The sequence below is a fragment of the Hyphobacterium sp. genome (assembly GCF_965229905.1).
Taxonomy (GTDB): domain Bacteria; phylum Pseudomonadota; class Alphaproteobacteria; order Caulobacterales; family Maricaulaceae; genus Hyphobacterium.
Genome location: NZ_OZ245930.1, coordinates 115343 through 171644 on the forward strand (window position 1 = coordinate 115343; position 56302 = coordinate 171644).

Below are 56302 nucleotides of genomic sequence, written 5' to 3' on the forward strand. Positions count from 1 at the left end.
ACCGACGGTCGCTTCGATCAGTCGCTGTGCATGGTCGAGATCGCGCATCAAGGCCGAGCCCGACAGCCCGTTCGTTACCTTCTTGGCGGGGCAGCCCATATTTATGTCGATGACGTCGGCGCCCTCATTTTCCGCAATGCGCGCCGCTTCACGCATCCAACGCGTTTCCCGGCCGGCGAGCTGAAGAATTTTCAGGCCCGACCCGTCATCCAGCGCGGCTTTGCTCCAGGCTTGTTTACCCCCCGTAACAAGCTCCTCGCTGGCGACCATTTCGCTGACCACGAGCTCAGCACCGAAAGCCCGTGCCTGTTGCCGGAATGGCAGATCGGTTATGCCCGACATCGGCGCCAACATGGCGTGGGCGCTAACGCTATGAGGTCCGATCTGGATCATGGGTGCGTGCGGTCTCTGGTCTCGGAAGCGGGCGGAAACTATAGAGGTCACCGAGAAAGCTCAAGCAGGGATAAAAAGCCGGGTGAGCCAGACCACGACAGCCGCCGTGATTGTCGCTGCCGGACGCGGTCAACGTGCAGGCGGCGGCGTCCCCAAACAGTACCGCCTGCTCGACGGCGAGCCTGTTTTGCGCCGTACGTTGTGGGCATTCTGCGGGCATCCGGACATTGGTTCGGTATGCGTGGTTATCCACCCCGACGACAAGGGATTATTTGATAAAGCAGTTGAAGGTTTGCCCGTAACTTATTGCTTTGGTGGTGACACACGGTCGCAATCTGTCCGGAACGGCTTGGATAAACTGATGCCCGCCATGCCCAAGCGCGTCCTCATTCACGATGCCGCCCGGCCTTTCGTGACGCAGGATCTGATCGCACGTCTCATAGACGCTCTGGATGCAGCACCGGCGGCGATCCCTTACATCCGGCAGACCGATGCGACCTTTGTCCGTGACGGAAATCGCATCGACCATTCCGTCGACCGCAACACGCTGGTTCGCGCACAGACACCGCAGGCCTTCGATTTTGACGCGCTGCGGAAAGCGTTTGAGACAGCAGTGAACACATCCTACCCGGATGAGGCCAGCCTGGCCCGCGCCGCCGGCCTTGAGGTGGCGCTTATCGAAGGCGATCCGGACAATATCAAGCTGACCTATGCACGCGATTTCGGGCAGGGCCCGCGCGTACCGGCCTTCCGCTTTGCAACAGGATATGATGTGCACCGGCTGGGTGCCGGCGACGGTGTCTGGCTGGGCGGGGTCTTGATCCCCTGCCCTTACCGCCTGATCGGGCATTCCGATGCCGACGTTGCGCTGCATGCATTAACCGATGCCATTCTCGGCACAGTTGGCGCGGGCGATATCGGCCAGCATTTTCCGCCATCGGATGACCGCTGGAAAGGCGCCTCATCCGACGCCTTCCTGCGGCATGCGGTCAACCTCGCGGGCGAAGCCCGTGCGCGCATCGTGCACGCGGATCTTACGCTCATTTGCGAAGTGCCGCGGATCGGGCCGCACCGGGCGGCCATGAAAATGCGGATTGCGGAAATACTGGAGATTTCCGAAGCCGCCGTGAATATCAAGGCGACCACGACGGAAGGGCTCGGATTTACCGGCCGGCGCGAAGGCATCGCCGCGCAGGCGAGCGTGACGGTGCAGATCGATGAATAGTATTGATGACGACATCACGGCGCTGGCGGCGGCTCTGGTCGAGGCCGCCAGGACAAAGGGCTTGAAGCTGGCCACAGCAGAGAGCTGCACAGGAGGTCTGGTTGGCGGCGCGATCACGCGTATCGCCGGCTCGTCGGATGCCTTCGACCGCGGCTTCATCACCTATTCCGATGCAGCGAAAATGGCGCATCTCAATGTTTCGGAGGACACGCTCAATGCCGTTGGGGCCGTATCGGAAGCGGTCGCCCGGGAGATGGCCGTTGGCGCCCTCGCCGCTTCCGGCTGTGATATGGCGGTCTCTATCACCGGGATTGCCGGACCGGGCGGCAGCGACCACAAGCCAGCCGGGCTTGTGTGGTTTGGCTTGGCAATGGCTGATGGCCAGGTCCTGACGCGCGAACGGCATTATGGAGATATCGGACGCGATGCGGTGCGTCAGGCTTCGGTCCGCGAAGCGCTGGACTTCCTGCTATTCGGTGTAGATCGTCCGTAGATCGCCGTATTCGCGTGCACCGATGGTGGGATAGCGCCGGTCGGCTTCAGCGACGAAATGCTCGATCAGGCTGCGCACGGCGCGGTCCTTATTGGCGTTCAACAGCATTCCCAGAACTATGTTGGCAAACTCGAAGGTGAGCGAGAAGTCGATCCGGGTCGAGCCATCCGGCAAGGCGGTGAGCCGCCAGCAGTTTTCCAGGGTTCTGAACGGGCCGTCCACCAGATTGACGCTGATCTCCATCGCTTCCGCATCGGCATCGACACGTGTGATGAATCGTTCGCGTGCAATTTTGAACCGGACCAGCGCTTCGGCAGTGAATTGACCGCCTTTGGCGGTATCGCCGTGGCGTTCGACAATCCGCAGATTGGTCAGATAGGGGATAAAGTCGGGGTAGCGTTCGACATCAGAGACGAGCTCGAAAATGTCGGTCGCGGCGTGACGCGCGCGCAGGGTTTCCGTGACCGTCGTTGGCATTACCGTGTCAGGCTGTCTTCGCGGGCTTTCCGCAAGCGCTTGAAATCGTCGCCAGCGTGATAGCTTGAGCGGGTCAGCGGGGTCGCTGACACCATCAAGAAGCCTTTCGCCCGTGCGATGGTCTCGTAAGCCTTGAACTCTTTGGGATCGACGAACCGTTCAACGGCGGCATGTTTCCGCGTCGGCTGCAGATACTGGCCTATGGTTAGAAAGTCGATGCCGGCCGATCTCATATCGTCCATCACCTGCATGACCTCTTCCTTGGTCTCGCCAAGGCCGACCATTAGCCCCGATTTCGTGAACTGCGACGGATCGCGTTCCTTGACCCGTTCGAGCAGTCGCAAGGAGTGGTAGTATCGTGCACCCGGCCGGATCGATAGATAGAGCCGCGGGACGGTTTCAAGATTGTGGTTGAACACGTCCGGCTTGGCATCGATCACCGCTTCCACGGCACCGGATTTTCGCAGGAAATCCGGCGTTAGAATTTCGATCGTCGTTGCCGGCGAAGCGCTGCGGATGGCGTTGATCACATCAACAAAGTGCTGGGCTCCGCCGTCATCGAGATCGTCGCGGTCGACCGACGTGATCACCACATGTTCGAGACCCATTTTGACGACGGCGTCGGCGATCCGATTGGCTTCATCGTGATCGACGGCGTCCGGCAAGCCGGTCTTGACGTTGCAGAAGGCGCAAGCCCGCGTGCAGGTGTCTCCGAGAATCATGAAGGTGGCGTGCTTCTGCGCCCAGCACTCGCCGATATTCGGGCAGCCCGCCTCTTCGCAAACCGTAACAAGCGCGTTGTCTTTCACGATCTTGCGGGTTTCGGCGTAATCCTTGCCGATCGGTGCGCGCACACGGATCCAGTCCGGCTTCCGCTGGACCGGATTGTCCGGGCGATGCTGCTTTTCAGGGTGACGGGGCTTGGGGCTCTCCGCCAGGGTGTCGATAAGATTGGCCATTGAAGCGCAACATGGCGCTTGTTGCGGGCGGCTTCAAGCGCCGCCCGCAATCGGAAATCACACTGCCGCAGCTGGCGATGCCGCACCGCCATCCGATGCCGCCGCCGGTCCGTCGTCCTTGCGGCCGAAAGCAGCGAACGTCCAGGCACCGAGCCCGATCCAGGACAGGATGATGCCGGCGATCACCGCCAGTGGGGGCACCACCCAGAGCGCGGCCACGAGGATCAGCACGATCAGGAGGCCGAGCACGCGCATGCCGGTTCCGGATTTACGCACACCAGTCCGCTCGAGGAAGAAGTCGCTGATGGCGATAGCGCCAAGCGGATAAGCCAACATCAGCACCAGCAGCGCGAAGGTAATCCAGAACGGGATCAGGATGACGCCCACCAGGGTGATGGCCAGCAAAACAATGCCGGCGACCAGCAGCATGATCCATCCCATCGGGAACAGGAACAGGCCTACCAGCGCCGAAAGCATTGGGCGTTGGCGGAATTTCCGCGAGACGCGCGCCACGCCGCGCGGCATCAGCAGGAGCGCCAGCACGCCGAGGATGAAGTCAAAGGCGATTCCGGCAGCGATAAAGAAAGGTGTTGCCGGAACGATATCCAGGTCGAGGTCGGCCAGATTGAAATGGGCGCGATCCCATTCAATGTCCACGTCGCTGAAAACATACTCGACGCCGCCCACGATAGTGGCATCGGATGCAATCTCGGCTTCGACCGGGCCGCGGTGTTGCAGGCGGCCATTGATGACGGTCCCGGGCTCAACGATCAGCCGCGCTGCCTCGATATCAACATCCCCATTGATCTGGCCCGAAATCACGACCTCCTCGGCGAATACTTCGACATTGGACAAGAACCGTCCGGACAGGATGACCTCCTTGCCGGAAATGTCGGCTTCGCGCGTGACCACGCTGGTGCCGGACATCACAAACCGGCCGGCCGCTACATCGAGCCCGCCGCCAATGGTGCCGGAATAATTGACGAATCCGCCGCCCATATCGGCGTCGCCACCGATATCCATCATGACATCGACGGCGCCGCCGCCGATTTCCGCATCGCCGCCTGTTCGGCCCGCGATTTCGACATTACCGCCCGCGAGATGGGTATCGCCGCTGACATCCAGTTGCGCTTCGATACTGCCCGCGAAGATTTCGACATCTCCCCGGACGACGCCCGAGACTTCGGCCGATCCCGCGATAATGTCGAGATTGCCATCACGGTCGATATTGGTGAGCTCGACATGCCCGCCAAATTGTTGTGCGCCCGCTGTTACGCCGGATGCGACTGCCAGCCCGGCAGCCAAGAGAAGCGTGCGAATGAACATATTCACCTCCGTTCGCCCCCCGGCGTATGGGATGCGGTTGAAACCGGCTTAGCGGCCATAGGGTTCCAGCAAGTCGTCACAATCACGATTGCCGATCTCTTGATATGTTACCAATGAGTGGCTGATACCATCGGCGATCTCTGGCGGCTGTTCGGCAAAAACTGCCAAATTGCCTGTCAATTCTGCGTTTCGCGTGATCTCGACGCGCCGTGCGCATACGGCGCTGCCTTCTCCGATGCGGCCGCCAATGCGGATACGTTGATGACCGTTATCACTCGACCACTGCCAGCCGCGGCGCGAATGCGCGATCGCCATCAGGCGCCCGTCGATCCCGCCGGCAATGTCAATCCGGCTGCCAACAAGATCGGCATCGCCCGAAATATGTGCGCCGATATCAAGATCGCTTCCGGCGACCGCGAGATCGCCTCCAATTCGTGTGTCATCCGTGAGTTCGACATCGCTGCCGGCGATTTCAAGATTGCGGTCAATGCGGCCGTCGACGAAAACATCGCTGCCGGCGATCGACAGCTCGCCGTGCGTCGATCCCATCCAAGACACGTCGCTGCCCGCGATATCGACATCTTCACCGGCCTCGCCAGACCAGGTCACATCGCTGCCGGCGATATTCGCGCGGCCGCCGACACGCCCTTCGAATTCGACGTCCGAACCGGCCAAGGACATGTCGCCGCCGATATTCGCGCGAACCTCGAGGTCCGAGCCGACCAGTGACAAGTCACCACCGATCTCGCCCTCAACTGTCATGTCGCTGCCCATCAGGCTGACATCGCCGTCCTGTTCGAAACGATGGTATCCGTCGTGCGCGCGATGACCGTCGGCGTGACTGAAATGAGCGGTCGCGAGAGCGCTGTCCATGCATCCGCCAAGCGGCAGAGCACCTGCGACGGCACCCACAGCAAGAAACGTCTTCATGCCTGAAATCTCCAGACTCGAGAGGAAACAACACGGTTTCCCCACTCGCTCCCCAGCGATGAATCATTTCATAGCATATCGAAATTCGATATGAAAGCAATTTTTCGTTTTTCGATAAATTTTTGCAGCGCAGCTCGCCAAAAACCCCACAAATGTGAACGGAATTTCGGGCTTTTCTTGAGCGGGCTGAAGGCCTAACCTTAGCGTCAAGCAAGAAAAAACGCGTTCAGCGCGTCTCACGGGGAGAATCGTATGACGGACCGCACCAAAGCGGACGACCATTCTGTCATGAACCAAGACGACCTTCCGGTCGCGGCGGATACCCGGCCGGATGTATCGGCAGATATAGCGGACCCTCTGGAATCCGCTCCGGCTATCGACGAACCATCGAGCGACCTTACCACCGATGGCGACCATCCTCCGCCGGTCGACCCGTCTTCCTGGCCCCATATCGAAGGCGAGCCTTTCAAGCTGTCGCGGGCCCGCAAGACCGTGCTGCAAGCGTTGCTGCGGGCCAAGAACAAGGCAGGCGGCAAAACCACCGTCATCATAGATGCCGACGGACGAAAGCTCGACTATAACGAGATCCTGCGCGCGACATTCGCGCTGGGATCGGCGCTCGCGCGGCATACCGAAAAAGGCGAGAAGGTTGCGGTACTGCTGCCGACCGGTGCCGGGGCCGGCATCGCCTTTTTTGCCCTGAATGCCTATGGCCGGACGCCGGCCATGCTCAACTTCACGGCGGGTGCGAAAGCGATCAAGGCGGCCTGCCGTGGCGCACAGGCCACCAAGATCGTCACCGCACACAAATTCATCGAACTGGGCGGACTAGAGGAGCTGGAACGCCAGCTGCTCGAAGATCACGAGCTGATTTACCTTGAAGACGTGCGCGAGGAGATTTCCACCGTCGACAAATTGCGCGCGGTCCTAGGCCCCCTCTTTCCAGGTTTCGTGGCAGCGAGGACCTCGCCTGAGGAGACCGCGGTCATCCTGTTTACCTCCGGCACCGAGGGCGATCCCAAAGGCGTGGCGCTTAGCCATGTCAATCTGGTGGCGAATGTCGAGCAGGCGCGCGCCCATGTCGACATTTTGCCAAGCGACATCGTTTTTAATTCACTGCCGACCTTCCACAGTTTCGGACTGACGGGGGGGCTGCTGCTTCCGCTGCTGGTCGGCATTCCGGCGGTGCTGCACCCCAGCCCGCTGCAAGGCAAGACGATCATGGAACGGGTGCGCAAGACCAAAGCCACGGTTCTTTTTGCGACGGACACCTTCCTCAATCAGTACGCCCGCGTCGCCGAAAAAGGCGATTTCGACAGCCTTCGCTTCGTCGTCTGTGGAGCCGAGCGGGTGAAGGATGAGACGCGGACCATGGTGCGCCGGGAATTCGACCTTCTGGTGTTGGAGGGGTATGGCGCGACAGAGGCTGCGCCGGTAATTGCCGTCAACCAGCCCGAGCGTAACAAGCCAGGCACGGTCGGCCGCCTCATCCCCGGGATGAAGGCGCGGCTGCAGCCGGTGGAGGGCATTGCAGATGGCGGGCGCTTGCACGTTAAGGGCCCGAATGTGATGCAGGGCTACATCTTCCCGAGCGAGCCGGGCGTGATCCATCCACCTGAAGACGGCTGGCACGACACGGGCGACATCGTCACCTTCGACGAGGAAGGCTGTGTCCAGATCCGCGGCCGTCAGAAGCGGTTTGCGAAAATCGGCGGCGAGATGGTGTCACTGGCGGTGGTCGAGAATATTGCCACCTCGCTCTGGCCGGACTGCCTGCACGCCGCTGTCACCCTGCCCGACAACAAAAAGGGCGAGCAGGTGGTCATCGTCACCGAATATGCCAATGCCGAGCGCAGCGACATGGTCGCCTTCGCACGCAGTCACGGCATTGCGGAGCTGGCCATCCCGAAACGGGTGATCCCGGTCTCCGAGATTCCCGTTCTGGGCACGGGCAAGATCAATTATGTGGCGATCGAGAAACTGGCGCGCGGCGAGGATTAGTCGCGGCAGCGCGCCCGGTCACGTTCAACATAAGTGATATTGCCGGCGTCAAATCCGTCCGGATAGTCCGGCGGGCTGTCGGCGAGTACGGTCAGCGGCGCGTTGACTTCCGCACCTTCCATAAACCGGACGTCGTGCGCACAGACTTCGCCGCCCGCATTCAGGACACCGCGGATTTCGATCTCGCTGCGATCGCGGCGGCGGAACAAGCCCTCGCGGCTACTGCCCTGAAAATCGACCTCGCCGTCCGCAATACCGGAAAACTCCATATCGCCGAAATCGATATCCAGCCTCGACATCGCATGGCCGGCAAAATCGAGCGCGCCGACGGCGATCTCGGTATCGCCGGTCATGACGGAGCGCGCACTGACCTCAACGGCGCCACCGGAAATCTCGGTTACGCCTCCAATCTGGAGATCGATCTCGACGGCTCCGCCACTCAATTCGGCATCGCCGGCAACACTGCCAAAGATCGAGATCGCGCCGCCGCTGGCTTCGAGGTCGCCGCCAACTTCTGCGTCGATATCCACGGCCGCACCGGAAACCTCCAGGTTCCGGCCAAAGGATCCGCTGACATCGACGGTCGCGCCCGAGAAAGAACCGCTGCCGGTGACATCGCCGGAATAATCCACGGTGATTCCGGACATCGATACGTTCTGGCTCTGGGCCAGAGCGGGGGATGCGGCAAGCACGCTGCAAGCGGCCGCCAGCCAATAATTACGTGTATTCATTTCAAGCTCCCTTCAGGATCAAGAGAGCCCCTTCCGGCCCGCACTGTTCTTAAAATCGGCGCCGAGATCAAGGGGCGCGGGTCTAGCCGCGGCGAATTCGGTCGCAATCACGCGAGCCCAGGGGCTCGAATTCGATCGCACCATCCCAGTCGGGCTGTTCCTCGGCAATCACCATCAACGGGCCACGGCTTTCAGCATCGCGCCGGAAATCGACATGCCGCGCGCAGATATAGCCACCTTGCTCCAGGATGCCTGAGACGATCACGCGGCCATTGCGGCCCTCGCCACCGCTGCCGACCACACTTACGGGTTGCGCAAAGCGTCCCTGAAGAATCATACGGGCGCCCATTGCATCGAGCTCTCCGAGGATGTCACCGTCAATCGTCGCGCGGACGCCGGCGACTTCAAGACGACCACCGAAATGTCCATCTATATACATGGTTGCGCCCGCAATTTCCGTGTCGCCTTCGACCCGGCCCGTGAAACGGATACGCGCGCCTTCGATATTCAGATCGCCGCCCACCTGCGCATCGGATACGACGTTTGCGCCGGCCAGCGATAGGTCGCGATCGATGCGGCCGTGAGCATCAACGAACATGCCGGAATATTCGGCGCTTCCGGTCGTATCCACGTTGCCAGACGCAATGAGACCGGCACGCTCGATGGATCGATTGTTCGCCGGACCAGAACTGGAATAGCTGCAGCCGGCCAGCGCAATAGCGGAGGCGGCAAGGCAATAAATGGCTTTCATGGCGGTGCTCCCTGCATGGACCCGAGACGGGCCTTCACAATCTAGATGCAGGCACAGGCGCGTTTGGATGCGTCCTAGATGTGCAGGACTCGATTGTATGCGTCGAGCACGCTCTCATGCATCATTTCCGACAGGGTCGGGTGCGGGAAGATGGCGTGCATCAGCTCCTGCTCCGTCGTCTCGAGCACTTTTCCGACCATGAATCCCTGGATCAGCTCAGTGACTTCCGCACCCACCATGTGCGCCCCGAGCAGCTCCCCGGTCTTGGCATCGAACACCGTCTTGATCAGGCCCTGGTCCTCGCCGAGCGCGATCGCCTTGCCATTGCCGACAAAGGGGAAGCGGCCGACCTTCACCTCATGCCCGGCCTCCTTGGCCTTGGCTTCGGTCAGGCCGACGGACGCCACTTGCGGATGGCAATAGGTGCAGCCCGGAATGTTGCTGACCTCCATCGGATGCGGGTTTTTTCCAGCGATCTTTTCGACGCAGATAATGCCCTCATGGCTGGCCTTGTGGGCAAGCCAGGGCGCGCCGGTGACATCACCGATCGCATAGAGCCCTTTCACATTGGTCGCGCCATAAGGATCGATCACGATGTGGCCGCGCTCGGTCTTCACGCCGAGATCCTCGAGCCCGATATTCTCGATATTCCCCGTAATACCGATGGCGAGGATGACCTTCTCGACCTCGATCGTCTGGCTCTTGCCGTCCTTGCCCTTGATTGTTGCCTTGACGCTTTTTGTGCCCTTGTCGAGCTTTTCGACTTGGGCGCCGGTGATCAGGTTGAGCCCCTGTTTCTTGAACTGCTTGGCGGCGAAGGCCGAGATTTCCTCGTCTTCGACGGGCAGGATGCGATCCATCATCTCGACGACCGTCACATCGGCACCCATCGTCTTGTAGAAGCTGGCAAACTCGATTCCGATGGCCCCCGATCCGATCACCAGGAGAGATTTCGGCATGGCGTCCGGCACCATGGCCTCGCGATAGGTCCAGATTTGCTTGCCGTCCGGCTCCAGCCCGGCCTGCGGGATGGTGCGGGCGCGCGCGCCGGTGGCGAGGATGACATGCTTGGCGGTGTAGGCCGTGTCCTTCTTGTCCTTGCCGGTGACGATGACTTTCGGGGCAGCATTGCCCTTTTCCAGCCGCGCCGTGCCTTCGATCACGGTGATCTTGTTCTTCTTCATCAACATGCCGACGCCGCCGGACAGGCGGCCTGCCACCTTGCGCGAGCGTTCGACCACCTTCTTGATGTCGAAGGAGATGTCCTTGGCGGACAAGCCGAATTCATCGGCGCGATGCATGAGGTTATAGATCTCGGATGTGCGCAGCAGGGCCTTGGTCGGGATACAGCCCCAGTTGAGGCAGATGCCGCCGAGCTGGTCGCGCTCGACGATGGCGGTCTTGAGGCCAAGCTGCGTGGCCCGGATGGCGGTCACATAACCGCCGGGTCCGCTGCCGATGACGATGAGGTCGAATTGGTCCGCCATTCCGGAAACTCCTCGCAATATCCGGCCTCGGTTTGGGGTGTCAGGCCCAAAAAATCAATGCGTCAAACGCAAGCCGGGTTTGCACAGGCGGCGCGGCGCGCCATGCTGCACCGAGACGAGGGAGATTTGCCATGCGTTATGAAGCTAAGCGGACGCCGGATGAGCGGTTCGAGGATCTTAAGGACTGGAATTACGCCCCGAACTATTTCGACGATCTGACGGGCTATGAGGGCCTGCGTATGCATTATGTCGACGAGGGGCCCAAGGATGCGCCGGTCTTCCTGTGCCTGCATGGCGAACCGAGCTGGGCCTATCTCTACCGGAAGATGATGCCGGTGTTTCTCGGCGCCGGCTGCAGGGTCGTGGCGCCGGACTTTTTCGGCTTCGGCCGCTCCGACAAGCCGGTGAAGGATGAGGACTACACTTTCCACTTCCACCGCAACGCGCTGAAGGCCTTCTTCGAGCGCATGGATCTCACCGATGTCTGCCTTGTCTGCCAAGATTGGGGCGGCTTGCTGGGTCTTACCATCCCGATGGATTATCCGGACCGGTTCACGCGGTTGATCATCATGAATACCGGGCTGGGTATCGGCCGCCCGGCGGGGCCGGGCTTTGATGCCTGGCGCGACTATGTCGCCAACAATCCGGAGTTCAATGTCGGTGAGCTGATGAAACGCGCCACACCAATCCTCAATGACGCCGAAGTGGCAGCCTATCAGGCACCCTTCCCCGATCCGACCTACCTCGCAGGCGTGCGGCGCTTCCCGCAGCTGGTGCAAACCGATCCCTCCTTGGAAGGCGTCGATACCGGGCTGGCGGCTGCGAAGTTCTGGAATGAGAATTGGTCAGGCGAGAGCTTTATGGCGATCGGCATGCAGGATCCGGTGCTCGGTCCACCGGCAATGCGCGCCATGCAAAAGCTGATCAAGAACTGTCCGGAACCCATGGAAATCGCCGATGGCGGGCATTTCGTCCAGGAATGGGGCGAGCCGATTGCGAAGGCAGCGCTGAAGCGGTTCAGGCTATAAGCGTTTTTTCGCCTTCGTCCGGCTTGACCGGACGATCTTGATGAGGCCCTCCGATCGAGTCGGAGGATGACGGATTAAATGGTTCGGCGTTTTATCGCGCTCGCGGCAAACGCGTGCCGAAGCGGTTTGGGCTTTAGAGGTCTACCAGCTCCTGCCGGAGATCACTGTCTTCATTGTCACCGGTGTTGGTCACGCCGGCTCTCTCGAAAAGCATGATGTGAACCGGCTCCTCGACGCACACCGGATGATGGCGCACGCCCTTGGGAATGACGCAAAGCTCGCCCGGCTTGAGCACAACGTCGTCCTGACCTTCAATTTCGATGCGCAGCACGCCCTGGGTGACGAGAAACATTTCGTCTTCCTCATCGTGCTTGTGCCAATCAAAGGCCCCCTCGCCCTTGGCGAGCTTGATATCGTAATTGTCGACCTGCGCGATCCGTTTCGGCGACCAAGGTGCGTCGAACAGCGCGTGTTTCTCGGCAATGTTGATCTTGCCAACCATCACATCAGCATCGTCATCGGGTCTTCGACGAAACCCTTGAAGGCCGCAATCCAGCGGGCGCCCGTGGCACCGTCGACGACGCGGTGATCGCAGGTCAGGGTGACCGTCATCACCGTGGCCTTGGCCAGCGCGCCGTCCTTGACGACCGGGCGCTCCTCGCCGGCCCCGACCGACAGGATCATGCCCTGCGGCGGGTTGAGGATGGAGGCGAACGACTTGATCCCGAACATGCCGAGATTGGAGAGCGAGAACGTGCCGCCCTGGAATTCCTCGGGCTTCAGCTTCCGATCGCGGGCACGCGTCGCGAGGTCTTTCATTTCCGCCGAGATCTGTGCCAGCCCTTTGGCATCGGCGTCCTTGATGATCGGCGTGATCAATCCGCCCTCAATGGCCACGGCGACCGACACGTCGGCATGTTTGTGACGGGCGATGCGGCCGTCCTCGATCCAGGACGAATTGGCTTCCGGCACCCGCTTCAGCGCAAGCCCCGACGCCTTGATGAGAATGTCGTTGACCGAGATCTTCACGCCTTCAGGCGCCCGGTCATTGAGCTGCATTCGGAAGGCCAGCAACGCGTCGAGATCGCAATCCACATTGAGCGGGAAGTGCGGCACATCGCGGAAGCTCTCCGACAGGCGTTTGGCGGAGATTTTCGTGATATTGTCGGCTTTTTCGATCTCGTAGCGATCGGCGGAAATGCCGTAGACCGCCAACGGTTCGTCCTGGCTGATCTCCTTGGGGGCCTCGGCAGGAGCGGCTTTCGGCGCTTCCGCGGCCGCCGGCGCGGATTTACCGTCAAAGCTTTCAATGTCGCGCTTGACGATGCGTCCTTTGGGGCCGGAGCCCTTGACGTCTTTCAGATCGATACCGGCCTGCTCAGCCATGCGGCGGGCCAGAGGCGAGGCCTTGATGCGGTCGCCATCATTCATTGATGCTGTTGCCGGAGGCTTGCTTCCCGCCGGCGTGTCGTCAGCCTTGGGTTTGTCGGCGCTTTTGGCCTCGGCCGGCTTATCGTCCGCCTTCTCAGGCTTCGCCTCATCGCCGCCCTCGGGCGAATAGCCGTCGAGCGCCGAGGCGTCCTCGTCTTCTTCGAGCAGCAAGGCGATGACCGCATTGACCTTGACGCCTTCTGCACCCTCGTCGACCAGGATTTTGCCGATCTTGCCCTCATCGACGGCTTCGACTTCCATGGTGGCCTTGTCGGTCTCGATCTCGGCTATGAGATCGCCGGAGGCGACGCTATCGCCTTCCTTGACCAGCCATTTGGCCAGCGTGCCCTCCTCCATGGTGGGCGAGAGGGCCGGCATCAGGACTTCAATCGGCATCGGACGACCTCGTTGCGGCAACCGGACGAAGCTCAATACGTGTACCTGCCGTGCCAGTCTCGTTGGCGGGCGCCATCACCTGCTCGATGATCAAACAGGCCTCGAGTCGTGAGTACAGCGTTACGTCGCCGGCCAGGACGGCTTCGGCGCAAGCCTGGCGCGCGGTCGCGGGAAAGCCCATCCAGCTGGTATAAAGGCGATTGAGCGCGCCGGCTTCACGTTCACGGCAGGCGGGTTCGGAACCACACACAGCCCGCACGTCGAATTCCGGCAACGACACCGGTACAAGCTGGGTTAGGAGCGCAGACAGGATCACCGGGTTTTCCTCATTTGTGCATCCTCGGCGGTTTCTCCCATCAGCTGATTCCAGCGATGGAAAAAGGTGAGATAGAAAAGCGCGATATAGGTCGCCGCCGATCCGAGCCACATAACGGTCCGGACCTTCTGGTTCAATCCCGCGCGCGCAGAATCCAGCGCGGTTTGACCGGCGACGGATAACTCCACGCCCGATTGCTGCAATTCGGCCAGCGTTTCAACGAGGCCGCGCTGGAACACGCCGGCCCCGTAATTGAATTGCATCAGGAAAAAGAAGATCAGCGTGAAAAAGGCAAAGCCGATCAGTTTCAACACGATATGGGCGCGCGCGAGAAAGACATACAGGCCTGCCAGATAGGCGGAGACGATCGAGAAATAGATTGTGATCCCGGCCAGCAGGACGTGCATGAACTCGACGAGGAGCGGGAGGACGTCGGCTTCGGTCATGCGCCCTGCCCCGGATTGATCTGATCGATATTCTTCTCCCAGTTGGCACCATCAAAATCGACGATGCGGCCAGACAGGTTCTGGTCGGCATCGAAGCAGCGAAGATTGGCGGAGATGCCGTCCGGGTGCGAGCGCGGATGGTAGAAGCTCTTCACTCCGCAGGTCTTGCAGAACAGGTGTTTCGCCGCACCGGTGTTGAAGGTGTATTCGATCAGATTGTCTTCACCGCTGACCAGGCGGAAATCGGCCTTGTCGACGATGACATGAATAAAGCCGGTCATCGCACAGATCGAGCAATTGCAGGACAACGCCACGACCTGGTCCGGCAGATCCGCTTCGAAGCGCACCGCGCCACAATGGCAGCCACCGCTGCGGGATTTGAGGGTCTCGGTCATTACTCCACGTAACACACCTGCTTGGCCGCCTTCACGATATCCTCGGGGCCCGGCAGGGACAGTTTTTCAAGATTATCGGCATAGGGCAGCGGTACGTCCTTCTGATGGACGCGCGCCGGCGGCGCATCGAGATAATCGAAAGCTTCGGCGGTCACGACCGAGGCGATCTCGGCGCCGACGCCATGTTGGCCCCAGCCTTCCTCGGCGCAGACGATGCGATTGGTTTTCTTGACGCTCTCGATCACCGTCGCGGTATCGAGCGGGCGCAGCGTGCGCAGGTCGATGACTTCGGCCTCGATTCCCTCGCCTGTCAGCTTTTCAGCTGCCTGGAGCGCGAAGCCGACTATGCGCGAGTGCGCGACAATGGTGACGTCCGAACCCTCGCGGCGGATCTTCGCCTTGCCGATGGGCAGCACCCAGTCCTCGATGTCAGGTACGTCGAAGGTCTCGCCATACATTAGCTCATGCTCAAGAAAAACGATCGGGTTGGGATCGCGGATCGCTGCCTTCAAGAGGCCCTTGGCGTCGGCCGCATCATAGGGCGCGATGACCTTGAGACCCGGCACATGCGCATACCAGGAAGAATAGTCCTGGCTGTGCTGGGCACCGACGCGGCTGGCTGCGCCATTCGGGCCACGGAAGACGATCGGACAGCCCATCTGACCGCCGGACATGTAGAGCGTCTTGGCCGCCGAATTGATGATGTGGTCGATCGCCTGCATGGCGAAGTTGAAGGTCATGAATTCGATAATCGGCTTGAGGCCGCCAAAGGCCGCGCCCACGCCAAGACCGGCAAATCCGTGCTCGGTTATCGGCGTATCGACAACGCGCCTGGAACCGAATTCCTGCAACAGATTGCGGGTGACCTTGTAAGCGCCCTGATACTCCGCGACCTCTTCGCCCATGACGAAGACGGTGTCGTCGGCGCGCATTTCCTCGGCCATGGCATCGCGCAGCGCGTCGCGGACCGTGGTCGGCACCATGTCGGTGCCATCGGGGATCTCCGGATCGCGGCCGGCGGTAAATTCCCGCATCATGGCCGGGCGTTCGTCGATAGCCGGCTTGGCAGACGTGTCTTCGCCTTTTTCACCTTCGGCTTCATCGTCATCGCCGGACTTGTCTTCAGATGCGGCTTCCTTGCCCGGCTCGAAGCCGTCGAGTGCGCTTTCGTCCTCGTCATCTTCGAGCAGAAGCGCGATCGGCTGATTGACCTTCACGCCGTCCGTGCCTTCGGCGACCAGCAGTTTGCCGACCTTGCCTTCCTCGACCGCCTCGACTTCCATCGTCGCCTTGTCGGTTTCGATTTCGGCGATGACGTCGCCGGACGAGACAGTGTCGCCTTCCTTGACCAGCCATTTGGCCAGATTGCCCTCTTCCATGGTGGGCGAGAGCGCCGGCATCAGGACTTCAATCGGCATTAGCTAGCTCCGGTAAAGGGAAGGATTTGAAACGCCACAAGAACGGTTCCGGCAAAACCGGCGAACCAGACGAGGGTCCGCAACCAGGGAATACCGAACCAGTAGAGCGGCGCATAAATAATGCGGGCGGCGAGAAACAGGCCGGCGCCCAGTTGGGTCATGTCGTTCAGATTGTCGGTGAGATAGGCGACCAGAATGAGCGGCACGAACATCATCATGGCCTCGACCATGTTGGCGTTGGCCCGGCGCGCGCGACCCAGCATGACACCCTTGTCGGCGATTCCGTCACGGGCACCGGCCATGGCCGCCGGATTGTTCTCGAGATTGGCGAGGATGGCCTGAACCACAATCATCAGGAAATAGAGAAAAACGGCGGAAACGAGGTAGGAGAGCTCAAGCGGCATCAGGCAGATTCCTTCTCGGGATTGAATGTCGCTACATGGTCGCGCATGCGCTGGGCGAATTCGAGATAGGTGTTCATGGGGCGGATGAGGACTTCCAGGCGCGTCATGCGGCCGTCCGGGCCCAGCGAAATCTTGTCGAAACCGACCAGGCCCTTGCCGGCGACCGTGCCGGTGAATTCGAGCAGAATGCCGTCATCCTTCACCCACTCCTCGCGATAGGCAAAGCCGTCAATCGTATCGATGACGCCCTGCAGGATGTGGATCAGATAGGCCTTGTCCGTCGTCGGTTTCCAGACGACCGGCGAATGCAATTCGCAACCTTCGGCGATGATCTCGTCCATCAGCGCGGCGTCGCGATTGGCGACGGCATGATGCCATTTGGTAAGGAAATCCGCAGGGGTCATCGGGCCGCCTCATCGTGTTGGAACACGCCGAACACATTGTGATCCGGGTCCAGGAAATAAGCGGCCCAACCAACTCCCGGCAGGGCAAATTTCGGCAGCGCAATGGTGCCGCCAGCGGTCAGCGCGGTTTCAGAGACATTGTCGAGATCGCCGACATCCACAGTAATAACCGCGCCCATGACCGGCGCCCCGGCCTGCGGAGCCGATCCATGGCGCCGGATCATCCGGCCCTTCGCACCGCGATCCTCATTGGGCGTGACGATTTCCCAAAAGCTGGTGTCGCCAAATTTGTGTTCGATAAACTCCCAACCTAACACCGCCTTGTAGAAGGCCATCGACCGCTCCGGGTCACTGGCATGTATCTCGAAGGTCATGACAGCGGGCATGGTCTAACTTTCCACCAGAACGTCGGTCCAGAGCTCATCCGGATGCGGCTCCGGGCTTTCCTTGGCGAAATCGGCCGAAGCATTGACGATCGCCTTCACCTCCTTGTCGATCGTCTTCAGATCGTCCTCGGTGGCATACTTGGCTTTGAGAATGCGCTCCTTGGCGCCCTCGATCGGGTCGTGGTGCGAGCGGATATCGTCGACTTCCTCGCGCGTGCGGTATTTCGCCGGGTCGGACATGGAATGGCCGCGATAGCGATAGGTCTTCATCTCAAGAATGAACGGCCCCTTCCCGTCGGCGCAGTGCTTGCGGGCTTTAGCGGCCGCCTCGCGGACGGCAATGACGTCCATGCCATCGACCTCTTCGCCGGGAATGCCGAAGGAGGCGCCGCGCTTGTAAAGATGGGTCTCCGACGAGGCGCGCTTCACCGAGGTGCCCATGGCGTACTGGTTGTTCTCGATGATGTAGATCACCGGCAGATTCCAGAGCTTGGCCATGTTGAAGCTCTCATAGACCTGACCCTGATTGGCCGCGCCGTCACCGAAATAGGTGGCGCAGACCTTCTTGTTATCCTTGTAGAGGTCGGCGAAGGCGAGCCCGGTACCGATCGAGACCTGCGCACCGACAATGCCGTGGCCGCCGAAGAACTGCTTCTCGCGGCTGAACATGTGCATGGAGCCGCCCTTGCCGCGCGAATAGCCGCCCTCGCGGCCGGTCAGCTCGGCCATCACGCCATTCGGATCCATGCCGGTGGCGAGCATGTGGCCGTGATCGCGATAGCCGGTGATGACCTGATCGCCCTCTTCAAGGGCGGCCTGGACCCCGACCACGACCGCTTCCTGGCCGATATAGAGGTGACAGAAGCCGGCGATCAGCCCCATGCCGTAAAGCTGACCCGCCTTTTCCTCGAAACGGCGGATCAGCAGCATGTCCCGGTAATAGGTCATCAAGTCGGCCTTGGTGACCTTGGCGTCTGGACCTTTCTTGCGCTTGGAAGCCGTATCGGTGGTGCGATTGGAGGGTTGCTTTGCCGCCATATTTCACACGCGAAATAAATTCGCTCTCCCTGATGCCTGGCCCGGCCATAACAGGAAGTTGCCGCCTGCGGCAAGCTGAAAACTGTGGTCACAAAGCTGCGGATCAGCGTTCGTCCGGCGCGGCGATGTCGACAACGAAATCGCGCGGATGGGCGATATTCAACAGTGCGGTGGCGCGTTCCTCGACATAGTCGAGATCAAGGCTGTCCGAGCGCAGGCGCGCCGCGCGAACTTCCAGCGCTTCTCGCTCCGCCCTGGCATCGGCCAGCTCGATCTCGGTCTCGCGTATCTGGTTCTGGACGACAAGCCAGTTCAATACGCCTTGCTCGCCATTCAACGCATGATAGCCGAAATAGGCGATCATCATCGCGAATAGAAATGACGGAATTAAACGTTTCAAGGATTGCATGCTGCACCCAACCTGATCACCCCGAACAGCGCGGCTGCGTCCGCGTCTTGTTGGTCAGGATTAAAGCGCAACAGGGTGAATCAAGGGTTACGTCCGTCGTCTTCGCCACGCTTGTTGCGGGAAAGACTGACGCCGCCTGTTCCGATCATGATCAGGAACAGGACGATCACCCACCAATAGTTCGCCCAGAAATCAACCATCAGTGCCCCTTTCAACGAATAGCCTCGCCGATCCAGGCGGATCGGGCCAGCGGGATTGGCCTGGGACAATTCCCTTCCTTACATCGCGATGGGATCTTCACCGGCATAGAGCGCCTGGGCGCCGAGCTGAGCTTCGATGCGCAGCAATTGGTTGTACTTCGCAGTGCGATCGGAACGCGCGAGCGAGCCGGTCTTGATCTGGCCGCACCCGGTGGCCACGGCGAGATCAGCGATGGTGGCATCCTCGGTCTCACCCGAGCGGTGGCTCATCACCGCGCCATAGCCGGAACGCAGCGCCATTTCGACGGTTTCCAGCGTCTCGGTCAGCGTCCCGATCTGATTCACTTTGACGAGCACGGCAGACGCCGCGCCCATCTCGATTCCCTTGGCCAGGCGCAGCGGATTGGTGACGAACAGATCATCCCCAACGAGCTGGCACTTACCGGACACGGCTTCGGTCAGCGCCAACCAGCCGTCCCAATCGTCTTCGGCCATGCCGTCCTCGATCGAGACAATGGGATAGTCATTGACGAGCTTGGCCAAGTATTTGGCAAAGCCTTCGGCATCATGGGTTTCGCCGGCACCCGCGAGCACGTATTTGCCGTCCTTGTAGAATTCGGTCGATGCGACATCGAGGGCCAGCGCGATCTCCTCGCCTGGTTTGAATCCCGCCGCTTCAATGGCCGCCATGACGAAATCCAGTGCCGCTTCGGCACTCTTCAGGTTTGGCGCGAATCCGCCTTCGTCGCCGACATTGGTACTGTGACCGTCCGCCTTCAGCCGGCTCTTGAGAGCATGAAAAACCTCCACGCCCTGGCGCAAGGCTTCCGAGAAACTCGGCGCGCCGACCGGCATGATCATAAATTCCTGGAAATCGATCGGATTGTCGGCATGGGCGCCGCCATTGACGATATTCATCATCGGGGTCGGCAAGACCCGCGCATTGATGCCGCCGATATAGCGATAAAGCGGTAGGCCCAGCGAATCTGCAGCCGCCTTGGCGGTCGCCATGGATACGCCGAGGAGCGCGTTGGCGCCCAGACGGCTCTTGTTGTCGGTGCCGTCCAGAGCGATTAGCGTATCGTCGATCTCGCGCTGCTGCTCGGCATCCATGCCACCAATCGCATCGAAAATTTCGGTTTCGATCGCTTCAACCGCCTTGAGGACACCTTTGCCATTGTAACGGGTCCCACCATCGCGCATTTCGACGGCCTCGTGCGCGCCTGTCGAGGCACCGGACGGCACGGCCGCGCGCCCGACGCTGCCATCTTCCAGCACGACATCGACCTCGACGGTGGGATTTCCCCGGCTGTCGAGAATTTCGCGGCCAATAATGTCGACGATGGCGGTCATGGAAGCGCTCCTTCAAGCGATGTCTCGGCTTGGGCGCTTCTTAAAAGCAAAACGCGCGGGTGCAAGCCCGCGCGTTCACTAAATCGGATCGGTGAAAGAGACCTAGTCTTCCTTCGGCTCCAGCACCTGCTTACCGCGATACATGCCGGTTTTCAGGTCGATATGGTGCGGGCGACGCAGTTCGCCGGAGTCCTTGTCTTCCACATAGGACGGATTCGCCAGCTTGTGGTGGCTGCGGCGCATCCCGCGCTTGGACGGGGTGGTTTTTCTCTTGGGGACCGCCATTGGTCTCTCCGGGTCTTGAAATGAACACGTGACACAGGCCCTCGCCTGCGAAGACCGGCGCGTATACCGTCACACAAGGGCAAACGCAAGCGCCGCCCGGAATTAATTGCGGCCCGGCTGCACCATCAGCCGTCCTTGAGGATATCGCGGTCCTCGTGACGGCTGTCTTGCCGGTCGTCATCGCGTTGGTCACGGCCCTGGTGGCGTCCATCGCGGCGCGCCCGGCGATCGCGATTTACATGTACATCACCGCCCGTGCTCGTATTCAAGCGCAGATGGGCCGGGTCGGTTGGCGAACGGACATCGGCGCCGGTCGAGACATTTGCCACCAGCGATTCGATTGCGTGCACGGTCGCATCTGAACCGGTCGAGGCATTAATCCGTACGCTTTGGCATTCGAGGTCGCGTGCATTAAGATCGGCCCCTGTTGAGACGTTCACCGATACATGACCGCAGACGCCCTCAAAACGGGCATTGGCCCCTGTCGATACGTTGATCGACAGATCGTCGCCATCGACGCTGCTCAAGCCCGCGTTAACGCCGCGCGACAGATCGAATGACGTCACTTGCGTACCTGAGACATATACGGTGACGTCGAGATTGCGATATCCGCCGAACCAGCGGCGGAACCCGCCGCGATGCTGACGGATTTCGAGTTCGCCGCGACGGATATCAATTTCGATGTCATCCATATCGTCGGGATCGCCCTCCATCCGCAAGGCGGCAGACGCGCTCGCGTCGAAGACCAGACTGAAATTGCCGCCGGCTTCCAGGCGATCGAATTCGCTGACCGGCACTTCGCGCGTTTCGCGCTGTGCCAAGGCCGGCGCGGCCAGCAGGATGGCCGCTACACCGCTCGCAATAAGAATTTTCATGCCTGTCTCCCGTCACTGCGCATGTTGCTGTCATAGCATGATGCGCGAAACCGGCAGATCGGATGCAAGCTAGACGAGGCGGCTTTGCGCCACGGCTGCCTTGATAAAACTCGCGAACAGAGGATGCGGCTCGAACGGCCGGGATTTGTATTCCGGATGGAATTGCACGCCGATGAACCAGGGGTGGTCTTCCAGCTCGACGATTTCCGGCAACACGCCGTCCGGCGAAAGGCCCGAAAAGGTCAGGCCTGCGGCTTCAAGCCGGTCGCGATAGCCGATATTCACCTCAAACCTGTGGCGGTGGCGCTCCTCAATGTCGGCCTTGCCGTAGATGTCGCGCACTTTCGAACCCTCTTTCAGCACGGCCGGATAAGCGCCGAGGCGCATGGTTCCGCCGAGATCGTCGTCGGTTCCCCGGCGTTCCACCTCATTACCCCGCGTCCATTCGGTCAAAAGGCCGATCAGCGGTTCTTCGGTGGGACCGAACTCGGTGGAGTTGGCTTTTTCCAAACCGGCGAGATGACGGGCTGCCTCGATCACTGCCATCTGCATGCCGAAACAGATTCCAAAATACGGAATGCGGCGTTCCCGCGCGAAGCGGACCGCGGCGATCTTGCCTTCCGCACCGCGCTCGCCGAACCCGCCCGGGACGAGGATGCCGTGGACGTTTTCCAGCGGTGCGAAATTATCGGCGCTCTCGAATTGCGACGATTCCAGCCATTTCAGCCGGACTTTCACATTGTTGGCGATCCCGCCATGCGCCAGCGCCTCGTTCAGCGATTTATAGGCGTCCAGGAGGCCAGTATATTTGCCCACGACGCCGATGGTGACCTCGCCATCGGGCTCGTGAATCGTGCGTGAGATCGCCTCCCAGCGCGACAGGTCCGGCTCCGGCGCATCGTCAATGCCGAAGCGCTTGAGCACCTCTGAGTCCAGGCCCTTGGCGTGATAATCCAGCGGCACGTCGTAGAGCGAGGCGGCGTCCATGCCTTCGATGACAGCGCTTTCCGGCACGTTACAGAACAGGGCGATCTTTCGGCGTTCGCCGGGATCGATCGGCTGTTCACAGCGGCACAGGAGAATGTCCGGCTGAATACCGATCGAGCGCAACTCCTTGACCGAGTGCTGGGTCGGCTTGGTTTTCATCTCGCCCGCCACCTTGATGTAAGGCAGCAGGGTAACGTGCAGGAATATGGCGTTGTCGCGTCCGAGCTCCTGTCCCAGCTGACGGAGCGATTCGAAGAAGGGCAGGCCTTCAATGTCGCCGACCGTGCCGCCGACCTCGCACAGGACAAAGTCGACATCGCCCGCATCCGACAGGACGAATTCCTTGATGGCGTCCGTGACATGCGGAATGACCTGTACCGTTGCCCCGAGATAATCGCCGCGCCGTTCGCGCTCGATGATCGTCGAATAGATGCGCCCGGTGGTGATGTTGTCGCTCTGTGCCGCTGCGACGCCCGTGAAGCGCTCATAATGGCCGAGGTCGAGATCGGTCTCGGCGCCGTCATCGGTGACGTAGACCTCACCGTGCTGATAGGGCGACATCGTGCCGGGATCGACATTCAGATAAGGATCGAGCTTGCGCAGGCGTACCTTGTACCCGCGCGCCTGCAGAAGCGCTCCGAGAGCAGCGGAAGCGAGGCCCTTGCCAAGAGAGGAGACCACGCCGCCAGTGATGAAAATATAACGCGGCATGGGAATTCTGAATAACCCAGATTCGCGGGCGGCGAAAGCGCTGTCGCCGTCCAATGTCACCAATTTATGCGGAAACTATCTGTCGTCGGGCAGCGACGGCGTGCCGTCTTCGTCGTCGATCGTCAGTTCAAGCGCAGGCGCTTCTTCCTCGACATTGTCGAACACGCTCTGACCCTGGGCATCAACACCGGCGACAATCGCCAGCAGAATCGAATTGGCAAAGAAAGCCGCGCCGAGAATCGTGGTCGTGCGGGTCAGGACGTTGGCCGCGCCGCGGCTCGACATCATGCCGCCGCCGGCCCCTCCTCCGCCGATACCCAGAGCGCCACCGTCGGAGCGCTGCATCAACACAACGCCCACAAGCCCTGCAGACACCAGAAGGTGAACGATCAAAAGCACAGTCATCATGGCAGATTTGCCGCCTTTGCCGGTTGGTCCCGCTCTACATGGAGGCGGCTTTTAACGCAGGCAAGTCCTGAGCGCTACTCTTGGGCGCTTCAGATAACAGGCGTTTGCGCAGTGCCTTGACCGTTTTGGCAATTTCGTCTTCCGCCTTCTCGATCGACTCGCCATTGGCGAAGGCGGCATAGACGCCGATCGCAAGATCCTTGGCGAGGCGGAAATTCTTAACCGTGCGCTCGTCGGGATTGCGGAAACCACGGGCGTGATCGAGCAGCGCCTCGGCGACCTGGACCGCTTCCATCCGGCCCGCCTGATCCAGCTGATCGCGTAGCTCACGCGCGGATTTCATTAGATCGGCCGGGTCGAATTCTTGTGGCGGTCCCGCCTTGGCGTCGAATTGCAGCTCAGCCGAGATCACAATGCGCATGGCGAGGCGGCGGATACGTTCCGCCTCGATGGTTTTCTTGGTTTCGCGGATTCCCTGATACGCATCCTGAAGGGCGTTTTCGTCGCCGTCCGCTTTGGCGCGCAAAGTGTTGGGCACTTCCACGCGCTGATCGTCGGTTGCCGCGCGATCGCCGGAGCGCCGGTCGGGTCCGACATAATCGCTGGTGACCACAAAAGCCTTCCGGTCACGCACCATCGTCTTGATGCGGTCCTCCGCGAACTGCGTGGAGAACGGCCGGACGATCACATCGTCGGCGCCGGATTCGATGGCCTTGCGGACATGCCCGCCATCGCGGGTCCAGGAGGTCAATGCGATGACGGCGTAGGGGTTCGGCGTCGCCTCGCCCCGACGTATCATGCGGACCAGCATAAAAATGTCGGCCTTCGCCGGCGAACATTCCGCAACGATCAAATCCCAACTGTTTTCACGCAGATGACGCTGGAATTCCTCGATCGTGCTACACGCCTCGATCGATTTGAATCCGATTTCGTTGAGCGCATAGCGCGTTGTGCGAATGTTGACGTGCACGGGGTCGAACAGCAGCACAGATGCACGCTGAAAATCCAACTCGGCCATGAACCGCACCCTACCCGCGAAAGAACCAGTGGGAAAAATGACAGAAAATAATTGATGGCCGCTTACTCAGCGTGGTTAACGAATTTGCCCGCCGCCGAGATAATCGCTGAAAAATCCGATGCTTTGAGGCTGGCGCCGCCGACCAGCGCGCCGTCAACATCCGCCAGTTGTAATATACCGGCGGCATTGCCAGGCTTGACCGAGCCACCGTAGAGAACCAGGCGCGCCGGTCCGTTGGCCAGCTGACCGCGAATGAAGGCATGCATGCTGGCGATATCGCTTTCGGACGCCGTCAGCCCGGTGCCGATCGCCCAGACCGGCTCGTAGGCGATGATGAATTCCCCTTCCGCGGGCAAGGAGTGTTCAAGCTGGTCGCCGACAATCGCCTGCTCGCGCCCGGCACGCCGGTCGTCTTCCGACTCGCCCACGCAGATGATCGGGATCAGGCCCGCCGCCTGCGCGGCCAGTGCCTTGGCCCGTACGGTTTCGCTCGTTTCACCATGATCCGCCCGCCGCTCCGAATGGCCAATGATCACATGGCTGGCGCCAGCCTCCCTGATCATGTCCGCCGAAAGATCACCCGTGTGGGCTCCCGATGTCTGCGCATGGCAGTCCTGGCCAGCTAAAAGAACCCGGCCGGCACGCGCCGCCGCCCGATGAATCAGCGTTGCCGGCGGTGCGATCAGAATGTCGACGCCCGGATTTGCTTCTGAGGCCTGTCGAATTTCGTCAAAGAAACCAAGCGACTGCCCTGTGCCGTTCATCTTCCAGTTTCCGGCAATCAGCTTTCGGCGTTGCATGGCAGTCTCCCGGCCTGTTCATGTTGATGGCACCGAGATGACGGCGCGCTTGCGGCAGGAGAATCCCGCCGTTAGTTTCCGGCACTCACGCTGAATTACCGGACCCAAGTCAATGCTTTCTGCCGTTCGCAATGCTGTCAAATCGCCCATCGCGCTGGTCATCGTCGGTCTGCTCGTCGCGAGTTTTGCCCTTTGGGGCGTGAACGATGTGTTCCAGGCGCCGGGCGATGCGATCACGACGGTCGGCGGCGAACGCGTCACCGTTTCCGAGCTGCGCATCAATTTCGAGCGGCGGCTGCAAACGGAACGCCAGGACAATCCGACCCTGACGAACGCCCAGGCGCGCGAACAGGGGCTTGGCGACGAGGTTCTGGGACAGCTGGTGCTGAATGCCATGCTGCGGTCGCAGGCGCGATCCCTCGGTATTGCGGCATCGGACGAAGCTATACGGGAAGAAATCCGCAGTTTCGGTGCCTTCACCGACCCGTTGACGGGCGGCTTTGATCGCCTCGCCTATCAGAATTTCCTGCGTCAATCAGGCCAGCGCGAGCGCCAATTCGAAACCGAGATTCGCAATGATCTCGTCCTGCGGCAGATGACCGGAAGCCTGTTTGAGGGCATTGACCACCCGGACATCTACCGCAGCATTCTGACCCGCTATCTCGGTGAGGTCCGCGATATCGAGGCAATCGTCATTTCGCCTGCCGCGGCCGGCGAGATCGGCGATCCGACCGATGAGGATCTGCAGCAAACCATCGACAATAATCCGCAGTTCTTCACCGCCCCCGAGCGCCGTGCCTTCACGCTGGTGCGGATGCGCCCGCAGGACTATCTGACGTCTGTGGAAGTCGACGAGGATGAGATCGCCGCCCAGTACGAGTTCGAGCTGGAGACCGGCGCGATCGGCACGCCGGCGACGCGGACCTACACGCAGATCGCCTTCCAGGACGGCGCGCTGGCGCAACAGGCCGCCGAACGTCTCTCAAACGACATGTCGCCAGCAGATATCGCAGCCGAGCTCGGCGGAGATGCTCCATCAAGGCTTGAGGACCGGCAGGCTTTTCAGGTTCCCGACAATGCGGTTCGCGATGCGCTGTTCGAAGCCGCGGCCGGCGATGCCTTCGCTGTTGAAACCCGTTTCGGAAACTGGTTCGCGATTATCGTTGAAGCCGCGCAGGAAAACGAAACGCCGACGCTTGAAGATCGCCGCGAGGACATTCGCGATACCTTGGCCCAGGCCGCCGCTGAAGATCTGCTTTATGCCGATCTCGGCGAATATGAGGAAGCGCGGGGCAACGGATTTTCGATTGAAGAGTCCGCGGTGGCGGCCGGTCTTCCGATCGAGATTTACCAGGCCATTGACGAACAAGGCCGCGCCGAGGATGGAAGCTTCGCCTTTGGCTTCTTCAGCGAGCCGGAAATCCTGTCGGATGTCTTTGCGCGCCCGCCGCTGATCGACGGCGAACTGCAGAGCTATGGCGATGGCAGCTTTTACGCGGTGCGCGTCGATGCCGTGATCGACTCCCGTATCCGCTCGCTGGAAGAGGCCCGCGACGATGCGGAATCAGTCTGGCGTCTGCAGGAAGTGGATGCCCGGCTGGAAGACATTGCCGACGAAGTTCTGACGCTTGTCGAGGGCGGGCAATCCTTCTCGTCCATTGCCGACGCCAACCCGGCCTACCGGATCGAGCAGGCGAGCCTGCGCCGCAACGAATCTTCCGGCATTTTCAGCCAGCAGGTCGTCGGCTTGGCCTTCTCGCTGGATATCGGCGAGGCCGAAGCGACGCGCTCGAATGCCAGCCGGTCGCATCTGGTGCTGCGCGTTGCCGATGCGCGCGACGGTGAGATGCCGCCGCCGGACGTGCTGGCGCAAGTCGAGGACTTCCTCAACCAGGGTTATCGCAGCGATATCGACAGCAGCCTCGTCTCTGCCCTGTATCGCGAATTCGATTTCAGCGCCGCTCAGATCGAAACCGATTTGCGCGACCAGGCGTTGGGCGTCGTAGACCCCAACCAGTTGCAGTGAGCGGCCCGGCCAGCAACGCACATTCCGCGGGTGAGTTGATCGCGGTCCGCCGGATTGACGATCTGACGACACCTGTTGCCGCCTACCTTGCGCTCGCGGGTTCGTCAAAAAATGCCTGTCTTCTGGAATCGGTCGAGGGCGGCAGCTATCGCGGACGATTTTCTGCGATTGCGCTGGACCCCGATATCAGCTGGATCGTTGAGGACGGCGCGGCCAATCGTGAGGATCCGGCCACAGGCCAGCGTCATGCCGAGACGGCCGATCCGATTACCTCCCTGAAAAGCCTTATTGCCGAGTCGCGTCTTGAGCTCGGTGATGGCGTTCCCTCCATCGCGGCCGGGCTGTTCGGCTATATCGGCTATGATCTGATCCGCGCCATCGAGACCTTGCCGGACACCCAGGCGCCCGATCCAGCCGGCATTCCCGCGGCGCGTCTGATGCGGCCGCGCACGGTTGTCGTTTTTGACGCGCTAAAGCAGGAAATCACGGCATACGGCCGCGCCAAGCGGAGTGAAGACCCTGCGCAAGTCGAAACGCGGTTGCGCGCGCTGCTCGACCGGCTCGACTCGCCGCCGCCTCGCAATGAGCCGGGCCTGCCGGAGAAAGTTGCACCGGTGTCGGCTTTCGATCCCGATGATTTTCGCGACAGCGTGCGCCGGGTTCAGGACCACATCCGGGCCGGTGATATTTTCCAGGGCGTATTAAGCCAGCGCTTCTCGACGGAATTCAACCTGCCGCCTTTCGCGTTTTACCGGGCGCTGCGGCGGCTGAACCCCTCGCCCTTCCTTTTCCACTTCCAGTTCGACGGCTATGCGGTCACCGGATCCAGCCCGGAAATCCTGGTCCGGTTGCGCGACGGCGTGGTGACCGTCCGGCCGATTGCCGGCACGCGGCCGCGTGGTGCCTCACCTGCCGAAGACGCGGAGCTTGAAAAAGACCTGCTGGCCGATCCCAAGGAGCGGGCCGAGCACATGATGCTGCTCGATCTCGGCCGCAATGATGTCGGCCGCGTCGCGGCGCCGGGAACCATTCGCATTACCGAGCGCGAGATCGTCGAGCGCTACAGCCATGTGATGCATATCGTCTCGAATGTCGAAGGCGATATCGCACCGGGCGGGGATGCGGTGTCGGCGCTTTTCGCCGGTTTTCCGGCGGGAACGGTTTCGGGCGCGCCGAAAGTTCGCGCCATGCAGATTCTCGATGAGATCGAGCCGCACCGGCGCGGACTATATGCCGGCGCGGCCGGCTATTTCAGCGCCGACGGCAATATGGACATGGCTATCGCGCTGCGTACCGCCTTGCTCAAGGACGGACAAATGCATGTCCAGGCGGGCGCCGGGATCGTGCTCGACTCCGATCCCGAAGCTGAGCTGCAGGAATGCCACAACAAGGCACGCGCTTTATTCAGGGCCGCCGAGCAGGCTCACCGCTTCGTTTGACGCCAACAGCGGGTCATTCCGTATAATATCCAGGTATTCACCGATCGTGACAAAACGCAGCGCATCGCGAGCGGGGCCGTTCAGCCAGTGGGACAAGGCGTCAATCGTGCCGGTTCGCGGATGCGCAATAGCGATCACGGCACCCCGCTCGTGCGCCATGGCTTGAAGGGCCATCAGTGCCGCGCCTTCTGCGCCGGGAACATGATCGATGAACAGATCGCGGCGCAGGGTTTCAAGCCCTGCTTCCCGGGCGATCTCGGCCGCGCGGCTTCGGGAGGAGGTCAGGGAGTCGAGGAATACAAGATCACGACCCACAAGCGGCGCAAAGGCAGCGCGCAGAGCCTCAGCGTCCGATGTAAACGCGCTGCCCATGTGATTATTCAGGCCCGTCGCCCCCGGCACCCGCGCCAGCGCTGTTTCGACGCGCCGCGCCATCTGATTAGCTGGCAAATGCCGGATGAGCGCGCCCGGACCCGGATCTTCCAGTCCGACCGGTTCCATCGGCAAATGCAGGAAAACGTCATGCCCCCGCGCCGCAGCGGCGCGTGCGAGAGCCGGCGTTTCCTCTGCATAGGGCAGGAAAGAAAACGTCATCGCCACCGGCAAATCGATGAGCCTTTGCGTGCGTTCAGGATCAATGCCCGCATCATCGATCACCAGAATGACGAGCGGCCGTGTGTCGATCGCAGGAGGGGCAGCCGCAATTGCTGGCTCCAGCCGGCTGGAATTCCCTTCACCAGACGTGAGCCCAGTGTCCGGCAGGCTGACGGATTCAACCGCCGCGTCTGCGTTTTTCGGTAGCGGCGAAACGCCAGTGCGGCCGATTTCGTAGGCACCCGCGCCGGCCATGAAGATGGCAGCGGCGAAAAAACCGGCGACCAACGGGCTAACGGAGTTGGGAGCGTTATGGCGCATGGTGCGGAGGCCACACCGCTTCGGTTAACGCCCCGTTTACCTGCCGGCACCGCATTGGGGCATTGCACCAGGCGGCCCGGCTTCTAGATTAGCGCTCCGCCAGGGGGTCGCCGCATGCTGCTGATCATCGACAATTATGACAGCTTCACCTTCAACCTCGTGCATTATTTCGAGGAATTGGGGGCAGACACGCATGTCGTTCGCAATGATGCGGTGACGGTCCCCGGTGCGCTCGATCTGAAGCCCGATGCGGTCTGCCTGTCGCCGGGCCCCGGCCGGCCGGAAAGCGCCGGTATATGCCTCGATCTAATCCGCGAAGGCCCGGATTCGCTTCCCATTCTGGGGGTCTGTCTCGGTCATCAATGCATGGGGGAGGTGTTTGGCGGGCGAACCGTGCAGGCCAAGGCGATCATGCATGGCAAGGCCAGCGACATCATGCATGACGGTACCGATCTGTTCGAAGGTATTCCCAGCCCCTTTGCCGTGGCGCGATATCATTCGCTGGCGGTGGCCGATTTGCCGGACGACGGCCCGCTTCGCGTGACGGCGCGCACGGCAGACGATGAGATCATGGCGCTGCAGCATAAAAGCCGGCCGCTTTATGGTGTGCAATTCCATCCCGAATCGATTGCGTCCCAACACGGACATGACGTGCTCGCCAATTTCCTGACGCTCGCCGGATATCCCGCACGGAAGGCTGCCTGATGAACGCTCTGCATGCCTGCCTTCAAGCCCTGTCGCGGGGCCAGCACCCGGATGCGGACGATATCGGCGGGGCGTTTGACCTGTTGATGGAGGGGGAGGCCGGCGAAGCCGAGATCGGCGGTTTTCTGATCGGTCTCGCGGCCGTCGGGGAAACGCCGGACGATCTAGCCATCGGCGCGCAATCGCTGCGCAAGCGGATGAAAGGCATTACGGCGCCTGACGGGGCGATCGACACCTGCGGCACCGGGGGCGATGCCAAGGGCACGTATAATATCTCGACTGCCGCGGCGATCGTTGCGGCCGGCGCCGGCGCCAAGGTCGCCAAGCATGGCAATCGCGCCGCCTCCTCGAAATCCGGATCGGCGGAAGTTCTTGCTGCGCTCGGGGTCAGCCTGGAAGCGAGCCCCGATCAGGTGAGCCGCGCGGTTAACGAGGCCGGCGTCGGCTTCCTGTTTGCGCCGGCGCACCATTCCGCGGTGCGCCATGTCGGCGGCGCGCGCAAGGCGCTGCGCTCGCGCACGATCTTCAACCTGCTGGGGCCGCTCGCCAATCCGGGCGGGGCGAAACGGCAATTGCTGGGCGTTTTCGATGCGCGCTGGCAGCGCCCGGTCGTGGAAGCGCTCGACACGCTCGGCTGTGAGTTTGCCTGGGTAGTGCACGGATCCGACGGGCTCGATGAAATCACCACGACCGGCGAGACGCGTGTCGTACAGCTCGACAGGGGCGAGATGACCGAGTTCACGCTGACGCCGGATAGGGCCGGGCTGGCAATGGCGCGGATCGACGATCTGGTCGGCGGAACACCGGAGGAGAATGCGAACGCCATGCGGGCGGTTCTCGACGGCGAGGCCAGCGCGTATCGCGACATTGTCCTGTTCAATGCCGGCGCCGCTTTGATCGTTGCAGGTCTGGCCAAAGATATTCCCGATGGCGTTGCCAGGGCGGCCGCCTCCATCGACAGCGGCGCGGCGAAAAGCGCGCTTGAGAAGATGGCGGCGATTTCGCGGGGCGAAGCGTGAATGCCCTCCGCAAGATCGAGGCTTACAAGCGCGAGGAAATCGTCCGCGACAAGGCGGCGTTCGATAGCGCACGCCTGAATGCCATGATCGCAGCGGCCGACCCGGCCCGCGATTTCGCCGGCGCGTTGGCCTCAAAGGCGGAGACCGACGGCATCGCTTTGATCGCGGAGATCAAGAAAGCCAGCCCGTCCAAAGGGCTGATCCGCGCCGATTTCGATCCGCCGGCGCTGGCGAAAGCCTATGCCGAGGGCGGCGCGGCCTGCCTCTCCGTCCTGACCGACGGGCCGAGCTTTCAGGGGCATCCGGACTATCTGGCCGCGGCGCGCGGCGCGGTGTCCTTGCCCGCCCTGCGCAAGGACTTCCTGCTCGATCCCTGGCAGGTGATACAATCGCGCGCGCTGGGCGCAGATGCGATCCTCGTGATCATGGCGAGTGTCGACGATAAGCTGGCGCTGGATCTTGTCCAGGCCGCGGCCGAACACGGCATGGCGGCGCTGATCGAAACCCATGACGAGGCCGAGCTCGAGCGCGCCCTCGCCCTGCCCTCACCGCTCATCGGCGTCAATAATCGCGATCTCACCACGTTTGAAACCTCGCTCGCGACCTTCGAACGCCTGTCGGCGCTAATCCCCGCGGACCGATTCGCGATTGCCGAGAGCGGTATCTCAACACCGGACGATGTTGCCCGCCTGAAAGCCGCCGGCGCGAAAGGCCTGCTCGTCGGCGAAAGCCTTATGCGGCAAGAGAATGTCGCGGCCGCCACGCGGACGCTGTTGAGCTGAGCCCGGCTTTACTTGACGTTAACCCGGAACACTCATAGAACATTTTCGGAAGTTTCTGATTTGTTCTCACCGGAGTGGGCCATGCTGACGCGCAAACAACACCAGCTTCTCCTGTTCATCCACAAGCGGTTGAGCGAGGACGGGGTGTCGCCGTCTTTCGAGGAAATGAAGGACGCGCTGGACCTGGCCTCGAAGTCCGGCGTGCACCGGCTGATCACGGCGCTTGAAGAACGCGGTTTCATCCGGCGCCTCCCCCACCGCGCCCGCGCCCTGGAGGTTTTGAAACTGCCCGATGCCGTCTCTCCGGCGGCGCCGAAGGCCGGCAATGTCGTCGAAGCCGATTTCACGCAGGGCGCGGCGAATGACACGATGGACGTACCGCTCCTGGGCAAGATCGCCGCCGGTGTGCCGATCGAAGCGATCCAGCATGAGCGTGACCGGATCATATTGCCGCCCGACCTCGCGCATGGGCGCGGCGAGCATTACGCGCTCGAGGTGGAAGGCGATTCGATGATCGATGCCGGCATTCTCGACGGCGACATCGTCATTATCGAGCGCAGCGATACCGCCATGAATGGCGAGATCGTCGTGGCGCTGGTCGACGAAGAGGAAGCGACTCTGAAACGCCTGCGCAAAAAAGGCGGTTCCATCGCGCTGGAAGCCGCGAACCCGGCTTATGAAACGCGTATTTTCGGACCCGACCGCGTGCGGGTTCAGGGCCGGCTGGTCGGGCTTATCCGCCGTTATCACTAGGCGATCTGCGATCGCCGGCGTGTGAGCGGGCCCAGATCCGGTCACCGCGCTCGCGCTCGACCGATGTTGATTGCGAGATCTGTCCCTGCGAAACCCAGAAAGACATGGCGCCAGTCCGCGCAAGGTCCGCGGCATCGATCAGCCAGGCCCGGCAGTGCGCCCGCTGAACCGGTGAGGCGGTATCGTGCAAGACCACGAGGCCGGCCCGGTCGCAGTCTTCGGCGAGGCTTTCTCCGGTGCGCGCAATGGCGATCGATAGCCCGCGCGCCGTCCCGAAGCATCCGCGCCGATCGCAGGTCCAGCCGCCCGGGCCGGCCCTCTCCCGTGTCCCGGACTGTTCCAGAAAGACCCGTGAGGCAAAGCGGGCCCGCCGCCGGTCGGAGCTCGTCCAGCCCGCCTCGGTGTGCGCGAGGATCACGCCGTCCTCGCTAAGGAACAGGTTCGGCGAATCGCTTTGCCACCAGAGCATGTAGGCCAGCGCAATTAAGGCCACGCCGAGGCGCCGCGGCCAGCCGGAAGCTGCCACCAGCAGAACAAAGCCGAGCGCATATACCGCCACGACATGACCGGGCGCCGAGGCCGCCGGCGCGATGGCGCCCGGCCAGTTCGACACGGTCTCCGCAACGCCCACCACCCAGGCCAGCCCCCAGCCCATGACTGCCAGAACCGGCCTGTCGAGCCCCAGGGGCGCCAGTGCCAGGGCCAGCGCGCCCGCCGGCATCACAACCAGCGAAAAGACCGGCATGGCGGCGAGGTTGGCGAGAAAGCCGTAGACAGCAATGCGGTTGAAATGAAAAGCGGCGAACGCCGCAGTAGCGCTTCCCGCCACTAATGAAGACACCGAGAGGCTGGCCCAAAAGCGGGCGATGCCGGATAACCAACCCCGCGCGCCTTCACTGTCGCGCCGCTTCTGGCGCCAGATGTCGAAGGCGGCCACAAGCGCCGCTGCGGCGGCAAAGGACATCTGGAAACCGGGGGACAAAACGCTTTGCGGCTGCAGAACCAGGATGATCGCCGCGGCGAGCGCAATTGATTGCAGGGAGATCGCGCGGCGTTTGAAGATGACGCCGAGCAGGATAACGGCGACCATGACAAAGGCGCGCTGGGTCGACACCGACATGCCGGACAGCACGAGATAGAGGCCTGCTCCCCATAGCGCGAAGACAGCGGCCGGAATGCGCGGATCGCGACGGCTTGCGACGGCCGGAATGGCGGCGAGCCCCGCGCGCACCGCGAAAAACAGGCCGCCGGCGAAGAGACTCATGTGAAGGCCGGAAATCGCCAGGATGTGACCGAGACCGGCCGAACGCAGCGCCTCGGCTTGTTCATCGGGAATACCCGAGCGGTCGCCGGTAAGGAGCGCTGCCGCTATCCCCGCCGCGCCGGGCGGCGCGCGGCTGCGGATGTGCTCGGCCATGCTCCAACGCCAGCGCGCCAAGCGGCGCCGGACCGTGTCACCGCCGAGGCTGGCCACCTCCAGCGGTGCGATGGCATAGCCGGTGCCGCCGAGGCCAGAGAACCAGGCTGCAAAGGCCGGATCATATCCGCCCGGCACCGCGGGCCGGCGCGGTGGTGTCAGCACGACCCGTGCACGGAAGGCATCGCCCGGGCCGAGTGCGCCTCTTTCGCCATAGAAGCGCACCCGCCGGGGCGGGTCCGCCATGCCGTCCAGAGAGACCAGACGCGCCATGATGCGCTCCCGGCCATTGCGCGTTTCCACGGCTTCTATCCATCCGGTGATGGTTACGGCGCGCGCCGATTCCCGGACCACGTTCGCCCGCTGTGCGACGGTGTGCCATTGCGCCCGGGCAAACCCAAGGGCCGCCAGGGCGACCAGCAAGGCGGCCGACCAAGCTAGGGGACGCCCGCGCAGCCGGTACAGACTCACGACGATCAGACCTGCCGCGAAAGCGAGGGCGATCAGACCGGCGCTGGCCGCAGGCTCCCGGGCGTTCGCGAAATAGGCGATCGCGCCTACCGCAAAGGCGATGGGCGCCCAGATTGCCAGACGGATCGGTTGCCCGTCATGGACCGTATCGCGGGCGGCCGCGGACGCACCGATGACACGCGATGCCAAGCTACGGACCGGCGGGTGAAGCAACTGGCGCAATCGGCTATTTCATCCCCCAGGTGAGCATGCTATCCCGCGCACTCCTTCCGCAGCGCAGCATGGTTTCGCGAGTGCAAAAAACAAAACAACCCATAGTTACACGATTTGCGCCTTCACCGACAGGTTTTCTCCATATCGGGGGCGCACGAACTGCGCTGTTCAACTGGCTGTTGGCGCGCGGCGCGGGTGGAAAATTCCTGCTGCGTATCGAAGATACCGATCGCGAGCGCTCGACCGAGGCCGCAACGCAGGCCATTCTCGACGGCCTGATCTGGCTGGGCCTCGACTGGGACGGCGAGCCCGTTTCGCAAGCGGCCAATGCCGCCCGGCATGCGGCCGTTGTCGATGATCTGCTCGCCAACGGCCGGGCCTTCCGCTGCTATATGAGCGAGACCGAAACCGCGGCCGAGCGCCAGAAAGCATTCGGCGAAGGGCGCGCGCTGCGCAGCCCGTGGCGCGACCGCGATCCCGCCGAGGCGCCAGACGGCGCACCTTTCACCGTGCGGTTCCGCGCGGCGGACGGCGATGTCGTGATAGAGGACGCGGTGCAGGGCGATGTGCGCTGGAAAGGCAAGGAATTCGACGATCTCGTGCTTCTGCGCAGCGATGGGTCGCCGACCTACAATCTCGCGGTTGTCGTCGACGATCATGATATGGGCATCACCCATATCGTGCGCGGTGACGACCATCTGGTGAATGCCGCCCGGCAAGCCCAGATTTACGACGCGCTGGGCTGGGACCGCCCGCTATTCGCACACATCCCGCTGATCCACGGTCCGGACGGCAAGAAGCTGTCCAAGCGCCATGGTGCGCTCGGCGTCGACGCCTATCGCGACATGGGCTATCTGCCGGAAGGCCTGCGCAATTATTTGCTTCGCCTCGGTTGGGCGAGCGGTGACCAGGAGTTCTTCAGCGATGAAGAGGCAAAGGCCGCTTTCAGCCTGAACGGGCTGAACAAGGCGCCCGGACGGCTCGATTTCGACAAGATGGCGCATATCAATGCGCATCACATGAAGCTCGCAGACGATGCGCGGCTGGTCGAATTGGTGCTGCCCTGGTGCGCGAAACAGGTCGATGGCCTTGATGTTTCAGACCCCGTCATCCGTTCGCGGCTGACGGCGGCCATGCCGGTGCTGAAAACCCGCGCCGCAACACTGGAAGCTTTGGCCGGCCAGGCCTATTTCCTGGTCCGGCCCACGCCGATCATTGTCGAAGGCAAGGCCGCCAAACCGTTGAAAGGCGATGCAACGCACGTTCTGGCGCGCTTCAAGCCGGTTCTGGACTCCCTTACCGAATGGTCGGCCGAGGCGATCCATAACGCGCTGGAGCTCTTCGTCGAACGAGAGGACATCGGATTCGGCAAGATCGGGGCGCCTTTGCGGGCCGCCCTGACAGGCGGCGCGCCGGCACCAGACCTCTCCCTGGTGATCGAATGGCTGGGCCGTGACGAGGTATCGCGCCGTATTGATGACCAGATCAAATCGGCCCTATAAGACGCACGAAAAAAGAAGGACGACCATCATGGAAAGCAAAGCAAAACCCAATGGAACGGCAACCCTCACGATTGATGGTCAGACCTATGAGTTGCCGGTCCTGAAGGGGTCGATCGGTCCCGACGTGATCGATATCCGGACCCTCTACAAGCAAGCCGGCGTCTTCACTTACGATCCGGGCTTCACCTCCACCGGCTCCTGCGAAAGCCATATCACCTATATCGACGGCGATGATGGCACCCTCCTCTATCGCGGATATCCGATCGACCAGCTGGCCGAGCAATCGAGCTTTATCGAAGTTTGTTATCTCTTGTTGCACGGCGAACTGCCGACCGCGGGCGAACTCAAAGACTTCGACATGACGATCCGCCGGCACACCATGCTGCACGATCAGTTCGATCAGTTCTTCCGCGGCTTCCGACGCGACGCGCACCCGATGGCGGTGATGGTCGGCACGGTCGGCGCCTTGTCCGCATTCTACCACGATTCAACCGACATCAACGATCCGGAAGCGCGGGTGATTGCCAGCCACCGCATGATCGCGAAAATGCCGACCATCGCGGCGCGCGCGTACAAATACTCGATCGGCCAGCCCTTCATCAGCCCGCGCAATGATCTCGACTTTGCCGGCAATTTCCTGCGCATGTGCTTTGCCGTGCCGGCCGAGGATTACGAGCTCAACAAGACGCTCGCCAAGGCGATGGACAAGATCTTCATCCTGCACGCCGATCACGAGCAAAACGCCTCGACCTCGACCGTGCGCCTCGCCGGATCGTCGGGGGCCAACCCGTTTGCCTGCATTGCGTCCGGTATTGCCAGCCTGTGGGGGCCGGCACATGGCGGCGCGAACGAAGCCGCCCTGAACATGCTCGAGGAAATCGGATCGGTGGACCAGATCCCTGAATACATTGCCCGCGCGAAAGACAAGAATGATCCGTTCCGGCTGATGGGCTTCGGACACCGCGTCTACAAGAACTACGATCCGCGAGCCAAGGTCATGCGCGAGACGTGCCACGAGGTTCTCGACGTGCTCGGCGTGCGCAACGAGCCGCTGCTTCAGGTGGCGATGGAGCTCGAAAAGATCGCCTTGGAAGACGAATATTTCGTCGAGAAGAAGCTCTATCCGAATATCGATTTTTATTCGGGCATCACGCTGCGCGCGATGGGCTTCCCGACATCCATGTTCACGGTGCTGTTCGCGCTGGCGCGGACGGTCGGCTGGATCGCCCAGTGGACCGAGATGATCGAGGATCCGGTTCAGAAGATCGGCCGGCCGCGGCAATTGTTCGCCGGGGCAACCGAGCGCGCCTACGTGCCGATCAACAAGCGCTAGCTGTTTTCGCGGCGGGCCGTCGTTAAGGCGATGACGGCTTGCGCGGCGCGCGCGCTCGATCGCCCATCCCCTTTCATCGCTTCGGCCGCCGCTTTCAGGCGAGGACTGCGCGATTGGCCGCTTTCGATCTCATCGAGCAGGGCCATCACCGATCCCGCCAGGATATCTCCGCGGCATTCCTGCTGGGCATGTTCGAGGATCAGCTCTTCACCGGCGGCAATATTGACAAGGCTGAAATAATCCGCCTTGAACAGGATGGTCCGGTAGATCCAGTAGCTCAGCCAGCCGAGCTTGTAGGTCGAGACCGTCGGCACGCCTGCGAGGGCGAGCTCGGTCGTTGCCGTGCCGGATACGGCCAGCGCCACATTCATCGCCGATGTGGCATCGCGTTTTTCCGCCTCGTCGACAAGGATGATATCCGAGATGCGCGGGTCGGCGTCGAGGGATAAGCGGACATCGTCCGCGATGGCCGGCGCCATGGGCGAGACGAAGACCGCCCCATCCGGCAAACGGGTCTTCAGGTCGACGACAGCGTCACGAAGACCCGGGCCAATGCGGCGCAATTCGCTCGGCCGGCTGCCGAACAAAGCCCCGACGACGGGGGCGCCTGGCGAAATGCCATGGCGCTCGCGGAACGCATTGCCATCGCCGGTCACGGGCCGTTCCAGCGCCGGATTTCCGACAAAGGTGGTCGGAAGACCCGCTGCTTCGAACATGGGCGCGTCGAAGGCGTGTATCGTCAGCAAATGATCAACCGACCGTGCCAGGACGTCGGCCCGCTTGGGCCGGGCCGCCCAGATCTGCGGGCCGACATATTTCACCAGCAAGGGCGGTAATGCGCGCTTCTGAAGCCGCTGGGCGACGCGGATCATATAGCCCCAGCTATCGATCAGGACGACCGTGTCAGCCTCGAAGGCGAGTGCCGCGTCGACCGTGGCATTCACCTTGCGAAGAATGTCGGGATAGGTTTTGAGCCCGTCGAGCAAGCCCATGATGGCGAGACCGGAAATGTCGACGGCGCTGGTCACGCCCAACGCTTCCATCCGCCGCCCGCCGACGCCGGCGATCTCGATGTCGGGGCCGGCTTCGCGCAGCGCCATGATCAGATCCGCGCCGAGCGCATCGCCCGACGGTTCGACGGCCACAAGAAATATCCGAAACGGCTTACTCATCTTCCCGGGCCGCATAGATGAAAATGCCTGCGGCATCGGCCGCCGCGATCGTTTCATCCATGCGCGGGATCAGGGCGTTGCCGGCCCTGACGGCAATACCTGCCAGGCCCGCCCGTGCCGCGCCTTCAATCGTTTTCAAGCCGATCGTCGGCATATCAATGCGCCGCTCCTGTTGCGGTTTCAGCGTTTTGGCCAGCACGCCGGCCCGCTTGGCCGCATGGCCACGGATTTCCAGCGGCAGACCCGCAATCCGGGCCAACATTTCGTCTGTCCCTTCCTGGGCTTCAACCGCCAACACCAGACCGCTGGCAACCACAGCGCCCTGCCCGATATCGTGCTCGCCGATGAGGCGGGCGATCGACAGGGCCTTCGCGATGTCGGCGCGGGCCGCGTCATCGGGCTGGACATCGCCCAGCACGCCGGGTCCCGGCACCAGGCTGGACATCGCCTGGTGCGCACCGATGGCGCGCAGGCCTTTCCGCTCGAAGGAGTCGATGATGACACGCATGAGCGCATCATCGCCATAGCGCGCGGCCTGGGTGACACGCGGCAAGAGCGCCATCGCGGTGGCATCGAGCCCCATCAAGGCTTTGAAATTCGGGCGTGTGATCCGGCCGATGAAGCAGACCGCATCGCAGCCCGCATCGAGCATCGCTTTTTGCATGCCGCCGACTTTCGCGATGGGCAGGCGTACCTTGTTGAAGGCGGCAAAGTCCTGATCGGCGAAACCGTCGACCTCAACGATGAAGGGCGCACGACCGGCGCTCAACTCGCCTTGCGCAATCAGCAACGGGATCTCGCCACCGCCCGCAATGATGGCGAGTTTTCTCCAGTCGGCTCTGTCGGGCTCAGTCATGCGGCATGCAGATGGAGCGATTGGGTTCGGCGCGGATGAAATCGACAATCTCCATGACGGCCGGATTTTCCGAGTAAAGGCTGGAGACGTCTTCCAGACGCTCGCTGAACGATCCTTCCTCGGCAAACAGCAGCCGGTAGGCTGTGCGCAATTCCTTGATCGCACTGCGCGAATGGCCGCGGCGCTTGAGGCCGACCAGGTTCAGCCCTTCAAGATGCGCGTGATTGCCGCCCGCCGCGCCATAGGGAATGACGTCCTTGGTCAACAGCGACATGGCATTCACGAAGGCCTGACGGCCGATCCGGCAGTGCTGAACGACGCCGGTATAGCCGCCAAGAATCACCTGGTCTTCGACCACCGTATGCCCGCCGAGCACCGCGTGATTGGAGAGCACCACCTTGTCGCCAACGATGCAGTCATGCGCAATGTGTGTACCGATCATGTAGAAACCGTCATCGCCAACGACGGTTTGCTGCCGCCCGACACCGGTTCCGGGATGCATGGTCGCGTATTCGCGGATCGTGTTGCGGGCGCCGATGATGAGGCGGGTGTCCTCACCCTTGAACTTGAAATCCTGTGGCGGATGGCCGAGCGAGGCATGCGGGTAGATGACGGTTTCTGCACCGATGCGCGTATGACCGGCAATCGTGACGTGCGATTTGAGGCGCACCCCGTCGCCAAGCTCTACATCGCCTTCAATGATGCAATAAGGGCCGATCTCGACATCGGCGCCCAGTTTGACACTGTCCTCGACGATCGCCGTGGGATGGATCTTGCCGCTCATGCGCTGGTCACACCCTTGGCGGAAAAATCAAACTCGGTCACGCGCTGCCCGCCGACGAAGGCCGAACCGGAGAATTTGAACAGATCGCCGCGCATGTGGGTCACGCGAACCGGCATCCGCAACGTATCGCCCGGGCGCACCGGACGGCGGAAGCGGACCTTGTCCACGCCCATGAAATAGATGGCGGTTTTCGAGACGTCGGCGTTGAGCGTCTTGGACATCAAAAGCGCGCCGGCCTGGGCCACGGCCTCGACGATCAGAACACCCGGCATCACCGGATTGCCCGGGAAATGGCCCGGGAAGAAAGGCTCGTTCACCGTGATATTCTTGAAACCGACAATGGATTCGCCTTCGACGTAATCCTCGGCGCGGTCGAGCAGCAAAAAGGGATAACGATGCGGCAGGCGATCGAGAATCTCGTCAATGCCAATCGTCACGCCGCGGTCCGGGTCGCGCATCAATCTCTCCGTGCCTTCTTGCCTTGCGCACCCTTGATACCCGACAGGCGGCGCAATTGCGTGATCTGTTTCAGGAAATTGCGGGCGGGCATGGCCGGGCTGCCGCCCCATTTCTCGCCATCGGGGATGTCATACATCGCCGCTGAATCGGCGAGCAGGATGACATTGTTGCCGATGGTGATGTTGTCGGTGGTCGCGCACCGGCCAGCAAACAGGCAGTCGCGGCCGATCGTGGTGCTGCCGGAAATGCCGGCGAAGGCAGCCATCACCGTGCCGGATCCGATCCGCACATTGTGGGCGATCTGGCAGAAATTATCGATCTGGCAATTGTCACCGATCTCGGTGTCACCGAACAGGCCGCGATCGATCGAACAGGACGCGCCGATCAGCGCATCGCTGCCGATGATGGCGCGACCGAAATGCGGAACCTTGACGCGCTGCTCGGCGCCCAGGGCGATGGCAAAACCGGTCTTGCCGATCACGGTGCATGAGCCGATCTCGGTGCGCGCGCCGATGGTCGCGAAGGAGATCACAGCATTGGCGCGGATCAGTGCGCCCTCCCCGATCTCCACGCCCGGCCCGATCACGACATTGGGTTCGAGAATGGCACCGGCGCCAATGCGCGCGCCCTTCGCAATAAAAGTCCCGTCATGGACGGTCGCGGACGGATCGATATCCGCCTCGCCGGCTTCGAGCGGTTTTTCCGCGAAGATTTTTGCTGCCGTGCGGGCAAAGGCCACGCGCGGATTTTCGGTGACCGCGACATGGCAGCCTGCCGCGCGCAATGCTTCGGCAAATTCCGGCTTGCTGAGGACGACCGCTCCGGGCTGAACGTCCGGCGGGCGGCGTTCCGCATAGCTTAAAGCGCCGGCTTGGGTTGCCGTGATCGGCGCCACATCGTCGACAGAAACGCCATCGGGCGCGAGCCCTTCAAAGCTCGCACCCGACAGTGTCTCTATCTCGGTGAGGGAAAGCGGGTGTGCGGATTCGTAGAAACGCGGATCGGCCACAGCCCGCTTGCTCCCGGTCTATTGCTGCGGTTGTTGCGTCTGCCCGCTGTTTTCCGGCAGGCGGACGCGGTTCACCGGAACGGTCGGCAGGCGCGCATTGAGCGCGTCGATCACGTCCTGGCTGGCGTCGACGCTGGCGTTCGAATAAACGAGCGTGCTGCGGTCGATGACGATGTCGGCATTACGCGCCGTCACGACTTCCTGCAGCACAGCCTGCAAAGCTTCGAGCACCGGGCGCATCGCGGCGCGCTCGGTTGCGACGAGCTCGTTTGCATAACGCTGGCGAACGGTCTCGAATTGCTGGCCCTGCTGGCTGACCGTCTGGATGCGGGTCATCAGGTCCTGGCGCTGTTGCACCGCTTCCTGCGTCAGACCGGAGGTTTCTGCGTTCAGACGTTCAATTTCAGCGTCGATCGGCTCACGCATCGCGCGCAGCTCGCCGTCCATTTCTTCGGAAATGGTCTGCAGGCGGGTGGCGATATGCACGCCGACCGCGCTTTCGCGCAGGATACGATCCTCGTTGATCACGATGATCGTCTGAGCCATCGCCGGCGCGCTGACCGAGACAAAAGCCACGGCCGCGGCAACAAGCGCGAGCGGGTTAAGGGAGGAAGGTTTCATCTTTAGAATCCTGTTCGTGTGCTGAAGCGGAAGAATTCGGTGCGGTCATAGGTTTCGTTGACCAGCGCCTCGGCCAAGTCGAAGCGGACCGGGCCAAACGGTGAATCCCAGAAAATGCTAAGGCCGGCGGAGACGCGGAGCGACAGATCGTCTGTCGTAAAGGCCTGCCCGGTGACTTCGTCGATAAGGTCCTCATCGTCGAGCAGTCCCAAAGTGCCGAAATCGGTGAACAAGCTGCCGCGCACGCCGTACTGCTCCGGCAGCGGCAGCGGGAAGGACATTTCCGCGGTGCCGATCGCGTAGAAACGGCCGCCGAGGGCATCGCCGCCGCGCAGATCGCCGGTCGTGGTATCGCGCACAACGACCCGCGGGCCGATACCGGCCACTTCGAAGCCGCGGAAGGAGTTACCGCCGCGGAAGAAACGGTCGTTAATCCGGACATTGTCGCCGCCCCAGCCCATGATGAAGCCGGAATTCAGATTCAGGCTGCCCACGAAGTTCCAGAATAGCGGGCGGTAAACCGATGCGGTGACCTCGGTCGAGACAAAGCGGACATCGCCGCCGACCCCGGCGAAGGACTGGCTGAGCTCGGCGCGGAAGCCGCGCGTCGGCTCGATCGGATTGTCGACGCGGTCCCAACGCAAGGTGAAATTGGCCACCGATGTGACGCGGGAGCCGGCCTGGTTTCGCAGCGACTGGTTGGCGCCTGCGAACACGACCACATCGTCTGTCCGCAGCGTGTATTGCAGGCCGAGATTGGTCGAGCGGGTGGTCGGGAAGCCGGCGCGCAAGCTGAAACCCGTCGATTGGGTTTCGAAGCTGGCTTCGGTGATGAAGTCGGACCGGACGGAGAAGACATCGACGCCGGCGGCCAGGTTGCGGTCAAGGAAGCGCGGTTCGGTAAAGCGGATGTCGACCTGCTCGCGGCGCGAGCTGGCGGCGATGCGGAAACGCAAGAACTGACCGCGGCCGCGCAGATTGCGCTCGGAGATCGACAGATCGACCAGGAAGGCATCGGTGGACGAGAAACCGGCCCCGAAGGCGAGTTCACCGGTGGGCTGTTCCGTCACCGCGACCTGCAAGCGGGCGCGGTCCGGCGATGAGCCCTGTACTTCGGTGATTTCGACCTCTTCGAAAAAGCCAAGTCGGCGGACGCGGGATTGCGACCTGTCGATCAGCGACCGGTTGAAGGCATCGCCTTCGACGAGCTCAAGCTCGCGCCGGATCACATGGTCGAGTGTGCGCGTATTGCCGACGACATCGATCCGCTCGATGTAGACGCGCGGGCCTTCCTCGATCTCGAACACCACGTCAACGGTACGATCGTCGCGATTGCGGGCGATGTTCGGTGCGATATTGACGAAGGCATAGCCTGTCGCGCCCACTGCGAAATTCAGCGTGTCGACCGACTCCTCAATCAACTCGCCGCGGAACAATTCTCCGGTGCGTACCGGCAAAAAGCCGACAAGGCGTTCAGGATCGATATCCGGCAGTTCCGTTTCGACGCTGATATCGCCGAAGGTATAGATGTCGCCCTCGTCCAGCGTGAAGGTGATGTAGAAGTCTTCCTGGTCGGGCGTCAGCTCGGCGACCGCGGACACGACGCGGAAGTCCGCATAGCCGCGGTTCTGGTAGAATTGCCGCAGCAGTTCCCGGTCGTATTCCAGCCGGTCGGGATCGTAATTGTCATTGGTTGAGAAAAACCGCCACCAGCGCGATTCGACCGTCACCAGTTCGCGGCGAAGCTCACGGTCGGAAAACGACTCATTCCCGATGAAATTGACGCGGCGAACGCCGGTCACCGGGCCTTCGGAAATCTCGAACACCAGATCGACGCGGTTTTGCGGCAGTTCGACGATGCGCGGCGTCACTTGTGCGGCGAAGCGGCCGGAACGGCGATAGACCTCGATGATCCGCTGGACGTCGGCCTGAACGCGGGCGCGTGTAAAGATCGCGCGCGGCTGGGCCTGGATTTCCTCATTGATGGCTTCATCGTCCACCGCACGATTTCCTTCGAGAATCACGCGGTTGATGATCGGGTTTTCCTGCACATAGATGATGACCACATCGCCGCGGTTCTCGATCCGCACGTCGGAGAACAAGCCGGTCGCAAACAGGGTCTGGATCGACAAATTGACCGAACGGGCGTCGACGGGAACGCCAGGCTGAAGCAAAAGATAGGACAGCACGGTGTCGGCCTCGACCCGTTGATTGCCTTGCACCAGCACCTGGCGGAGCGGCACGGCTTCATTGGGCTGCGAATCCTGCGCGGCGGCCGGCGCCGAAAGGCCGAGCGATACGCTACCGGTAATTACGCAAAAAAGAGCCGCGGTCAGAACGCGCTGAATACTCGACATACGGGCCGCCGTTCGTGTCTCGGATCAGGAACCTAATCCGCCCAGATAAACCAAATCGTTCCAGGTTGCTACAAGCATCAAACCCAGTACCAGCGCAAGCCCGACCCTGAAGCCGATGGCCTGCGCCTTCGCACTGAGCGGTCTCCCGGCAACCGCCTCGTAGGCGTAATACACCAGATGCCCGCCGTCGAGTATGGGTATCGGCAGCAGGTTGACCAATCCCAGTCCAATGCTGAACAGGGCGACAAGTTGAATGAGGTTTAATGCCAGCCCGCCCGCGGCCTGGCCTGCTGAACCGGCGTTATCGATCGAAGCGTTGGCCACCTGACCGGACACCGTCACAATGCCCAGGGGTCCATTGAGCATGTTCGGCGGCACCCGGCCGGTGATAATGCGCCAGACATAGCGGCCTGTCAGGCTGATAACACGCCCGACTTGCGCAATGGCAGCCCCCAGCGATTCGATCGGTCCCAATTGCCGGTAGAAAATCTCGCCGGACGGTCCAAAGCCGACAATGGCGCGCTCGCGATATCCCCCTAGCCCGTCCGGCACACGCGCAATGCTGGGCGTGACGACCATGTCGATCATGCGTCCGTCGCGCTCGATCTGGATGGGAACCGCTTCGTCCGGCCGCAGCATGAATTCGGTCATGATGTCCGGAAACGCCTCGATCCGCGAGCCGGCGATCTGCACCACACGGTCGCCGACTTCAAGGCCGGCGCGTTCGGCTTCGGATTCGGCGCGGATGCTGCCGACGACCGGGGCCTGCGTCGATTGCCCGAACGTTGCGAACAAGGCAAAGAAAACAACAATAGCGAGAAGAAAGTTTGCGATCGGTCCCGCCGCAACAATGATGGCCCGTTGCCAGACCGGTTTGAAATGGAAGCACCGATTGGCGTCTGCACCCAATTTCGTACGCATCGCCGCGAGCTTTTCCGCATCAGGCTCACTGGCCGCACCGGCATCGCCCATGAACCGGACATATCCGCCCAGTGGCAGCGCGGCGATGCGCCAGATCGTTCCGCGCCGGTCGCGAACCGCGAACAGCGTCGGACCGAAACCGACGGAAAAGACCTCGGCATGAACCCCGCACCAGCGCCCGGCGAAATAATGGCCCAATTCATGGATAATGACGACCACCGAGATCACCGCCACAAAGGCGAGAATCGTGATCACTCCGGAAGTCAAAAAGTCCAGCAAAACAACCTCATGCGTGTTTTGAATTGACGGTCGACAAAGCGTCGCGTGTCCATGTCCGCGCCCGACTGTCAACGTCGAGGGCCTCGTCCAGGCCGCCAAATCGCTGCGGCAGGGCCGCACTGCCTTCAAGACTGCCGAGACAGTCGGAAACGAGCCCCGCGATGTCAAGGAAACCGACCTGCCCCTGCAGGAAGGCCTCTACGGCGACCTCGTTTGCAGCATTCAGCGCCGCGGTCGCCCCCTCGCCCGCTTCCAGCGCATCGCGGGCGATCCGAAGCGCCGGGAAGCGCGCCTCGTCCGGCGGTTCAAAGTCAAGCTGACCGATGCGCGCCAGATCCAGCCGTTCCGCCGGCGTTTCCATGCGCTCGGGCCAGGACAGGGCCGAGGCGATTGGAATGCGCATGTCGGGACTGCCGAGCTGTGCGAGCACGCTGCCATCGACGTATTCGACCAGTCCGTGAATCACCGATTGGCGATGGATGACGACGTCGACCTGGCGCGGCGGCAAGCCGAATAATCTACAGGCTTCAATGACTTCCAAGCCTTTGTTCATCAAGGTCGCGGAATCGATCGAAATCTTGTCGCCCATACTCCAGACCGGATGCGCCAAGGCATCGGACCGGGTGGCCGATCCCATCCTTTCGCGGGGCCAGTCTCGAAACGGCCCGCCGGAAGCGGTCAGGGTGATACGGCGGATGAAGCGGTCGTGGCCTGGGTAGATCGACTGAAAAATGGCATTGTGTTCACTGTCGACCGGCAGAATCGTGGCGCCGCGCCGGGCGGCCAGGTCGATGAAATATTCTCCCGCACACACTAGGCATTCCTTGTTCGCCAGCGCAACGGCCGCGCCGTCCTGCAGCGCGGCGGCGGTGGGTTCCAGCCCCGCCGAACCGACGATCGCGGCCATGGTCCAGTCAACCGGACGCGATGCTGCCTCGATCAGGGCTGTCGGGCCGGAAGCGGTTTCAATGCCGGTGCCCTCCAGGGCTTTCGACAATGTGCCGCCCTGGCGTTCATCGCCGATCACTGCGATACGCGGTTTGAATTCCCGCGCAATCGCCGCCAGCGCGTCAACATTCCGGTTGGCGGTCAGGGCAATCAGCTCGAATGCATCCGGCTCGGCGCGGCGCACCAAGTCGAGCGTAGCGGTGCCGACCGATCCGGTCGCACCGAGGATGGATATCCGCCGGGTCACAGCGGGCTTTCCAGCACGTTGAGGCTGGCGAGGACAAGCCCCGTTAAACAGGCCGCCATCAGAGCGTCGACGCGGTCCAGCACGCCGCCATGGCCGGGAATGATTTCACCGGTGTCCTTGACGCCGAACCGGCGCTTGAACAGCGACATCACCAGATCACCGATGACCGCAGCGATCGCCAATAGCACGCCAGCGAGCATTGTATCGACGGGATCGAAGCCCTGCCAGCGCGCAAAACCCCAGGCCGCGGCGCTGCCGCCGATGAGCGCTGCCACCACGCCGGCCCAGGTTTTGTTGGGGCTGGCCTTGGGCCACAGCTTCGGACCCCCGATCAGCGTGCCGGCGAAATAGGCGGCGCTGTCGGCGGCCCAGACGACGAGCAGAATGAAGGCCGCGGCGTCCAGCCCGTTGAGCGAGCGAAGCGAGGCCAGGGCCGATACCGACAGCGAAACATAGAGAATGCCGAAGCCGCCACGCCAGCGCCGCTGCGTCGGCAATTCGCCGGTGAACATGACGCCCACCGCACCGGCGATCGGCCAGGCCAGCATCCAGAAGAACTCGCCATCGGCCGCGAACAGGACCGCGCCGCAGGCTGCGGCCGAGGCGATCGCATAGCTGCGCGTCGGCGCGTCACGATCCGCCATGCGCATCCATTCCCAGGCCATCGCCGCGGCAAAGGCTGCGCAATATGCGGTGAAGGCAAGCCCGCCATTCCACAACAGGAACAGGGAGACCGGGATCAGGACCAGGGCGGAAACGATCCGCGTGACCAGCGCGGGATCGCGCCGGCGCAACGGATGGGTGTCAGGCAGCATCCACGCCCCCGAAGCGCCTCTGCCGGGATGCAAATTCACTGAGGGCCTGTTCGAAATGGCGCGCGCTGAAATCCGGCCAGAGCACATCGAGGAAGACCAGTTCGGCATAGGCTGCCTGCCAGATCAGGAAATTGCTGGTGCGATGCTCACCGCTGGTGCGGATCACGATATCCGGATCCGGCATGCCGGCGGTGTCGAGCTGGCTGGCAAATACGGCCTCATCGACATCTTCAGGGTTCATCCGGCCTCCCGCGACATCCTTGGCGATGCGCCTTGTGGCGCGAACGATCTCGTCGCGGCCGCCATAATTGAAGGCGATCGTCAGGAAGCAGCGGTCATTGCGGGCCGTTGTGCGTTCGGCGCGCTCGATGATGGAGAGCAAGTCTTCCGACAGGCCTTCGCGGCGTCCGGCGATGCGAATATTGACGCCTTCGCGGTCGAGCTTGGCGAGATCGGCATCGACGAAGCGTTTCATGAGATCGAACAGGGCATCGACCTCGTCGCTCGGGCGGCGCCAGTTCTCCGTCGAAAAGCCGAACAGAGTCAGGTATTTGACGCCGGCGTCACCGGCCGCCCGCACGGCCTCGCGGACCGCATCCACGCCCTTGGAATGACCGAAGGCCCGCGGCCGTCCGCGCTGCTGCGCCCAACGGCCGTTTCCGTCCATGATGATGGCGACATGCCGGACACCCCGGCATTTATCCTCGCCTTCGGTCATGAACACCTCCCAAGCCGGACAGGCCTAGACCTGCATGATCTCGTCCTGCTTGGATTTCAGCGAAGAGTCCACCTTGCCGACATAATCGTCGGTCAGTTTCTGGACGCTGTCGGACTGTGACTTCAGCTCGTCCTCGCTGATCTCGCCGTCTTTTTCCATTTGCTTGAGCGTGTCCATGCCGTCGCGCCGGATATTGCGGATCGCCACGCGGGCATGCTCGGCATAGGCGCTGGCGGCCTTAGCTAGCTCGGCGCGGCGTTCCTCGTTTAGCGGCGGGATCGGGATGCGCAACAGCGTGCCTTCGACGACCGGATTAACGCCGAGCGGCGAGTTGCGGATCGCCTTGTCGACGGCGGCCACCATGGTCTTATCCCAGACCTGGACCGAAATCATGCGCGGCTCGGGAACCGACACCGTCCCGACCTGGTTAATCGGCGTGGGCGACCCATAAGCCTCGACATGAACGGCATCGAGGAGGCTGGCCGACGCGCGGCCGGTGCGCAGGCTTCCGAAATCCTTGTGCAGCGCGTCGATGGCGCCATCCATGCGGCGTTTCAGATCCTTGAGGTCGATTGTCGAGCTCATGGGTTTTCCCCTGTTGTTATTGAGCCGTGCGCGGTTCGCCGATGGTGGTGCAGGTCCCCTCGCCTGCCAGAACGCGTGCGAATTCGCCCGGCTTGTGAATGTTGAACACCACGATAGGCACGGCGTTCTCGCGCATCAATGTCACCGCTGCAGCGTCCATCACTTTCAGGTCCTGGGCAAGCACCTGCAGATAGTCGAGCTGTTCATAGCGTTCGGCGTCCGGGTTTTTGCGTGGATCGTCGGAATAGACGCCGTCGACCTGGGTGCCTTTGAACAGGGCTTCACAGCCCATCTCCGCAGCGCGCAATGCAGCCGCCGTGTCGGTTGTGAAGAACGGATTGCCGGTGCCGGCGGCGAAGATCACCACGCGGCCCTTTTCCATGTGCCGGATGGCGCGGCGGCGGATGTAAGGCTCGGCAATCGAGGTCATCGGAATGGCCGACTGGACCCGCGTCTGGACGCCAATGCGTTCCAGTGAATTCTGCATTGCCAGCGCATTCATCACCGTCGCCAGCATGCCCATATAGTCGGCTGCGGCGCGATCCATGCCCTTGGCGGCCACGGACAGTCCGCGGAAGATGTTGCCGCCGCCGATGACCAGGCAGACCTGGACGCCATTGGCCACCGCGTTGGCCACTTCCTGCGCCACGCGCTCGGCGACGTTGAGGTCGATGCCGAATTGCTGATCGCCCATCAGGGCTTCGCCGGAAATCTTGAGCAGGACGCGTTTATAGAGCGTCTTGGCGCCTCGCTGCGGCGTGTCTCCGGCAGAATCAGTCATGGGGCGCAGCCTAAAAGAAAAGCGCCGGAGCGGTAAGGCTCCGGCGCGGACATTGGTTAGCCACCCTTGGCCGTGGCGGCCACTTCGGCGGCGAAGTCTTCCGACTTCTTCTCGACGCCCTCGCCAACTTCCATGCGGATGAAGCCGGTGATGGCGACGCCGGCATCCTTGGCGGCTTGAGCAACCGTCTTGTCCGGATCGATCACGAAGGACTGGTTCAGGAGGGTTACTTCGGAGAAGAACTTCTTCATCCGGCCCTTGATCATGTTCTCGATGATGTTTTCCGGCTTGCCGCTTTCGCGCGCCTGCTCGGTGAGCACGGTGCGTTCCTTTTCAACGATTGCCGGGTCGAGATCGTTTTCGGACAACGAGGCCGGGTTGATCGCGGCAATGTGCATCGCAACCTGGCGAGCGAAATCGATATTGTCGCCGTCGATCGCGACCAGCACGCCGATCTTGCCCATGCCGTCAACGGCCGCGTTGTGGACGTAGGCGGCTACATTGCCACCTTCGATGCGCGCCAGGCGGCGCACCGACATGTTCTCGCCGATCTTGGCGATCTTGTCGGTGATATGATCGGCAACGGTCTTGCCGTTCACTTCGGCCGCCTTCAGGCCTTCAACATCGGCCGCAGTAAACGCCGCCGCGGTGATGTCCTTCACCATCGACTGGAAGTCGGCATTCTTGGCGACGAAGTCGGTTTCCGAGTTGACTTCAACCGCGACGCCGACGCCGTCCTTGACGGCGATCGAGACGAGGCCTTCGGCGGCCACGCGATCGGCCTTCTTGGCGGCTTTCGACAGGCCCTTGGTGCGCAGCCAGTCGACGGCGGCATCCATGTCGCCATTGGTTTCGGTCAATGCCTTCTTGGCATCCATCATGCCTGCGCCCGTCATGTCGCGCAGTTCCTTCACGAGGGCGGCAGTAATTCCAGCCATCGGTCTACTCCTGATATCCGTATTGCCTTGGAAGGCGGTGGTCAGCCTTCGGTTTTCTGTTCGGTCGCTTCGTTAGCTGATTTGTCTGACGTTTCCGCGACGGCGGCGGCTTCGGCCGCAGCGGTGTCCTCGGACGGCTCTTCGGTCAGCGCGGTTTCGACCGCAGGATCGACCGCCGCGCCGAGATCGACACCCAGATCGGCCTGGCCTTGCGTAATGCCGTCGAGCACAGCGTCCGCGACCAGCTCGCAATAGAGCGAGATGGCGCGCGCCGCGTCGTCATTGCCCGGGATCGGGAAATCGATCGGATCGGGATCGCAATTGGTGTCGACTATGCCGATCACCGGGATGCCCAGCTTGCGGGCTTCCTGGATCGCGATCGCTTCCTTGTTGGTGTCGATGACGAACATCAGGTCGGGCGTGCCGCCCATTTCCTTGATGCCGCCGAGCGACAATTCCAGCTTTTCGCGCTCGCGCGTCAGATTGAGCAGCTCTTTCTTGGTGAAACCGGCGGACGCTTGTTCGTCGCCCAGCAGCTCTTCGAGTTCGCGCAGGCGGGCGATGGACTTCGAGATCGTCGCCCAGTTGGTCAGCGTACCGCCGAGCCAACGGTTATTCATGTAGTATTGCGCGCAACGGCTGGCGTTCTGCGCAATGATTTCCGAGGCTTGCCGCTTGGTGCCGACAAACAGGATCCGGCCGCCCTTGGCGGCCACGTCGCGGACGCGAACCAGCGCCTGGTGCAGAAGCGGCACCGTCTGGGACAGGTCGATAATGTGGATGTTGGCGCGGTCGCCGAAGATGAAAGGCTTCATCTTGGGGTTCCAGCGGTGGGTCTGGTGTCCGAAGTGTGCGCCAGCTTCCAGCAATTGGCGCATGGAGAATTCAGGCAGTGCCATTGATCATATCCTTTTCCGGTTGGCCTCCGCGGAACGGAGTCGGGCCGGCGGAATTGCCAACCGCGACACCGGAGCGACGGACCCAACACAGGCCGCGCCGAAGTTCCGCGTGCGTGATCGCGACGGCATATAGAAGGGGAATGCGTTGCGCGCAAGCCCATTCGGGCAGGTGAACAAGCGCGTTAGATCAGCTCGACGCTCTCCACGCCCTTTACCCCGCGCAGTGCGGCCTGAACGGGGGGGCTGGTCGGCACACGGCCCGGAAGACGCAATTCGGCCTCGCCGCCCTCGGCGACGGCCAGAACCAGATAGACCACGCCCTCGCCCTTTGCGCTGTCGGCCGCGCGGTTCAGCCGCGCCTTGACGCTGTCGAGCGCGGCCGGCTCAAGCCGGATGCGCAGACCGTCGGCGGCGGGCGCTTCATCGAGCGCCTCGATACTTTCGGAAAAGAAGCGGAGCTGCTCTTCCTTGTCGTCAATGCTGACGCCGATCATCACCGAGGCGCCGACTTCGAGCACATCCCGGAAAGCCTGCAACATGTCCGGATTGACCAGCACTTCGAACTCGCCGGACGGATCGGACAGCGTCACCCAGGCAAAGCGCTTTCCGGACTTCTGCGACACCCGTTCCTGACGGCGGCGCACGACGCCGGCCATGCGGATGGCGCTGGCGCCATCGGCGACACGGTCCGGCGCATCGGCGACAAACACGACTCCGCGCCGGGCGAGCATGTCGGCCATGTCATCGAGCGGATGCCCGGAGAGATAGAAGCCGATGGCGGACAATTCCTCATCGAGCCGCTGCGTCGCCGTCCAGGGCGGCACGTCGGGCAGTTTCGGCCGGGCGAGACCGCCCTCGTCCGGGGCTGCATCGCCGAACAGGCTGACCTGGGCGGTATCGCGCTCTTCCTGCGCCTTGGCGGACATGGCACACAGGGTCTCGGCTGCCGCGAAGGCCTGCGCGCGATCGGGTTCCAGACTGTCGAACGCACCGGCCCGGGCCAGGTTTTCGAGCGTGCGCTTGTTTAACAGCCGCGGATCGACCCGCTCGGCAAAGTCGAACAGATCCTTGAACGGCCCGTTGGCGTTCCGCTCGGCCACCAGGGCTTCCATCGCCGACAGGCTGACATTGCGGATCGCGCCGAGCGAATAGATCACCGCGCCGTCCTTCACCGAGAAATCCGCCTCGGAAAGATTGATGTCCGGCGGCCGCACCGCGACGTCCATGCGCCGCGCTTCTTGGAAGAACACGGCGAGCTTCTCGACATTGTTGCGGTCGAGGCTCATCAGCGCGGCGAGGAATTCGACCGGGTGATTGGCCTTGAGGAATCCGGTCCGGTAGGCGATCGCGGCATAGGCGGCAGCGTGCGACTTGTTGAAGCCGTATCCCGCGAATTCATTGACCAGTTCGAAGATGAATTCCGCCTTGCCGCGGGATACGCCCTTGGCCTCGGCGCCCTCCAGGAAGCGCACCTTCTGGCGCGCCATCTCGTCCTTTTTCTTCTTGCCCATGGCGCGGCGCAACAGGTCGGCTTCGCCGAGCGAATAGCCGGACAGGATCTGCGCGATCTGCATCACCTGTTCCTGGTAGATGATCACGCCATAGGTCTCGTTGAGGACCGGTTTGAGGTCGGGATGCAGATAATCGACTTCGGCACGGCCGAATTTCCGGTCGACATAAACGTCGATATTTTTCATCGGCCCCGGACGATAGAGCGAGATCAGGGCGATCAGATCCTCGATCTTGTCCGGCTTCATCTTCGCCAGCGTGTCGCGCATACCGGACGATTCCATCTGGAACACACCGATGCCTGCGCCGGTCGATAGCAGGTCGTAGACTTTGGTATCGTCGAACGAGGCATTCTCGAGATCCGGCACCTCGCCCCCGGCCTGCTCAATATAGCTTACCGCGCGGGCGATCACGGTCAGGGTTTTGAGGCCCAGAAAATCGAATTTCACCAGGCCCGCCGGCTCGACCCATTTCATATTGAACTGGGTGGCCGGAATGTCGGAGCGCGGATCGCGATAGAGCGGGACCAGCTCGTCGAGCGGCCGGTCACCGATCACGACGCCGGCGGCATGGGTCGACGCGTTTCGGTAGAGGCCTTCGAGCTTGAGCGCGATTTCGAGCTGACGGGCGACGCCCGGCTCCTCCTCGCCGAACTGGCGCAGGCGCGGTTCGATCTCGATCGCTTCGGCGAGTGTCACGGGATTGGCCGGATTGGCCGGGACGAGCTTGGCGATCTTGTCGACGAGGCCGAGCGGCAATTGCAGCACCCGGCCGACATCGCGCACCACGGCGCGCGCCTGAAGCGTGCCGAAGGTGATGATCTGCGCCACATGGTCGGCGCCATAGCGCTCCTGCACATAGCGGATCACCTCGCCGCGCCGTTCCTGGCAGAAATCGACGTCGAAGTCCGGCATGGACACCCGTTCTGGATTGAGGAAGCGCTCGAACAGCAGGCCGAACCGCAACGGGTCCAGATCGGTGATGGTCAGCGACCAGGCGACCAGCGAACCGGCGCCCGAGCCGCGTCCCGGACCCACGGGGATGTCGTGGGCTTTGGCCCATTTGATGAAATCGGCGACGATCAGGAAGTAGCCGGGGAAGCCCATCTTGCCGATGATCTCGAGTTCGATCTCGAGGCGTTCCCAATAGGCATTTTCCGGCTCGGCCGGTTCATTGGCTTCGAGGCGCTCGCGTAGCCCCGCCTCGGCCTGCGCGCGCAATTCGGCGAGCTCGTCGCGCCCGTCTTCGGTGGGAAAGCTCGGCAGGATGGGATCATGTGTGTGCGGGCGATAGGCGCAGCGGCGCGCGATCTCGATCGTATTGGCAATAGCCTCGGGCAGGTCCTCGAAACGGGCCCGCATCTCCTCGCCGCTGGTGAAGAAATGGTCCGGCGTCACCCGGCGCCGGTTCTCGACGGTCAGATACTCGCTTTCGGCGATGCAGAGCAGTGCATCGTGCGCGGAATGCATGTCACGGTCCGGAAAGAAGCATTCATTGGTGGCGACCAGCGGCAGGCCGCGTTCATAGGCGGCCGGGACGAGCCAATCCTCGGCGATCAGCTCCTCGCGCCGGCCATGGCGCTGCAGCTCGACATAAAGCCGGTCTCCGAAGGCTTCCGACAGACGGGTCAGCCAGTCTGCCGCCTCGGCCTTGCGCCCCTCGACAATCCAGCGATTGAGCACGCCGTCCGGTCCGCCGGTCAGCGCGATCAGCCCCTCGGCGTGCTTCAGGAGTTTGCCGGCCGTGATGTGCGGCAATTCGGTTGCGCCGACATCGAGGAAGGCCGCGCTCGTGAGCTTCAGAAGATTCCGGTAGCCGGCCTCGTTGGCCACCAGCAGGACGATGGTGCCGTCGGGCTGGGCTGCATCTCCGGGGCGGGGGTCGGTCAGGCGTATCGACAGGGTGCAGCCGGTGATGGGCTGCAGACCCGCCCCGGAGAGCAGTTCTGAGAATTCCAGTGCGCCGAAAAGATTATTGGTATCGGTCAGACCGACGGCCGGCATACCGTCGGCGGACGCCAGCTCTGCCATTTTCGCGATCGGGATCGCCCCTTCCAGAAGCGAATAGGGAGAGCGGGTCCGCAGATGGACAAAACCGGTGCCCGAACCGTCCCGCTCCTCGCTCATGAAAATCGCTCCCTTAGCCGCGACTCACTCCTAGCAGAGCCGATCGAAAATGGTCAGGCCAGGAGGATGGATGTCCACATCAATATCATCCAGCCGAAGCCCAGAATGGCGGCCGCGGAAGTCGCATCTGCCAGCAAGCGTTTCATGATTGTCTCCCTCACGTCTCGTCGTGTTCTGCTTATGTTCTTTCACGTTTTGTTCTGCTTGCCAAGAAGTTTTTCG

57 protein-coding genes (1 of these 57 only partly in view) are annotated in these 56302 nt (G+C 62.1%); 12 read left to right on the plus strand and 45 right to left on the minus strand.

The window, feature by feature from the left end:
* On the minus strand, window positions 1–393 hold the beginning of the coding sequence (dusB, locus tag ACO08C_RS00635) for a tRNA dihydrouridine synthase DusB (RefSeq protein ID WP_421786611.1). It extends 582 nt beyond the left edge of the window; 393 of the gene's 975 nt are visible here — the first part of the coding sequence; its start codon is at window positions 391–393; its stop codon lies beyond the left edge, outside the window.
* 82 nt (window positions 394–475) lie between these two features.
* Between dusB and ACO08C_RS00640 the strand changes: the two genes are divergently transcribed.
* Window positions 476–1618, plus strand: coding sequence for a bifunctional 2-C-methyl-D-erythritol 4-phosphate cytidylyltransferase/2-C-methyl-D-erythritol 2,4-cyclodiphosphate synthase (locus ACO08C_RS00640; RefSeq protein WP_421786613.1), 1143 nt, complete (start codon window positions 476–478; stop codon window positions 1616–1618).
* On the plus strand, window positions 1611–2111 hold the full coding sequence (locus ACO08C_RS00645) for a CinA family protein (protein WP_421786614.1): 501 nt from the start codon (window positions 1611–1613) through the stop codon (window positions 2109–2111). Before ACO08C_RS00640 ends, ACO08C_RS00645 begins: the two co-directional genes overlap by 8 nt.
* On the opposite strand, the gene ACO08C_RS00650 is transcribed toward ACO08C_RS00645, so the two are convergent.
* From ACO08C_RS00650 to ACO08C_RS00665, 4 genes are read right to left on the minus strand one after another with little or no spacing between them, the layout of a single operon-like run.
* A complete protein-coding gene (locus ACO08C_RS00650; RefSeq protein WP_421786616.1) occupies window positions 2088–2588 on the minus strand; it encodes a type II toxin-antitoxin system RatA family toxin in 501 nt (166 codons plus the stop codon). The two genes, ACO08C_RS00645 and ACO08C_RS00650, sit on opposite strands and share 24 nt — an antisense overlap.
* On the minus strand, window positions 2588–3547 hold the full coding sequence (gene lipA, locus ACO08C_RS00655; RefSeq protein ID WP_421786618.1) for a lipoyl synthase: 960 nt from the start codon (window positions 3545–3547) through the stop codon (window positions 2588–2590). Before lipA ends, ACO08C_RS00650 begins: the two co-directional genes overlap by 1 nt.
* 57 nt (window positions 3548–3604) lie before the next feature.
* A complete protein-coding gene (locus tag ACO08C_RS00660) occupies window positions 3605–4873 on the minus strand; it encodes a hypothetical protein (RefSeq protein ID WP_421786620.1) in 1269 nt (422 codons plus the stop codon).
* Window positions 4874–4921: 48 nt separating this feature from the next.
* Window positions 4922–5803 (minus strand): hypothetical protein, encoded by an 882-nt coding sequence (locus ACO08C_RS00665; protein ID WP_421786621.1) that lies wholly within the window; start codon window positions 5801–5803, stop codon window positions 4922–4924.
* A gap of 252 nt (window positions 5804–6055) precedes the next feature.
* On the opposite strand from ACO08C_RS00665, the gene ACO08C_RS00670 reads away from it, so the two are divergent.
* Entirely contained in the window at window positions 6056–7804 is a 1749-nt protein-coding gene (locus tag ACO08C_RS00670) for an AMP-binding protein (RefSeq protein ID WP_421786623.1), read from the plus strand.
* Here ACO08C_RS00670 and ACO08C_RS00675 read toward each other — a convergent pair.
* The 3 genes from ACO08C_RS00675 to lpdA form a co-directional block, all read right to left on the minus strand.
* Window positions 7801–8535 (minus strand): hypothetical protein, encoded by a 735-nt coding sequence (locus ACO08C_RS00675; protein ID WP_421786625.1) that lies wholly within the window; start codon window positions 8533–8535, stop codon window positions 7801–7803. The genes ACO08C_RS00670 and ACO08C_RS00675 overlap by 4 nt on opposite strands.
* An 82-nt stretch (window positions 8536–8617) precedes the next feature.
* Entirely contained in the window at window positions 8618–9286 is a 669-nt protein-coding gene (locus ACO08C_RS00680; RefSeq protein ID WP_421786626.1) for a hypothetical protein, read from the minus strand.
* A gap of 74 nt (window positions 9287–9360) precedes the next feature.
* Window positions 9361–10773, minus strand: coding sequence for a dihydrolipoyl dehydrogenase (lpdA, locus tag ACO08C_RS00685; protein ID WP_421786628.1), 1413 nt, complete (start codon window positions 10771–10773; stop codon window positions 9361–9363).
* A 131-nt stretch (window positions 10774–10904) separates the two neighbouring features.
* Between lpdA and ACO08C_RS00690 the strand changes: the two genes are divergently transcribed.
* Window positions 10905–11801, plus strand: coding sequence for a haloalkane dehalogenase (locus ACO08C_RS00690; RefSeq protein WP_421786630.1), 897 nt, complete (start codon window positions 10905–10907; stop codon window positions 11799–11801).
* 133 nt (window positions 11802–11934) lie between these two features.
* On the opposite strand, the gene ACO08C_RS00695 is transcribed toward ACO08C_RS00690, so the two are convergent.
* From ACO08C_RS00695 to tpiA, 19 genes are all read right to left on the minus strand, one after another.
* Window positions 11935–12303, minus strand: a complete 369-nt coding sequence (locus ACO08C_RS00695; RefSeq protein ID WP_421786632.1) for a cupin domain-containing protein — start codon at window positions 12301–12303, stop codon at window positions 11935–11937.
* Window positions 12303–13628, minus strand: a complete 1326-nt coding sequence (locus tag ACO08C_RS00700; RefSeq protein ID WP_421786634.1) for a pyruvate dehydrogenase complex dihydrolipoamide acetyltransferase — start codon at window positions 13626–13628, stop codon at window positions 12303–12305. Before ACO08C_RS00700 ends, ACO08C_RS00695 begins: the two co-directional genes overlap by 1 nt.
* Complete coding sequence (locus tag ACO08C_RS00705) at window positions 13618–13944, minus strand: hypothetical protein (RefSeq protein ID WP_421786635.1); 327 nt, start codon at window positions 13942–13944, stop codon at window positions 13618–13620. The genes ACO08C_RS00700 and ACO08C_RS00705 overlap by 11 nt, the downstream gene beginning before the upstream one ends.
* Window positions 13941–14390, minus strand: coding sequence for a hypothetical protein (locus ACO08C_RS00710; RefSeq protein ID WP_421786637.1), 450 nt, complete (start codon window positions 14388–14390; stop codon window positions 13941–13943). The genes ACO08C_RS00705 and ACO08C_RS00710 overlap by 4 nt, the downstream gene beginning before the upstream one ends.
* Complete coding sequence (locus ACO08C_RS00715; RefSeq protein WP_421786638.1) at window positions 14387–14785, minus strand: GFA family protein; 399 nt, start codon at window positions 14783–14785, stop codon at window positions 14387–14389. The genes ACO08C_RS00710 and ACO08C_RS00715 overlap by 4 nt, the downstream gene beginning before the upstream one ends.
* A complete protein-coding gene (locus ACO08C_RS00720) occupies window positions 14785–16203 on the minus strand; it encodes a pyruvate dehydrogenase complex E1 component subunit beta (RefSeq protein ID WP_421786640.1) in 1419 nt (472 codons plus the stop codon). The genes ACO08C_RS00715 and ACO08C_RS00720 overlap by 1 nt, the downstream gene beginning before the upstream one ends.
* On the minus strand, window positions 16203–16607 hold the full coding sequence (locus ACO08C_RS00725; RefSeq protein ID WP_421786642.1) for an MAPEG family protein: 405 nt from the start codon (window positions 16605–16607) through the stop codon (window positions 16203–16205). The genes ACO08C_RS00720 and ACO08C_RS00725 overlap by 1 nt, the downstream gene beginning before the upstream one ends.
* Window positions 16607–17011 (minus strand): nuclear transport factor 2 family protein, encoded by a 405-nt coding sequence (locus ACO08C_RS00730; protein ID WP_421786643.1) that lies wholly within the window; start codon window positions 17009–17011, stop codon window positions 16607–16609. Before ACO08C_RS00730 ends, ACO08C_RS00725 begins: the two co-directional genes overlap by 1 nt.
* Window positions 17008–17397, minus strand: a complete 390-nt coding sequence (locus tag ACO08C_RS00735) for a VOC family protein (RefSeq protein ID WP_421786645.1) — start codon at window positions 17395–17397, stop codon at window positions 17008–17010. Before ACO08C_RS00735 ends, ACO08C_RS00730 begins: the two co-directional genes overlap by 4 nt.
* Window positions 17398–17400: 3 nt before the next feature.
* Window positions 17401–18345, minus strand: coding sequence for a pyruvate dehydrogenase (acetyl-transferring) E1 component subunit alpha (gene pdhA / locus ACO08C_RS00740; RefSeq protein WP_421788740.1), 945 nt, complete (start codon window positions 18343–18345; stop codon window positions 17401–17403).
* Between the two features lie 193 nt (window positions 18346–18538).
* Entirely contained in the window at window positions 18539–18835 is a 297-nt protein-coding gene (locus ACO08C_RS00745) for an FtsB family cell division protein (protein ID WP_421786647.1), read from the minus strand.
* Window positions 18836–18924: 89 nt separating this feature from the next.
* Window positions 18925–19113 carry a hypothetical protein gene (locus ACO08C_RS00750; RefSeq protein WP_421786649.1) on the minus strand — a complete coding sequence of 63 codons (189 nt, stop codon included), beginning with the start codon at window positions 19111–19113 and terminating at the stop codon, window positions 18925–18927.
* A gap of 9 nt (window positions 19114–19122) precedes the next feature.
* On the minus strand, window positions 19123–20397 hold the full coding sequence (eno, locus tag ACO08C_RS00755; protein WP_421786651.1) for a phosphopyruvate hydratase: 1275 nt from the start codon (window positions 20395–20397) through the stop codon (window positions 19123–19125).
* Window positions 20398–20499: 102 nt separating this feature from the next.
* Complete coding sequence (gene rpmF, locus ACO08C_RS00760) at window positions 20500–20682, minus strand: 50S ribosomal protein L32 (RefSeq protein WP_109260304.1); 183 nt, start codon at window positions 20680–20682, stop codon at window positions 20500–20502.
* Window positions 20683–20807: 125 nt separating this feature from the next.
* Window positions 20808–21557 carry a GIN domain-containing protein gene (locus ACO08C_RS00765; protein WP_421786654.1) on the minus strand — a complete coding sequence of 250 codons (750 nt, stop codon included), beginning with the start codon at window positions 21555–21557 and terminating at the stop codon, window positions 20808–20810.
* Between the two features lie 69 nt (window positions 21558–21626).
* A complete protein-coding gene (locus ACO08C_RS00770) occupies window positions 21627–23255 on the minus strand; it encodes a CTP synthase (protein WP_421786656.1) in 1629 nt (542 codons plus the stop codon).
* A 75-nt stretch (window positions 23256–23330) separates the two neighbouring features.
* Complete coding sequence (gene secG / locus ACO08C_RS00775; RefSeq protein ID WP_421786658.1) at window positions 23331–23663, minus strand: preprotein translocase subunit SecG; 333 nt, start codon at window positions 23661–23663, stop codon at window positions 23331–23333.
* Window positions 23664–23697: 34 nt separating this feature from the next.
* Window positions 23698–24681, minus strand: coding sequence for a response regulator (locus ACO08C_RS00780; RefSeq protein ID WP_421786660.1), 984 nt, complete (start codon window positions 24679–24681; stop codon window positions 23698–23700).
* Between the two features lie 62 nt (window positions 24682–24743).
* Window positions 24744–25481 carry a triose-phosphate isomerase gene (gene tpiA, locus ACO08C_RS00785; protein WP_421786662.1) on the minus strand — a complete coding sequence of 246 codons (738 nt, stop codon included), beginning with the start codon at window positions 25479–25481 and terminating at the stop codon, window positions 24744–24746.
* 112 nt (window positions 25482–25593) lie between these two features.
* Here tpiA and ACO08C_RS00790 point away from each other — a divergent pair, with 112 nt between their 5' ends.
* On the plus strand, window positions 25594–27507 hold the full coding sequence (locus ACO08C_RS00790; RefSeq protein WP_421786664.1) for a peptidylprolyl isomerase: 1914 nt from the start codon (window positions 25594–25596) through the stop codon (window positions 27505–27507).
* The gene (trpE, locus tag ACO08C_RS00795; RefSeq protein ID WP_421786665.1) at window positions 27504–28946 is read left to right on the plus strand and encodes an anthranilate synthase component I; all 1443 of its coding nucleotides are present in this window, start codon (window positions 27504–27506) and stop codon (window positions 28944–28946) included. Before ACO08C_RS00790 ends, trpE begins: the two co-directional genes overlap by 4 nt.
* On the opposite strand, the gene ACO08C_RS00800 is transcribed toward trpE, so the two are convergent.
* A complete protein-coding gene (locus ACO08C_RS00800) occupies window positions 28908–29861 on the minus strand; it encodes a divergent polysaccharide deacetylase family protein (protein ID WP_421786667.1) in 954 nt (317 codons plus the stop codon). The genes trpE and ACO08C_RS00800 overlap by 39 nt on opposite strands.
* A gap of 114 nt (window positions 29862–29975) precedes the next feature.
* Here ACO08C_RS00800 and ACO08C_RS00805 point away from each other — a divergent pair, with 114 nt between their 5' ends.
* From ACO08C_RS00805 to lexA, 4 genes are all read left to right on the plus strand, one after another.
* On the plus strand, window positions 29976–30566 hold the full coding sequence (locus ACO08C_RS00805; RefSeq protein ID WP_421786669.1) for an anthranilate synthase component II: 591 nt from the start codon (window positions 29976–29978) through the stop codon (window positions 30564–30566).
* The gene (trpD, locus tag ACO08C_RS00810) at window positions 30566–31585 is read left to right on the plus strand and encodes an anthranilate phosphoribosyltransferase (RefSeq protein ID WP_421786671.1); all 1020 of its coding nucleotides are present in this window, start codon (window positions 30566–30568) and stop codon (window positions 31583–31585) included. Before ACO08C_RS00805 ends, trpD begins: the two co-directional genes overlap by 1 nt.
* Complete coding sequence (trpC, locus tag ACO08C_RS00815) at window positions 31582–32367, plus strand: indole-3-glycerol phosphate synthase TrpC (protein WP_421786673.1); 786 nt, start codon at window positions 31582–31584, stop codon at window positions 32365–32367. The genes trpD and trpC overlap by 4 nt, the downstream gene beginning before the upstream one ends.
* Window positions 32368–32448: 81 nt before the next feature.
* Window positions 32449–33120, plus strand: coding sequence for a transcriptional repressor LexA (gene lexA, locus ACO08C_RS00820; RefSeq protein WP_421786675.1), 672 nt, complete (start codon window positions 32449–32451; stop codon window positions 33118–33120).
* Here the strand turns inward: lexA and ACO08C_RS00825 are convergent.
* Entirely contained in the window at window positions 33101–35197 is a 2097-nt protein-coding gene (locus tag ACO08C_RS00825) for a ComEC/Rec2 family competence protein (RefSeq protein ID WP_421786677.1), read from the minus strand. The two genes, lexA and ACO08C_RS00825, sit on opposite strands and share 20 nt — an antisense overlap.
* Window positions 35198–35289: 92 nt before the next feature.
* On the opposite strand from ACO08C_RS00825, the gene gltX reads away from it, so the two are divergent.
* Complete coding sequence (gene gltX, locus ACO08C_RS00830; protein WP_421786679.1) at window positions 35290–36723, plus strand: glutamate--tRNA ligase; 1434 nt, start codon at window positions 35290–35292, stop codon at window positions 36721–36723.
* Window positions 36724–36751: 28 nt separating this feature from the next.
* Entirely contained in the window at window positions 36752–38056 is a 1305-nt protein-coding gene (gene gltA, locus ACO08C_RS00835) for a citrate synthase (protein WP_421786681.1), read from the plus strand.
* Here the strand turns inward: gltA and ACO08C_RS00840 are convergent.
* The 16 genes from ACO08C_RS00840 to dnaE all read right to left on the minus strand — a co-directional run bounded on the left by ACO08C_RS00840 (window position 38053) and on the right by dnaE (window position 56080).
* Window positions 38053–39228: a lipid-A-disaccharide synthase gene (locus tag ACO08C_RS00840; RefSeq protein ID WP_421786683.1), complete on the minus strand. Its 1176-nt coding sequence runs from the start codon at window positions 39226–39228 to the stop codon at window positions 38053–38055. The genes gltA and ACO08C_RS00840 overlap by 4 nt on opposite strands.
* Window positions 39221–40084, minus strand: a complete 864-nt coding sequence (locus ACO08C_RS00845; protein ID WP_421786685.1) for an LpxI family protein — start codon at window positions 40082–40084, stop codon at window positions 39221–39223. Before ACO08C_RS00845 ends, ACO08C_RS00840 begins: the two co-directional genes overlap by 8 nt.
* Window positions 40077–40868: an acyl-ACP--UDP-N-acetylglucosamine O-acyltransferase gene (lpxA, locus tag ACO08C_RS00850; protein WP_421786687.1), complete on the minus strand. Its 792-nt coding sequence runs from the start codon at window positions 40866–40868 to the stop codon at window positions 40077–40079. Before lpxA ends, ACO08C_RS00845 begins: the two co-directional genes overlap by 8 nt.
* Window positions 40865–41326, minus strand: a complete 462-nt coding sequence (gene fabZ, locus ACO08C_RS00855; protein WP_421786689.1) for a 3-hydroxyacyl-ACP dehydratase FabZ — start codon at window positions 41324–41326, stop codon at window positions 40865–40867. Before fabZ ends, lpxA begins: the two co-directional genes overlap by 4 nt.
* Window positions 41326–42336, minus strand: a complete 1011-nt coding sequence (locus ACO08C_RS00860) for a UDP-3-O-(3-hydroxymyristoyl)glucosamine N-acyltransferase (RefSeq protein ID WP_421786691.1) — start codon at window positions 42334–42336, stop codon at window positions 41326–41328. The genes fabZ and ACO08C_RS00860 overlap by 1 nt, the downstream gene beginning before the upstream one ends.
* Window positions 42337–42354: 18 nt before the next feature.
* Window positions 42355–42957 carry an OmpH family outer membrane protein gene (locus ACO08C_RS00865; protein WP_421786692.1) on the minus strand — a complete coding sequence of 201 codons (603 nt, stop codon included), beginning with the start codon at window positions 42955–42957 and terminating at the stop codon, window positions 42355–42357.
* A 2-nt stretch (window positions 42958–42959) separates the two neighbouring features.
* Window positions 42960–45314, minus strand: a complete 2355-nt coding sequence (gene bamA / locus ACO08C_RS00870; protein WP_421786694.1) for an outer membrane protein assembly factor BamA — start codon at window positions 45312–45314, stop codon at window positions 42960–42962.
* A gap of 24 nt (window positions 45315–45338) precedes the next feature.
* Entirely contained in the window at window positions 45339–46490 is a 1152-nt protein-coding gene (locus ACO08C_RS00875) for a M50 family metallopeptidase (RefSeq protein WP_421786695.1), read from the minus strand.
* Between the two features lie 31 nt (window positions 46491–46521).
* Window positions 46522–47709: a 1-deoxy-D-xylulose-5-phosphate reductoisomerase gene (gene dxr / locus ACO08C_RS00880; RefSeq protein WP_421786697.1), complete on the minus strand. Its 1188-nt coding sequence runs from the start codon at window positions 47707–47709 to the stop codon at window positions 46522–46524.
* Window positions 47706–48524, minus strand: coding sequence for a phosphatidate cytidylyltransferase (locus tag ACO08C_RS00885; RefSeq protein WP_421786699.1), 819 nt, complete (start codon window positions 48522–48524; stop codon window positions 47706–47708). The genes dxr and ACO08C_RS00885 overlap by 4 nt, the downstream gene beginning before the upstream one ends.
* Entirely contained in the window at window positions 48514–49242 is a 729-nt protein-coding gene (locus tag ACO08C_RS00890) for an isoprenyl transferase (RefSeq protein ID WP_421786700.1), read from the minus strand. The genes ACO08C_RS00885 and ACO08C_RS00890 overlap by 11 nt, the downstream gene beginning before the upstream one ends.
* A 24-nt stretch (window positions 49243–49266) precedes the next feature.
* Complete coding sequence (gene frr, locus ACO08C_RS00895) at window positions 49267–49827, minus strand: ribosome recycling factor (protein WP_421786702.1); 561 nt, start codon at window positions 49825–49827, stop codon at window positions 49267–49269.
* A 16-nt stretch (window positions 49828–49843) separates the two neighbouring features.
* Window positions 49844–50608 carry a UMP kinase gene (pyrH, locus tag ACO08C_RS00900; protein ID WP_421786704.1) on the minus strand — a complete coding sequence of 255 codons (765 nt, stop codon included), beginning with the start codon at window positions 50606–50608 and terminating at the stop codon, window positions 49844–49846.
* A gap of 56 nt (window positions 50609–50664) precedes the next feature.
* On the minus strand, window positions 50665–51546 hold the full coding sequence (tsf, locus tag ACO08C_RS00905; protein WP_421786706.1) for a translation elongation factor Ts: 882 nt from the start codon (window positions 51544–51546) through the stop codon (window positions 50665–50667).
* Window positions 51547–51587: 41 nt separating this feature from the next.
* Window positions 51588–52445 (minus strand): 30S ribosomal protein S2, encoded by an 858-nt coding sequence (rpsB, locus tag ACO08C_RS00910; protein WP_421786708.1) that lies wholly within the window; start codon window positions 52443–52445, stop codon window positions 51588–51590.
* 182 nt (window positions 52446–52627) lie between these two features.
* Entirely contained in the window at window positions 52628–56080 is a 3453-nt protein-coding gene (gene dnaE, locus ACO08C_RS00915) for a DNA polymerase III subunit alpha (protein ID WP_421786710.1), read from the minus strand.
* Window positions 56081–56302 lie beyond the last annotated feature (222 nt).

Excerpts from the sequence above, each read along its gene's own strand:
- ACO08C_RS00645 (WP_421786614.1), top strand. The coding sequence starts at position 1,611 with ATGAATAGTATTGATGACGACATCACGGCGCTGGCGGCGGCTCTGGTC.
- ACO08C_RS00650 (WP_421786616.1), bottom strand. The coding sequence starts at position 2,588 with ATGCCAACGACGGTCACGGAAACCCTGCGCGCGCGTCACGCCGCGACC.
- lipA (WP_421786618.1), bottom strand. The coding sequence starts at position 3,547 with ATGGCCAATCTTATCGACACCCTGGCGGAGAGCCCCAAGCCCCGTCAC.
- ACO08C_RS00660 (WP_421786620.1), bottom strand. The coding sequence starts at position 4,873 with ATGTTCATTCGCACGCTTCTCTTGGCTGCCGGGCTGGCAGTCGCATCC.
- ACO08C_RS00665 (WP_421786621.1), bottom strand. The coding sequence starts at position 5,803 with ATGAAGACGTTTCTTGCTGTGGGTGCCGTCGCAGGTGCTCTGCCGCTT.
- ACO08C_RS00670 (WP_421786623.1), top strand. The coding sequence starts at position 6,056 with ATGACGGACCGCACCAAAGCGGACGACCATTCTGTCATGAACCAAGAC.
- ACO08C_RS00675 (WP_421786625.1), bottom strand. The coding sequence starts at position 8,535 with ATGAATACACGTAATTATTGGCTGGCGGCCGCTTGCAGCGTGCTTGCC.
- ACO08C_RS00680 (WP_421786626.1), bottom strand. The coding sequence starts at position 9,286 with ATGAAAGCCATTTATTGCCTTGCCGCCTCCGCTATTGCGCTGGCCGGC.
- lpdA (WP_421786628.1), bottom strand. The coding sequence starts at position 10,773 with ATGGCGGACCAATTCGACCTCATCGTCATCGGCAGCGGACCCGGCGGT.
- ACO08C_RS00690 (WP_421786630.1), top strand. The coding sequence starts at position 10,905 with ATGCGTTATGAAGCTAAGCGGACGCCGGATGAGCGGTTCGAGGATCTT.
- ACO08C_RS00695 (WP_421786632.1), bottom strand. The coding sequence starts at position 12,303 with ATGGTTGGCAAGATCAACATTGCCGAGAAACACGCGCTGTTCGACGCA.
- ACO08C_RS00700 (WP_421786634.1), bottom strand. The coding sequence starts at position 13,628 with ATGCCGATTGAAGTCCTGATGCCGGCCCTCTCGCCCACCATGGAGGAG.
- ACO08C_RS00710 (WP_421786637.1), bottom strand. The coding sequence starts at position 14,390 with ATGACCGAAGCCGACGTCCTCCCGCTCCTCGTCGAGTTCATGCACGTC.
- ACO08C_RS00715 (WP_421786638.1), bottom strand. The coding sequence starts at position 14,785 with ATGACCGAGACCCTCAAATCCCGCAGCGGTGGCTGCCATTGTGGCGCG.
- ACO08C_RS00720 (WP_421786640.1), bottom strand. The coding sequence starts at position 16,203 with ATGCCGATTGAAGTCCTGATGCCGGCGCTCTCGCCCACCATGGAAGAG.
- ACO08C_RS00725 (WP_421786642.1), bottom strand. The coding sequence starts at position 16,607 with ATGCCGCTTGAGCTCTCCTACCTCGTTTCCGCCGTTTTTCTCTATTTC.
- ACO08C_RS00730 (WP_421786643.1), bottom strand. The coding sequence starts at position 17,011 with ATGACCCCTGCGGATTTCCTTACCAAATGGCATCATGCCGTCGCCAAT.
- ACO08C_RS00735 (WP_421786645.1), bottom strand. The coding sequence starts at position 17,397 with ATGCCCGCTGTCATGACCTTCGAGATACATGCCAGTGACCCGGAGCGG.
- pdhA (WP_421788740.1), bottom strand. The coding sequence starts at position 18,345 with ATGACCTATTACCGGGACATGCTGCTGATCCGCCGTTTCGAGGAAAAG.
- eno (WP_421786651.1), bottom strand. The coding sequence starts at position 20,397 with ATGACCGCCATCGTCGACATTATTGGCCGCGAAATTCTCGACAGCCGG.
- rpmF (WP_109260304.1), bottom strand. The coding sequence starts at position 20,682 with ATGGCGGTCCCCAAGAGAAAAACCACCCCGTCCAAGCGCGGGATGCGC.
- ACO08C_RS00765 (WP_421786654.1), bottom strand. The coding sequence starts at position 21,557 with ATGAAAATTCTTATTGCGAGCGGTGTAGCGGCCATCCTGCTGGCCGCG.
- ACO08C_RS00770 (WP_421786656.1), bottom strand. The coding sequence starts at position 23,255 with ATGCCGCGTTATATTTTCATCACTGGCGGCGTGGTCTCCTCTCTTGGC.
- secG (WP_421786658.1), bottom strand. The coding sequence starts at position 23,663 with ATGATGACTGTGCTTTTGATCGTTCACCTTCTGGTGTCTGCAGGGCTT.
- ACO08C_RS00780 (WP_421786660.1), bottom strand. The coding sequence starts at position 24,681 with ATGGCCGAGTTGGATTTTCAGCGTGCATCTGTGCTGCTGTTCGACCCC.
- tpiA (WP_421786662.1), bottom strand. The coding sequence starts at position 25,481 with ATGCAACGCCGAAAGCTGATTGCCGGAAACTGGAAGATGAACGGCACA.
- ACO08C_RS00790 (WP_421786664.1), top strand. The coding sequence starts at position 25,594 with ATGCTTTCTGCCGTTCGCAATGCTGTCAAATCGCCCATCGCGCTGGTC.
- ACO08C_RS00800 (WP_421786667.1), bottom strand. The coding sequence starts at position 29,861 with ATGCGCCATAACGCTCCCAACTCCGTTAGCCCGTTGGTCGCCGGTTTT.
- ACO08C_RS00805 (WP_421786669.1), top strand. The coding sequence starts at position 29,976 with ATGCTGCTGATCATCGACAATTATGACAGCTTCACCTTCAACCTCGTG.
- trpD (WP_421786671.1), top strand. The coding sequence starts at position 30,566 with ATGAACGCTCTGCATGCCTGCCTTCAAGCCCTGTCGCGGGGCCAGCAC.
- lexA (WP_421786675.1), top strand. The coding sequence starts at position 32,449 with ATGCTGACGCGCAAACAACACCAGCTTCTCCTGTTCATCCACAAGCGG.
- gltX (WP_421786679.1), top strand. The coding sequence starts at position 35,290 with ATGGTTTCGCGAGTGCAAAAAACAAAACAACCCATAGTTACACGATTT.
- gltA (WP_421786681.1), top strand. The coding sequence starts at position 36,752 with ATGGAAAGCAAAGCAAAACCCAATGGAACGGCAACCCTCACGATTGAT.
- ACO08C_RS00840 (WP_421786683.1), bottom strand. The coding sequence starts at position 39,228 with ATGAGTAAGCCGTTTCGGATATTTCTTGTGGCCGTCGAACCGTCGGGC.
- ACO08C_RS00845 (WP_421786685.1), bottom strand. The coding sequence starts at position 40,084 with ATGACTGAGCCCGACAGAGCCGACTGGAGAAAACTCGCCATCATTGCG.
- lpxA (WP_421786687.1), bottom strand. The coding sequence starts at position 40,868 with ATGAGCGGCAAGATCCATCCCACGGCGATCGTCGAGGACAGTGTCAAA.
- fabZ (WP_421786689.1), bottom strand. The coding sequence starts at position 41,326 with ATGCGCGACCCGGACCGCGGCGTGACGATTGGCATTGACGAGATTCTC.
- ACO08C_RS00865 (WP_421786692.1), bottom strand. The coding sequence starts at position 42,957 with ATGAAACCTTCCTCCCTTAACCCGCTCGCGCTTGTTGCCGCGGCCGTG.
- bamA (WP_421786694.1), bottom strand. The coding sequence starts at position 45,314 with ATGTCGAGTATTCAGCGCGTTCTGACCGCGGCTCTTTTTTGCGTAATT.
- ACO08C_RS00885 (WP_421786699.1), bottom strand. The coding sequence starts at position 48,524 with ATGCTGCCTGACACCCATCCGTTGCGCCGGCGCGATCCCGCGCTGGTC.
- ACO08C_RS00890 (WP_421786700.1), bottom strand. The coding sequence starts at position 49,242 with ATGACCGAAGGCGAGGATAAATGCCGGGGTGTCCGGCATGTCGCCATC.
- frr (WP_421786702.1), bottom strand. The coding sequence starts at position 49,827 with ATGAGCTCGACAATCGACCTCAAGGATCTGAAACGCCGCATGGATGGC.
- pyrH (WP_421786704.1), bottom strand. The coding sequence starts at position 50,608 with ATGACTGATTCTGCCGGAGACACGCCGCAGCGAGGCGCCAAGACGCTC.
- tsf (WP_421786706.1), bottom strand. The coding sequence starts at position 51,546 with ATGGCTGGAATTACTGCCGCCCTCGTGAAGGAACTGCGCGACATGACG.
- rpsB (WP_421786708.1), bottom strand. The coding sequence starts at position 52,445 with ATGGCACTGCCTGAATTCTCCATGCGCCAATTGCTGGAAGCTGGCGCA.
- dnaE (WP_421786710.1), bottom strand. The coding sequence starts at position 56,080 with ATGAGCGAGGAGCGGGACGGTTCGGGCACCGGTTTTGTCCATCTGCGG.